The sequence below is a fragment of the Mycobacterium sp. NGS29 genome (assembly GCF_059812965.1).
Window position 1 is genome coordinate 1 of sequence record NZ_JCALDR010000026.1, and the last position, 44,985, is coordinate 44,985.

Consider the following 44,985-nt stretch of genomic DNA (forward strand, 5'->3'; position numbering starts at 1 on the left):
CACTGGTCCTGGACGACGGCGCGGTGCGCGCCGTTGTGACGCAACGGCGTTCGTTGCTGCCTGCCGGCATCACCGGGGTTTCGGGCAAGTTCTTCGGCGGCGACGTCGTCGAATTGTGCGGATCGGAAGGGGTGGTGGTGGCCCGGGGTGTGGTCGCGTACGACGCGGGTGAACTGGCCGGCATGATCGGCCGTTCCACCTCGGACCTACCCGGTGATTTACGCCGTCCGGCGGTACACGCCGACGATCTGGTAGTCGTGCAACAACTTCAGTAGGTCACTGCGCAGGCTGCAGATACAGTGAGCCCCAGACTATTTCAGTCAGGGTCGCGGCCAGCTGGGTGTCGTACTCCGACGGCTGGACCGGCAGGTTCTGGTGGCAGGCCCGCTCGACCATCCAGGTCAATGCGCTGGCGGTGGTCACCGCATGCAGCTGCGGACGGATCGACCCGTCGGCCTGGCCTTCTTCGATGACCCGCGTCAAGCGCCCGCTGACGTTGTTCAGCAGGTCGCGGTAGGCCTGCGCGGTCGTGGGGTCGTAACCGGAGACTTCGTTGAGCGCCACCAGAACTGGTTGGTGACGACGGAAATTGGCGATGATGCTGGCCATCGCCACCCGGGCGTCATCGGGATTATGCCGCCAGGCCACGTCCCACCAGCGCTCTCCACTGGTAGTCAGGTCGTCGAGTACCTGATTGGCGAGGCGGCGCAACAGGTGGCCCTTGTCTTCGAAGTAGATGTAGAAGCTGGCCCGCGAGATGCCGGCCTCGGTGGCCAGGCGATCGACGCTGAGTTCGGTGAAGCTGGTGCCGTCGCGCATCAGCCGTTCGGTGGCCTCCAACAGCCGGCGTTCCATCTGCTCTTGTCGCTGCTCACGCTCCTGCTGGCGATTGCCCTGGGATTTGCGTGTCACGGCCGGCATTCGACGAGCATAACCGACCCATGGACGTCTTGACTAGACGAAGTGTCTAAGCATATCGTCGAATCAACGGAAGGACGCATCCATGAGCACATCTGTGCAGCCCGCCACCCGCCCTTATGATGCGATCGACCTGTCCTCCAAGGCTTTTTGGTCGACGACGGCCGCCGACCGGGAACGATCTTTCGCCACATTGCGAGCCGAGCGGCCGGTCAGCTGGCAGCCGCCGGTAGAAGGCGACCTGATCGACAATCCGGCCGATCCCGGCTACTGGGCGGTGACCCGCCGTGCGGACATCGTCGAGGTCAGTCGCACCAATGAGGTGTTCCTGTCCGGCAAGGGCGTCATGTTCGCCGACATCCCCGAAGAGTTGCTGGAGGCGTCGCAGTCCTTCCTGGCGATGGACCCGCCGCGGCACACCAAACTTCGCAAGCTGGCCAGCGCGGCGTTCACCCCCCGACAGGTCCGGCGTATCGAAGATTCGATCAAACACAACGCCAAGGTCATCGTCGAGGAACTGCGGGCCGCCGGCAGCGGCGCCGACTTCGTCGACATCTGCGCCAAAGAACTGCCAATCCGCACCCTGTCGGACATGATGGGCATCCCGGAATCCGAGCGCCACCAGGTGGCAAGCGCGGCCGACGCCGTGGTCTCCTGGGCTGATCCCGAATTCCTCGACGGTCGCAACCCGCTCGAGTTGCTGTTCCAGAATCAGCTGTACCTGCACCAGGTGGCCGGAGCGCTGGCCGCGCAGCGCCGCGAACAGCCAGGGGACGATCTGTTCAGCAGCCTGGTGACCGCCGAAGTGGATGGTGATTGCCTGACCGACGCGGAGGTGGCCGCCTTCTTCGTCCTGCTCGCCGTGGCCGGCAACGACACCACCCGCCAGACCGCCAGTCACGCATTGAAGGCACTCACCGATTTTCCCGACCAAAAAGATTGGCTTTCCAGTGATTTCGACAACCGCATCGGCACAGCGGTCGAGGAGTTCATCCGGTGGGCCACCCCGGTGATGACCTTTCGCCGTACTGCGGCAAAGGATTACGAACTCGGTGGTCAGACCATCCGGGCCGGGGAGAAGGTCGCCATGTTCTACGCCTCGGGAAACTGGGACCGCGACGCCTTCGACCATCCCGAACGGTTGGACCTGGGCCGCAATCCCAATCCGCATGTGGGCTTCGGCGGTGGTGGCGTGCACTTCTGCCTCGGCGCGCACGTGGCGCGAGCACAGCTGCGTGCCCTGTTCGGCGAACTACTGCGCCAGGTGCCGGAAATTCAGGCCGGCGAACCGTCTTACGTCGTCGGCAATTTCATTCACGCCATCCGGCGCATGCCCTGCACTTTCTGACAGCTCGGCGCAACAGGAGTACAGTCGCGCACGCTTGTAGGGCTGTGCTCCTGACCCGTCCGACCACGGCGCTGTCGCCGGTCTGGTCGTCGCCAAGAATCTGTTGAGAATCCGCACAGTCGCTTCCGAGAAGCTCGTCACATCAGCGAGTTGGTCACCCTGACCGGTCGCACATGCCAGAGATTCGGAGAAGACCATGTGGGCATTGACAACATCGAACGGACTGCGCGTCGACAACATCCGGTACGAGCACGACGCCCGGATGGCCGTTCACAACCTGGGTTATCCGCGAGTCATCGGTCCCTACTCCTGGCAGGTGATCGACAATCAGGGCCGCCAGTTCGTCGCCGAGGTCAGAAGGGCGCGTTGACGCTCAGTTCGGTGACTAACAAGCTCAACATCTCCGAACAGCCCCCGTCGACCTTGACGTCAGCCAGGTCGTCACCCCGGGTGCGACCCCGATTGACGATCGCCACCGGCGTGCCGGTGGCGGCGGCGTGGCGCACGAATCGGTACCCGGAGAACACCGTCAGCGACGAACCTGCTACCAACAGGGCATCAGCCTGATCGACAAGTGAATAGGATTGAGCGACACGGTCTTTCGGTACGCTCTCACCGAAATACACGATGTCGGGTTTGAGCATGCCGCCGCACCGCGGACAGTTCAGGTAGCGGAACGAGTCGGTCTCTTCGACGACGGCGTCGGCGTCCGGAGCCACCGCCAACCCACCGACGGCTTCGGCACGTTCGGTGAAGCCCGGGTTGAGCGCTTCGAGTTCGTCCGCCAGCGCCTCGCGGCTCATGGTGAAGCTGCAGTCCAGACAGGCCACCTGCGCATAGGTGCCGTGCAGATTGATGACGTGCCGGCTGCCGGCCTTGGTGTGCAGCAGGTCGACGTTCTGGGTGATCAGCCCGGTCACCGCGCCCGCCTGCTCCAACGCGGCCAGCGCCCGATGCCCGGCATTGGGCCGGGTGTCGTCCATGTGTCGCCAGCCGACGTGGTTGCGCGCCCAGTACCGCTGCCGGAACGCGGGGTCGGAGGTGAACTGGCGGATCGTCATGGGATTGCTGGGCGGCGACTCCGGACCCCGATAGTCGGGGATGCCGGAATCGGTGGACAGCCCTGCGCCGGTGAGTACCGCCACGCGCCGACCGCTCAGCAGCGCGACCAGTTCGGGGGATTCCACCCCTTCGAGGATAGAACGCTGCGGGGGCCCGCCGAGCCGGCGACCACGGCTCGAGCAGCCCTTCGCGGTTCGGATGTTTGCCCGAACTCTGCGGGGGCAACATCGGGCGTAGTAGTGGGCCACGTGACAATGAGGGGCGATGAGCTTCTATTCCGCATATCAGCACGGGTTCGTGCGCGTCGCCGCATGCACGCACCAGACCACAATTGCCGACCCGGCAGCTAACGCCAAGTCAGTACTGGAGTTGGCGCGCGCCAGTCATGAGGAGGGTGTCGGGCTGGCGATCTTTCCGGAGCTGACGCTGACGGGATATTCGATCGAGGACATCCTGCTGCAAGATGCCTTGCTGAACGCAGTCGAGGAAGCGTTGCTCGACATCATTGCGGCGTCCGCGGACCTACTGCCCGTGCTGGTCGTCGGCGCGCCGCTGCGGCGACTGCACCGCATCTACAACACCGCTGTCGTCATTCACCGTGGCGCGGTGCTCGGGGTGGTGCCCAAGTCCTATCTGCCGACCTATCGGGAGTTCTACGAGCATCGGCAGATCGCGCCCGGGGACAGTGAGCGGGGCACGATCCGATTCAGGGACGTCGAAGCCCCGTTCGGTGCCGATCTGCTGTTCGCCGCCTCCGATGTGCCAGGCCTCGTGCTGCACGTCGAAGTCTGTGAGGACATGTTCGTTCCGGTCCCCCCCAGCGCTGAGGCGGCGCTGGCGGGCGCGACGGTGCTGGCCAATCTTTCCGGCAGTCCGATCACCATCGGGCGTGCTGAGGACCGTTGCCTGTTGGCGCGGTCCGCATCGGCGCGGTGCCTGGCCGCGTACCTCTATGCCGCGGCGGGGGAGGGCGAGTCGACAACGGACCTGGCTTGGGACGGTCAGACGATGATCTGGGAGAACGGCACCGAGCTTGCGTGTTCGGAGCGCTTTCCCAAGGGGCCGCGCCGGTCGGTCGCCGACGTCGACCTGGAGCTGCTGCGCTCCGAGCGGCTACGGATGGGCACCTTCGACGACAACCGTCGCCACCACCGGGCGACCGCCGACTCGTTCCGTCGCATCGACTTCCGGCTCGACCCACCCGACGGCGACATCGGCTTGCTGCGCAACATCGAGCGGTTTCCCTTCGTCCCGGCCAATCGTGAACGGCTGGAACAGGATTGCTATGAGGCCTACAACATCCAGGTGTCTGGCCTCGAGCAGCGGCTACGCGCACTGGATTATCCGAAGCTCGTCATCGGTGTGTCCGGAGGTTTGGATTCCACCCACGCCCTGATCGTCGCGGCCAAGGCGATGGATCGGGAGGAGCGTCCCCGCAGCGACATCCTGGGATTCACCTTGCCCGGCTTCGCCACCGGCGATCACACCAAGAACAACGCGATCAAACTCGGTGAAGCGTTGGGAATCACCTTCGAGGAGATCGACATCCGCGAAACCGCCAACCGCATGTTCGAGGAGATCGGCCACCCGTTCGCCCGCGGCGAGAAGGTCTACGACGTCACCTTCGAGAACGTGCAAGCGGGACTGCGCACCGATTATCTGTTCCGCTTGGCCAACCAGCGCGGCGGCATAGTCCTTGGCACCGGCGACCTTTCGGAGCTGGCACTGGGGTGGTCGACGTATGGCGTCGGCGATCAGATGTCGCACTACAACGTCAACGGCGGTGTACCCAAGACGCTCATTCAGCACCTGATCCGGTGGGTCATCTCGTCCGAGCAGTTCGAGCAGGAGGTGTCCGATGTGCTGCAGTCGGTCGTCGACACCAAGATCACCCCGGAACTGGTGCCTGCCGGCGAGGAGGAAGACCTGCAGAGCAGCGAGGAGAAGGTCGGACCGTATGCACTGCAGGATTTTTCGCTCTTCCAAGTACTGCGGTACGGATTCCGGCCTTCCAAGATCGCCTTCCTGGCCTGGCATGCCTGGCACGATCCCGACCAAGGCGAATGGCCGCCCGGATTTCCCGAGCAGAATCGCCCCTCCTATTCGTTGAGCGAAATCAGGCACTGGCTTGAGGTTTTCGCGAAGCGGTTCTACTCGTTCAGCCAATTCAAGCGCTCTGCATTGCCCAATGGCCCCAAGGTGTCTCACGGCGGGTCACTCTCGCCGCGCGGGGATTGGCGTGCGCCGTCGGACATGTCGGCACGGATCTGGCTCGACGAGATCGAGCGAGAGATCCCCGAAGACTGAGCTTCCCGCACTCCTGACGTCACCACCACACGAGCACCGCGGGTAAATCACAGGCCGACTCCGCATCACCTTTCGGTGAAGGCGCGGACACAGCAAGGCCTCACTTCTGCGCGGAGTCCCGCTAGCGGCAGCCCGCGAACTAGTGTGCACCAAGATCGGAGACCCGTAACGAACCGGCGGCAGAAGGGAAGCCGATTGACGTCGGCTGAGCCAACAGAGGCAGCACCGGAGATTGAGAGTGCTCCGGGTAAGAAGCGCGCCACCGGGTTCCTGTCTCGCATCCGCTCCCGGGTAAGTATCCAGTCTAAAATACTTGTCGCCCTACTACTCTCGAGCATCCTGTCGGTGGCGGTGATCGGCCTCATCGGTGCTCTCTCCGGCCGCAGTGCGTTGCGGGAAGTCGAGTCCGAGCGGCTCATCGAGTTGCGCGAATCCCAGAAGCGCCAGATCGACGCGCTGTTCTCGGAAGTGGCCAACTCTCTGGACGTCTACAGCGGCGGATTCAGCGTCAACCAGGCTGTGCTGGCGCTCACCGCGGGGTTCAGTCAACTGGCTACCGCGACGATCAACCCCGCCCAGCAGCAGGCGATCACGAGCTATTACGACAACCAGATGATCAAGCCCGTCAAGCAGGTGACCGGGGAGGAGATCGATCTCAACGCAGTCCTGCCGAATACCAACTCCCAGAAGTACCTGCAGGCCAACTACACCGCCGCGGTGCGCCCCAACTCGGAGCCGGTGCTGGATGCCGGCGACGGCAGCGCCTGGTCGGCGGCCAACGCGCGCTACGACTTTTACATGCGTGACATCGTCAACCGGTTCGACTACCGGGATGCGCTGTTGTTCGACCTGGACGGCAATGTCGTGTACTCGGTCCGCAAGGGGCCGGACCTCGGCACCAATATCCTGACCGGGCCCTATCGGGAATCCAATCTGCGTGATGCGTACCGGAAAGCGTTGCGGTCCAACGATGTCGAGTACGTCTGGATCACCGACTTCCAGCCCTACCAGCCCGCGCTGGGCGCTCCGACCGCGTGGGCGGTCTCACCCATCGGCATCGACGGCAAGATCGACGGCGTGATGGCGTTGCCGTTGCCGATCGCCAAGATCAACAAGATCATGACCGCCGACAAGCATTGGCAAGCCGCCGGGATGGGTGCGGCGACCGAGACGTACCTGACCGGTCCCGATGGCCTGATGCGTTCGGATTCGCGGCTTTTCCTGGAAGATCCCAAAGAGTACCGGCATCAGGTGATCGCCACCGGCACGTCGTCCGAAATTCCGGACCGGGCGATGAAACTGGGCGCACCACGCTGGTGCAGCCGGTCAAGAGTGCCGGCGTGCAGGCCGCGCTGCGCGGCGAGACCGGCGTCATGCGCGGCACCGACTACACCGGCAACCAAGAGCTGGAAGCCTATGCGCCGTTGGACATTCCGAACTCCGACCTGCACTGGGCGATCCTGGCAACCCGGGATGATTCGGACGCCTTCGCGCGGTTGGGACGGTTCAGCAAGACGCTGGCGGTCGCGGTCACGGCGATGATCTTTGTGATCAGTGTGGCTTCGATGCTCATTGCGCAGGCCGCTGTTCGCCCGTTGCGGCGGTTGGAGCTGGGCACCCAGAAAATCAGTTCCGGTGACTACGAGGTCACGATCCCGATCACGTCGCGTGACGAAATCGGAGATCTCACCAATGCTTTCAACGAAATGAGTCGCAATCTTGCGATCAAGGAAGAGCTTCTCAACGAGCAACGCCGAGAAAACGACCGGCTACTGCTGGCATTGATGCCGGAGTCCGTCGTCCAGCGCTATCGCGAGGGGGAGGCCACCGTCGCGCAAATGCATCAGGACGTTGCCATCATCTTCGCCGACATCGTCGGGGTCGACGAGATCTCCAACGACCTGACCGGACAGGAACTGGTCGAAGTCGTCGACGATCTGTTCCGTCAGTTCGATGCGGCGGCCGAAGCCCGCGGCGTCGAACGGATTCGAACCTTTCACAACGGCTATCTCGCCAGCTGCGGCGTCATCACACCGCGGCTCGACAGCATCCACCGCAGCATCGAATTCGCGCTCGAAATGCGGCGGGTCATCGAGCGTTTCAACAGCAAGAGTCGGCACGTGCTGGGCCTGCGCGTCGGCATCAACACGGGAAACGTCGTCAGCGGACTGGTTGGCCAGTCCGGACTCGTCTACGACATGTGGGGCGCGGCGGTGAGCCTCGCATACCAGATGCACAGCGGCGCACCGCAACCCGGCATCTATGTGGCGGCACAGGTGTACGAGGCGATGCGTGACACCCGTAAGTTCACACCGGCCGGCACCATTCTGGTTGGCGGTACCGAACAGACGATCTACCGGCTGATCGAGCGACAATGACGAATCCGCTGCATTCTTCGTGGTTCTATTGGGCACTTGCGGTGGCGATCGGCTTTCCGCTCGGGTTGATCCTGCTCACCGAACTGCAACACTCGCTCGTTCGCCGACGGAGTCGGCTCACCCGGCAGGTCAGCATGGTGCGCAACTGGCTGCTGCCGCTCGGTGCGCTGTTGCTGCTGCTGGTCAAGACTTCCCAGATTCCGGCCGGCGACGCCCCGGTTCGCTTACTCACCACGCTGTTCGGGTTCCTGGTCCTGGTGCTGTTGCTATCCGGGCTCAATGCAACCGTGTTCGAAGGTGCGCCCGAAGAGAGTTGGCGCAAGCGGGTTCCGGCGATCTTCCTCGACGTCGCCCGCTTCGCGCTGATCGGGCTCGGCCTGGCCGTGATCCTGTCCTACATCTGGGGCGTCCGCGTCGGCGGCGTCTTCACCGCCCTGGGCATCACGTCGGTGGTCATCGGGTTGATGCTGCAGAACTCCGTCGGCCAGATCGTGTCGGGTTTGTTCATGCTGTTCGAACAGCCGTTCCGGATCAACGACTGGTTGGACACCCAGACGGCGCGGGGACGCGTCATCGAAGTGAACTGGCGGGCCGTACACATTCAGACCGGCAGCGGACTGCGGATCATGCCGAACTCGATGCTGGCCAGCACGGCGTTCACCAACCTCAGCCGCCCGGCGGGCCCGCACAAGTGCTCGATCACCACCACCTTCGCCACCACGGACCCGCCGGACCAGGTGTGCGCCATGCTGTCGACGGTCGCCAGCGGGCTGCCGCTCATCCAGGCCGGTACCGTTCCGGCCTCGATCGCCCTGGGCGGCGGCGAATACCGCACTACGCTCATGGTCACCTCACCGGCCGACGAAGGAGCCACGCAGTCGACCTTCCTGCGCTGGATCTGGTACACCGCGCGGCGGCAGCAACTGCACCTCGACGGCGCCGAGGATGATTTCTCGACGCCCGCCCGGGTCATGGAAGCCCTGCGCACGGTGGTGGCGAGCGAGCTGCGGCTCACCCTGACCGACCAGCAGTTCCTCGCCCCGTACGCCAGAATCGTGCGGTACGGCGCGGACGAGGTCGTGCAGTACCCGGGAGCGGTGCCCACTGCGATGACCTTCCTCATCGCCGGCAGAGTGCGACTGACCGTGACCGACGAGGACGGCGTGATGGTGCCGGTCTCGACTCTGGATGAAGGTTCTTTCATCGGTGTCACCGCGCTGACTCGGCAACCCAACGTGGCGGGTGCGTATGCGCTCGACGAAGTGACCGCGCTGGAGATCGACCGCGAATACCTGGAAAAGATCGTGATGAACAAGCCGATGCTGCTCCAGGACCTGGGCCGAATCATCGAGGAACGGCAAAGTACCGCGCGGCGCATCTCCCGGCGGGAGAGGGTCAGCTGACCCTCCAGGGGCCCGACCTCAGCACCCTGTAACGGTGGTCGAAGCAGAAGTCCGGCTGACCCAGCCCGACTGAGTGGCATTAAGCCCGATACCCTGGGCTAATGAGTGTGCAAGCCCACGCCCGCAGCGTGCCGGCACCCGATCTGCGCCTGGAGGTGCACGATGCCGCCCGACGCGCCCGGGTGGCTGCCCGCGTTCTGGCCGCAACGCCCACGGTGGTCAAAGACCGCGCGTTGCACGCTGCGGCGGACGAGATCCTGGCCGACGTCGAGGCGATCCTCGCCGCCAATGCCGAGGACCTGGACGTCGCCGGGCGAGCCGGCACTCCGGCCGCGATGCTCGACCGGCTGGCATTGAGTCCGCAGCGGATCGACGGCATTGCCGCCGGTCTGCGTCAGGTCGCGGGACTGCCCGACCCGGTCGGCGAGGTGCTGCGCGGGTCCACCCTGCCCAATGGTCTGCAGCTGCGCCAGCAGCGGGTTCCGCTCGGCGTGGTCGGGATGATCTACGAGGGCCGCCCCAACGTCACGGTCGACGCGTTCGGTCTCACCCTGAAGTCCGGCAACGCGGCCCTGCTGCGCGGCAGCTCCTCAGCCGCGCGATCCAACGAGGCCCTGGTCACCGTGCTGCGTCGCGCGTTGGTCGGCCACTGCCTGCCGGCCGACGCTGTCCAGCTGCTGTCCTCGGCCGACCGGGCCACCGTCACGCACCTCATCCAGGCGCGCGGCCTGGTGGACGTGGCCATCCCGCGCGGCGGCGCCGGACTCATCGAAGCGGTGGTGCGGGACGCGCAGGTTCCCACCATCGAGACCGGCGTCGGCAACTGTCACGTCTACGTCCACCACGCCGCCGACCTCGACGTCGCCGAGCGAATCCTGCTGAACTCCAAGACGCGCCGGCCCAATGTCTGCAACGCCGCGGAGACCTTACTGGTCGACGCCGCGATCGCCGGGCAGGCGATGCCGCGGCTGCTCAGTGTCCTGCAGGACGCCGGCGTCACCGTGCATCTCGACGCCGGCGAGGAGGACCTGCGTCGGGAATATCTCGCGATGGACATCGCGGTGGCCGTGGTCGACGGTGTCGAGGGCGCCATCGCGCATATCAACGAGTTCGGCACCGGGCACACCGAAGCCATCGTGACTACCGATCTTGCTGCCGCGCAACGTTTTACCGAGCAGGTGGACGCCGCGGCGGTGATGGTGAACGCGTCGACCGCGTTCACCGACGGTGAGCAGTTCGGGTTCGGCGCCGAGATCGGCATCTCCACCCAGAAGCTGCACGCCCGCGGCCCGATGGGGTTGCCGGAGCTGACCTCGACCAAGTGGATTGTGTGGGGTGACGGCCACACCCGTCCGGCCTGAACCCTAGGAGTCATAGATGAGCGTGCCCGCGCGGCCCGTGCCGCTGTTCGCCGACATCGCCGACGTCTCGCGCCGGCTGGCCGAGACCGGTTACCTGCCCGACACCGCTACTGCCACTGCGGTTTTCCTGGCCGACCGGCTCGGCAAGCCGTTGTTGGTGGAGGGCCCGGCCGGGGTCGGCAAGACCGAACTGGCGCGGGCGATTGCGCAGGCGACCGACTCCGGTCTGGTCCGTCTGCAGTGCTACGAGGGCGTCGACGAGGCCCGCGCGCTGTACGAGTGGAACCACGCCAAGCAGATCCTGCGAATCCAGGCCGGCTCGGGTGACTGGCAGGCCACCAAGGACGACGTGTTCAGCGAGGAGTTCCTGCTGCAACGGCCATTGCTGACGGCGATCCGCCGCACCGAACCCACGGTGTTGCTGATCGACGAAACCGACAAGGCGGACATCGAGATCGAAGGTCTGCTGCTGGAGGTGCTTTCAGACTTCGCGGTGACCGTCCCCGAACTCGGCACCATCACCGCGACGCGAACACCGTTGGTGGTGCTGACCTCCAACGCCACCCGCGAACTGTCCGAGGCCCTCAAACGTCGTTGTCTGTTCCTGCACATCGACTTTCCGACCCCGGAGCTGGAACGTCGGATCCTGCTGTCCCGGGTGCCCGAACTGCCGCAACACCTCGCCGAGGAACTGGTGCGCATCATCGGGGTGATGCGCGGGATGCAGCTCAAGAAGGTGCCGTCGATAGCCGAGACCATCGACTGGGGCCGCACGCTGCTGGCGCTGGGGATGGACACCATCGACGACGCGGTCGTCGCCGCCACCCTCGGGGTGGTACTCAAACACCAGTCCGACCAGCAGCGCGCGGCCGGAGAACTAAGGCTCAACTGATGGCTACCCGACGCATCCGGCCCAGCCGGCCACTCGCCCCACACGGGTTGCCCGGACACTTGGTCGGGTTCGTGGAAGCGCTTCGCGGCAGCGGGATTTCGGTGGGCCCGTCGGAGACGGTGGACGCCGGACGGGTGATGGCCACGCTGGGGTTGGGTGACCGTGAGGTGCTGCGCGAAGGGTTGGCGTGTGCGGTGTTGCGCCGACCGGAGCATCGGGAGACCTACGACGCCATGTTCGATCTGTGGTTTCCCGCTGCGCTGGGCGCCCGCGCCGTGGTCACTGAAGGTGACGGGTCCGAAGACCCGGACGCGCTGCCGCCCGACGATGTCGAGGCAATGCGCCAGTTGCTGCTGGACCTGCTCACCGAGCACCCTGAACTCGCCGACATGGACCAGCGGCTGGTGCAGATGATCGCCCGCATCGTGGAGGCCTACGGCAAATACAATTCCAGCCGCGGCCCGTCGTTTTCCTCCTACCAGGCGCTCAAGGCGATGGCGCTGGACGAGTTGGAGGGCAAGCTGCTGGCCGGGTTGCTCGCCCCCTACGGCGACGAGCCCACCCCGAGTCAGGAACAGATCGCCAAAGCGCTTGCTGCGCAGCGTATCACGCAGTTGCGCAAGATGGTCGACGCGGAGACCAAGCGTCGGACCGCCGAGCAACTGGGCCGGGAGCATGTGCAGATGTACGGCATTCCGCAGCTTTCCGAGAACGTCGAGTTCCTGCGCGCGTCGGGTGACCAGCTGCGCCAGATGCGCCGCGTGGTCGCGCCGCTCGCGCGCACCCTGGCGACCCGGCTGGCTGTGCGGCGGCGTCGCTCCCGCGCGGGATCGATCGACCTGCGCAAGACGCTGCGCAAGTCGATGTCCACCGGCGGCGTGCCGATCGACGTGGTGCTCAAGAAGCCCCGTCCAGCGCGCCCGGAACTGGTGGTGTTGTGCGACGTGTCCGGGTCGGTCGCCGGGTTCAGTCATTTCACGTTGTTGTTGGTTCATGCGCTGCGACAGCAGTTTTCCCGCGTCCGGGTGTTCGCCTTCATCGACACCACCGACGAGGTGACGCACATGTTCGGTCCGGAGGCCGATCTGGCGGTGGCTATTCAGCGGATCACCCGCGAGGCGGGTGTGTATGCCCGCGACGGGCACTCCGACTACGGCAATGCATTCGTCACATTCATGCAGGGCAACCCGAATGTGCTGTCGCCGCGCAGTTCGTTGTTGATCCTCGGCGACGGCCGCACCAACTACCGCAACCCGGCGGTGGACGTGCTCGACGACATGGTCACCGCCGCCCGGCATGCGCACTGGCTCAACCCGGAGCCCAAACACCTCTGGGGCAGCGGTGATTCGGCCGTACCGCGCTACCAGGACGTGATCACCATGCACGAATGCCGGTCGGCCAAGCAGCTGGCAGCCGTGATCGATCAGTTGCTGCCCGTCTGAGTTCAGCTGGTTTTGCGGAACACCAACCAGCGCATCTCGATCGGGCTGTTCTCGCGCTCGACGGGAAACACGTCCAATCCGCTGACCCACGCCGCATACCAACTGGTTTGCGGCCACCCACCGGGCGGCAGATGGGCCTGCTCGTAGTCGTACACCGACTCGTCGGAGATCAGTTCGAGAGGCAGACCGGCCACTGCGTCGTCGAGTTCCTGGCGGGTGAAAATGCTGGTGTACGCCTGTTGCCCGAATTCACGTGTGGCACTGTCGAGTTCGAAACCGTTGCGGGTCAGGAATGCGTTGAACACCAACTGCGCGCCGGGAGCCAGGCATTCGGCGGCGAGCTCGAGCAGGCCGCGTAACTGCTGCGTGGTCCGGAAATCGGACACCACCTCGGACAGCGTGATCAGTTGATAGTCGCGCCGCAGGTCATCGGTGGTCTCGAAAACATTGCGCACGATGATGCGTACGTCGAGCTGTTCCTGACGCGCCTGCGTGCGGATGATTTCGGCGAACTTGGGCGTCAGCTCCACCACATCGACCGGATGCCCGCGCCGGGCCAGTGGCAGCGCGTTTCGTCCGGTGCCCGCACCGATTTCGAGTATCCGATGTGTGGTGGGATCGGTGGCTTCGCCGGCCAACGCCCAGACACGGGCGTCGGGCTGGGTGCCGAACAACGGTGGCTCGCGAGTGGCGATCCAGTTCTCGTAAGCCTCGGCCACGGTGAACCATCGAGCGTTGACCTGATAGTGCAGCGTCGGGCCGACGGGGGCGTTGTAGGAGATGACGATGTTCGAACGATGCGAGATGGAATAGGCCTCCGCCAGTTGGCCTTCCAGCACCTTGCGCAGATGGGCCAGCTCGTCTTCGTTGAATTCCCGTCCGACCCCGCTGAAGATCCGGCTGCACATCTGCACGTATTCCTCGAGCATGCTCGGAATAGCCGGCAGCGATATCTCACCGGTGACCACCGATCGGGTGTAGACCCGCTTGGTCATGGCGTCTCGCCACTGCTGCGCCTGATCTGTTGTTGGCAGCGAATTTTCCACAGACTCCTTGTACACGATCGAAGCTCCCGATGGGGCGCCATCGCACCAAAAGGACGTCTCGGTTCAGCTGAGCAACTCGATCTGCACATTCAATGCGCGGTAAACCTCCAGTGCCCGCCGGTCGCGGGTGGCGAGTGGTAGGCGGTGCTCATTGGCCGAGGCGCCGACCAGGGCGTCATACACGGTGCCGCCGGCGATGCCGATCGTTCCCAGATCGTCAAGCAGTGCGGTGGCCGCGCGCGCACCGAGATATCTGGTTTCCGGGAATGTCTGGGCGAGCAATCGTGCGACGGTCGCCGCGGTCCGGCGGGCCGGCGGCGGCAACCTGGTGAGCACCGAGAACGTTTCGAAAGCGGCGTGTCCCGCCAACCCCAGGTCGCACCCGCGCAGCGCGCGGAAGGTCTGCTCGTGCTGGGCATGGTCGGCGACGACGAGCGCAACCGCGACGCTGGTGTCGACCAGCAGCGTGCCGGATCTAGCGCTGGCCGGCATCGCGCAGCGTCCGCACCACGGCGTCGTCGATGTCGGCCCCACCCGCCGGAATCACCAGACGGCCGTCCCGCTCCCCGAGTGACTCCCCGGCGATGGGTTCGACTCGCAGGGCCGCACCGTCGGCCGTCACCTCCACCTCGCCCGGTCGCAGGCCCAGCTGATCCCGCAATGGCTTAGGAATAACCAATCGACCTGCCTTGTCAATGGTTGCACGCATGCCTAGAGAATACCGTGACCGCTGCTCCAGTAAGCTGGCACACCATGCAAACGCGGCTGCGCAGGCTGGGAGTGATGGGTGGGACGTTCGATCCCATTCATTACGGCCACCTGGTCGCTGCCAGCGAGGTGGCCCATGCGTTCGCGCTCGACGAAGTGGTGTTCGTGCCCAGCGGCCAGCCGTGGCAGAAATCCCGCAATGTGTCCGCCGCTGAGGACCGGTATCTGATGACGGTGATCGCCACCGCATCCAACCCCCGCTTCTCGGTGAGCCGCGTCGACATCGACCGCGGCGGTCCCACCTACACCAAGGACACGCTGCGGGAACTGCGCACCCTGAACCCCGATGCCGAGCTGTACTTCATCACCGGAGCCGACGCGCTGGCCTCGATCCTGTCCTGGCAACGCTGGGAGGAACTGTTCGAGCTGGCGCGGTTCATCGGGGTCAGCCGGCCGGGCTACGAGCTGAGCCAGGACCACATCACCGGCGTGCTGAGCGATCTGCCGGAGGATGCGCTGACGCTGATCACCGTTCCTGCGCTGGCCATCTCGTCGACCGACTGCCGGGAGCGCGCCGCGCAGCGCCGGCCGCTGTGGTACCTGATGCCCGACGGCGTCGTGCAGTACGTCTCCAAGCGGCATCTCTACCGGGCACCCGAGGAAAGCGAGGACCCGGCCGCCCGCAGCCTGGCCGCCGGTAAAAGCACATGAGCGCAAATCAGGAAGCGATCGACATGGCCACGGTGGCCGCCCACGCTGCGGCCGCCAAGCTCGCCGACGACGTGCTGGTCATCGATGTCTCCGGCCAGCTGGTCATCACCGACTGCTTCGTGATCGCTTCGGCGTCCAACGAGCGCCAGGTCAATGCAATCGTCGACGAAGTGGAAGAGAAGATGCGCCAGGCCGGTCACAAACCGGCCCGCCGCGAGGGGGCGCGGGAAGGCCGCTGGACCCTGCTGGACTACCGCGACATCGTCGTGCACATCCAGCACCAGGACGACCGCAACTTCTATGCGCTGGACCGGCTATGGGCAGACTGCCCCGTGGTTCCGGTGGACCTGTCCGACCCGGAGGTGGACGCGCCATGACCGCGCGCCGGTTGGTGATGCTCCGACACGGGCAGACCGACTACAACCTGGGCAGCCGCATGCAGGGTCAGCTCGACACGGACCTGAGTGAGCTGGGCCGCGCTCAGGCGGTTGCGGCGGCAGAGGTGCTGGGCAAATTGCAGCCGCTGCTGATCGTGTCGTCGGACTTGCGCCGCGCCTATGACACCGCGACCAGCCTGGGGGAGCAGACCGGACTGCCGGTGCGGGTGGACGCGCGACTGCGTGAGACCCACCTCGGCGAGTGGCAGGGTATGACGCACAGCCAGATTGACGCCGACGTTCCGGGGGCCCGGCTGGCGTGGCGCGAAGACGCCCGCTGGGCACCGCACGGCGGGGAGAGCAGAGTCGACGTCGCCGCCCGCAGTGTGCCGCTGGTCGCGGAGTTGGTCGCCGGCGCGCCCGAGTGGGGGGATGCGGGCGCCCCGGAGCGCCCCGTGGTCCTGGTCGCGCACGGCGGCCTGATCGCCGCGCTGTCGGCGGCGCTGTTGAAGTTGCCGGTCGCCAACTGGCCGATCCTGGGTGGCATGGGCAACTGCAGTTGGGTGCAACTGTCCGGGCATTCCGAGGGTGGCGCCGGCTTCGACGAGATCGGGTGGCGGTTGGACGTGTGGAACGCCTCGGCGCAGGTGTCCAACGATGTCCTCTGAATACCGACCGGTCGGTAAACCGACCCTGTTGATCTTCGCCGACTCGCTGTCCTACTACGGGCCCACCGGTGGCCTGCCAGCAGACGATCCGCGCATCTGGCCCAATATCGTTGCCGCTGAACTGGGTTGGGATGTCGACTTGATCGGGCGCATCGGGTGGACCTGTCGTGACGTGTGGTGGGCAGCGACTCAGGACCCCCGCTCCTGGGCTGCGCTGCCCCGGGCCGGCGCGGTGATCTTCGCTACCAGTGGGATGGACTCACTGCCGTCGGTGTGGCCGACCGCGTTGCGTGAGTTGATCCGGTACGTGCGCCCGCCCCGGTTGCGGCGCTGGGTCCGCGACGGATACGGCTGGCTCCAGCCACGGTTTTCGCCGGTGGCCAGGCCCGCCCTTCCTCCCCGGTTGACCGCCTATTACCTGGAAAAAACCCGCGGTGCAATCGATTTCAACCGGCCTGGCATTCCGATTGTGGCGTCGCTGCCGTCGGTGCACATGGCCGAGACATACGGCAAGGCGCACCACGGGCGCGCGGGAACCGTCGCAGCGATCACCGAATGGGCCCAACAGCATGATGTTCCGTTGGTGGACCTCAAAGCCGCTGTCGCGGATGAGATCATGAGCGGGCGAGGAAATCCCGACGGCATTCACTGGAACTTCGAAGCGCATCAGGCGGTCGCCGAACTGATGCTCAAGGCGCTGGCCGAAGCCGTGCAGAAGACTGGCGCACCGAGCGAGAAATCCCACCGACCGTGAGCCGCGCCGGTGACGATGCAGAGCGTAGCGATGGGAAGGAGCGGCGCCGGTGACCGTCGTCGTGGTCACTGACAGCTCGTCGCGGATTCCGGTCGATCTGCGCGACACGTGGGGTATCCGGGAGGTCCCGCTGCACATCCTGCTCGATGACGCGGACCTGCGTGACGGCGTGGACGACATCCCCGCCGACATCCACAAGCGCAACGCCACCACCGCGGCAGCGACTCCTGCCGAGCTCGGGGGCGCCTACGAACAGGCGCTGGCCGACAGCGGCGGTGACGGCGTTGTGGCAGTGCATATTTCGTCGGGACTGTCCGGAACCTACCGGGCCGCCGAACTCGTCGCCACCGACCTCGGACCGGCGGTACGGGTGATCGATTCCAAATCGACGGCAATGGGCACCGGATTCCTGGCGCTGGCCGCCGCGCGCGCCGCTGCGGCGGGCGAGGATCTGGCTGCCGTCGCCGCTGCCGCAGCGTCCGGGGTGTCGCGGACGCACGCCTATATGGTGGTGCACCGGCTGGACAATCTGCGCCGCAGCGGCCGGATCGGCGGTGCCAAGGCGTGGTTGGGCACCGCCCTGTCGCTCAAGCCACTGTTGCACATCGACGATGGAAATCTGGTTCTGGCACAACGGATCCGGACTACCCGGGGCGCTCTCACGGCGCTGGTCGATCAGGTGTGTGAATTGGTGGGGGAGCACCCGGCTGCGCTCGCGGTGCACCATGTCGCCAACCCGGCGGGCGCGCAGGACCTGGCGGCGGCGCTGGCCGAACGGCTACCGAAGTGTGAACCGGCGATCGTCACGCCGTTGGGTCCGGTGCTTGCGCTGCACGTCGGCGACGGAGCGATTGCGGTGTGTCTCCAACTGGCCGAATAGTTTTCGGCGCATCAGATTCGCCGGTCGAAGACCGTGGTACCCGTCGCGTCGTTGTTCCAGAAGCCGATGGGTGGATTGGCGGTGATCACCGTCCGGGTGTAGCGGGGTCGGGGGCGCGGTGGCCGTGTCACCATAGCTGGGTGAGTGACGACCGGGTCCACTATGCGCGCAACGGCGACGTACACCTCGCGTACCGGGTCTTCGGCGACTCCGGACCGACGGTCGTCTGGGTACCGGGGTGGGTGGTCAGCAATGTCGACGTGATCGACGAACCGGGCAGTCCGTACGCGCGCAGCATCGAACGCTTCGCCGAACGGGTCCGGTGCGTCGTGTGGGACCGGCGTGGCACCGGTCTCTCCGATCCTGCGACGCACCTGCTGTCCCTGGACGAACGCGTCGAAGATCTGCTGGCGATCCTCGACGCGGTCGGACTCGATCGGGCCGCACTCATGGGTACCAGTGAAGGTGGATCGGTAAGCGTCCTGTTTGCCGCGTCCCATCCCGATCGCGTCAGCTTGCTGGGCCTGTACGGCACTGCCGCACGTTTCTTGCAGGATCTGCCTGATTTCCCGTGGGGTTTCACCCCCGCCGAGATGCGGTCACAGCTCACCGTGATCGAACACGACTGGGGCCGAGGAGCATTGGTGGAGCTCTTTTACGGTGAAGCGGCCGAGGTCCCCGGCGTGCGTGAGCTGTTCGGCAAGCTGCAGCGATCGATTTCGAGTCCCTCGATGGCGAAGCTGTGGTGGCAGGCGTTCATGGAGTCAGATGTTCGTTCCGTACTGCCTGCAGTCCGCGTTCCCACCCTGGTTCTCGCACGTCCGGGTGATCAACTGGTGCCGGTCGAATCCGCGGCGGCGTTGGCGGCCGCCATTCCGAACGCTCAGTTTCATCGCTTGCCGCCCGGCCCCCACACCCCGTTCGACATCATCGACGTCTACTGCCAGCGGGTGCTTGACTTCTTCACCGGGGAGTCCGGTGCCCCGGTCGACGAACGCGTGCTCAAGACCGTGCTGTTCACCGACATCGTGAGTTCGACCGAAAAGCTCAGTGCCATGGGAGATTCCAGGTGGCGCCAGCGGCTCGACAGCCACGACAGCGTGGTCGACAGTTCGCTGGCCCGCTTTGGCGGTACTCGCGCCAAGCACACCGGCGACGGCGTATTCGCTCTGTTCGATGGGCCGACGAAAGCGGCTCGTTGCGCGTTGCAGCTGGTGCCGGCCCTTGCCGCCCAAGGCATCCCGATCCGTGCCGGCCTGCACACCGGCGAATGTGAGCGCCGAGGCGAGGAGTGGAGCGGTTTGGCAGTCCACATCGGCGCACGCGTCGGCGCGCTGGCCGGCGCCGGCGACGTGCTCGCGAGTCGCACGGTGCGCGACCTGTCCGCCGGCTCCGGTCTACGCTTCAAAAGCCTTGGGCCGCAACAACTCAAGGGCGTTCCGGAACAGATCGAGGTCTACCGGGTCAGCACAACCTGACCGGCTGCGAGGTCACGTCCGGGCGAAGGTGCGTCGGGCGTTGTCGCCGCGCGGATGCACCACTTGCGGCCACCAGAACCAGCGCCCGAGCAGCGTGGCGATCGACGGCATCAGCAAGGTGCGCACGATCAGAGTGTCCAGCAGCAGACCGATACAGACGGTGGACCCGAACTGGCCGAGCACTCGCAGGTCACTGCCCAGCATGGAAGCCATGGTGAACGCGAACACCAGTCCGGCCGCCGTCACCACTCCGCCGGTGCCGGCCATCGACCGGATGATCCCGGTTTTCAGCCCGGCGTGGATCTCCTCTTTGAACCGGGAGACCAGCAACAGGTTGTAGTCCGACCCGACGGCCAACAGGATGATCACCGACAACGCCATTACGATCCAGTGGATCCGGATGCCGAACAGGTCCTGCCAGATCAGCACCGACAACCCGAAGGACGCCGCGATGGAACTGGCCGCGGTTCCGACGATGACCATCGACGCAACCACACTGCGGGTGAGCAGCAGCATGATCATGAAGATCAGCGTCAGGGCCGACACCACGGCGATCATCAGGTCGTACTTGGCGCCGTCATGCATGTCCTTGAAGGTGGCGGCGGTACCACCGAGATATACCAGCGCATTCGACAGCGAGGACTGTTTGAGGCCTTCCTGCGCGGCCGTGCGCTCCGCATCCACCCGGGCAATGCCTTCGGGCGACATCGGATCACCCTGGTGGGTGATGAAGAAGCGTGCCGACTTTCCGTCCGGCGACAGGAACATCCGGAGGCCGGTCTGGAAGTCCGGGTTGTCGAACGCTTCCGGCGGCAGGTAGAACATGTCGTCGTTTTTGGCAGTGTCGAAACTCTGCCCCATCACAATCGCGGTGTCGCTCAGCGACTTCATCTGATCGAGCATGGCCTTGAACGTGGCCTGCATTGTCAGTGTCAACGCTTTCGTCGTCTTCATGGTGGTGATCATCGGCGGGATCAACACCAGCATCTGGTGGGTGGCCGCGGCGGTCCGCTGAATGTCCTTGGTCAGTTCGTCGAATTGTCCTGCGAGCTGGTCGAATCCGTCCAGCGACTCGAACAGTGACCGCAACGACCAACAGATCGGGATGTCGAAGCAGTGCTTCTCCCAGTAGAAGTAACTGCGGATCGGACGCCAGAAGTCGTCGAAGTCGGCGATGTGGTCGCGCAGTCGGTTGGTGATCTCGGCGGTTTCGGCCGTGGTCTTGGCGCTGTCGTCGGCGGCACTGGAGAGATCCTGCGTCACCTTGTACATGCGCTGCATCGTTTCGATCATGAACTGCATCTGGTCGGCCATCTTGGTGATGTCAGCCATTCGGTCCTGCAGGAAGGCCATGTTCTGCATCGTGGTCTGGCTCTGCATGCTGTTCTGAAAAGGTATGGAGCTGTGCTGGATTGGGATGCCCAGCGGTCTGGTGATGTCCTGCACCATCGCGATGCCCACGGTGCGCATCACGTTCTTGGCGACTCGGTCCAGCACCAGCATGTCGGCCGGGTTGCGCATGTCGTGGTCGGCCTCGACCATCAACATGTCCGGGTTCATCCGCGCCTCGGAGAAGTGCCGGTTCGCGGCCTCCTGGCCTTGGTTGGACGGGGCGGCGGTCGGCAGATAGAAACGGTCGTTGTAACTGGTCTTGAAGCTCGGCAACGCAACCATGCCGATCAGGACGACCGCGGTGCTGACCGCGAGAACCGGTGCGGGCCAACGCACCACCGCGGTGCCGACCCGTCGCCACATGCGTCCCTGCTTAGCTGCCCGCTTGGACTCGAACAGGTGCAGCTTGCTGCCCACGAAGACCACCGCGGGACCCAATGTGACGCCGGCCAGCACCACCACCAGCATCCCGATCGCCACCGGTGCACCCATGGTGTTGAACCAGGGGAGCCGCGCGAAACTCAGGCAGTAGGTGGCGCCCGCGATCGTCAAACCCGAGCCCAGCACCACGGGGGCCACGCCGCGAAATGTCGTGTAGTAGGCGGTTTCCCGGTCCTCACCGGCGCGCAGCGCTTCCTGATATCGCCCGACCAGGAAGATTCCGTAGTCGGTACCGGCGGCGATCGCGAGCATGGTGAGGATGTTCGCAGCGAACGTGGTGAGCCCGAATGCGTTGTGGTAGGCCAATACCGCGACGACGCCGCGCGCAGAAGCCAGTGCGACGAACGTCATGAACAACTGGATCAGCGTGGTGACGATGGATCGGTAGACCAGTAGCAGCATGATGGCGATCGCGCCCAGCGTGAACAGGGTGATCTTGGCCAGACTGGCGTTGCCTATCACATGCATGTCGTCGCTGAGCGCAGCCGGGCCGGTGACGTAGACCTTCAGCCCGGCCGGCACCGCGTTTTTGTCGATGACCTTGCGTACCGCTTCCACCGATTCGTTGGCTTCGGTGGTGCCTTGATTGCCACCCAGATTCAACATCACGTAGGCGCCCTTGGCGTCGGCGCTCTGGGCGCCGGCCGCGGTCAGCCGGTCGCCCCAGAAGTCCTGGATGTGCTGAACGTGTTTGGGCTGCTCGCGAAGCTGACGAATCAGGTTGTCGTAGTAGCGGTGCGCCTCGTCGCCCAGCGGTCCCTGGCTCTCCAGCACGATCATCACGGTGCTGTTGGAGTCGAACTCCTTGAAGTTGTGGCCCAGGCGCATCATCGCTTTCATCGACGGCGCGTCCAGCGGGGTCATCGGGGCGGAATGCTGCTCGCCGACGACTTCCAGTGACGGGACGACGACGTTCACCAGCACCGTGACGAACACCCAGGCCAGGATGATCGGGATCGCGAAGAGGCGGATGGCGTGCGGGATGGCGGGGCGGTGCGGGCGGGCAGCGGGCGCGGTGGTGTCGGCGCGGTCCTGCACGTTGATCGGGCCGGTCGCCGCACCCCGGGTGTCTTCGAGGTTGCTCATGCGGACTTCACCAGGCAGAAGGTCTGCGGGTTGACGCCGTCGGAGTTCTTCTGCTCCTTGACGATTCCGTCCACGGTGATACGGCAGCCGATCTGGCTGCCGTCGGACTGGGCCATGATGTTGGCACTCACCGAGGGCAGCGTCGTCGAGATGGTGAACGACCACGGCAACGTCGCGGCATTGACCTGGTGGGTGTTGGCGTCGGCGTCCCAATAGTTGATGTTGGCGGTAGCGCCGGGCGAGCCATAGATGTCGTACGTGACGACCTTGGGGTTGAACTGCACGATCTCGATCCCGGCGCCGGCGTTGGCATTGAGATCCTGGGAGCCGAATATCTTGTGAAGCCGCGACACGGCCAGGCTCGCGACGGCGAGCACCACCACCAGGACCAACGGGATCCACGCTCGTTTGAGCAGGCGGGCAGCGGTACCTCCGAGCGAACCAGTCTTCAACGCCACCGCCCAGCCACCGCCTTCCGCACGCCGATCGCACGATGCAACATCTGATCGAAGAGCTTGCTTCCCACCCGCCGGACATTGCCGAGGAGAATCTTTGCTCGGCTAAGTATGCTAACCCTTAGTGCACGCGAGCGTTCCTCGGGGTGGCCGCGACGTGTTTAACGGCACAGCCGGGGCGCGACGGCGACAACCAACCCGGCAGTGACCCTAGCGTGCGAACCGGCCGGTGATGGGTGGCAGATCGGCGAGTGTGACGATGCCCGGTCTGGCGGCCACCACCGCCGGTACCGCATTGGTGACCGGCAGCGCGGTGTAGATCATGCCCAGGCCCATGAACCCGGGTTCTTTCCAGTCCCGTGGCGGCAGACAGTGCAGCACCGTACGCATGTTGGGCAACCCGAACACCTGAATGACGTGCCCGTGCTCCAGAGGCTTGGGCGGAACCACGTGGTCGCCCATGGTCCAGTTGAACCCGACGCTGACCACGTTGCGCTCGCCCTCCCAGCCCCGGTGGTAGCCGTGTACGCCGGCGACGGTCCCGGCGGGGATGGTCATGAAACCCAGATCGCTGTCGCCGGTCGCGGCGGTGAACGTGACGTCGAAGGTCATCCGGTCCAGCCGCGCGCCGATCGCGTCGGCCATCATCGCGGCGGATTCGGCGAACACTTCGCTTTCCCGCCGCACGCTCTCGGCCAATCCCGGCGTGTCGGGGAGTTGCGAGAAGCCCATCGCGGTCTGGGTTCCGGCCGACTCGTAGGTCGAACAGTCCACCGACTCGGTGATGCGAATCTCGTCCACGCGCTCGCAGGACCCGCTGAGCACCATCGCGACCATGTTCGTCATGCCCGGGTGCGCGCCGCTACCGAAGATCGTCGAGTTGCCGCGCTGGCAGGCCTGCAGAATGCGCTCGCGGTCCTGCGGTGTCTGTTTGCCACCGGTGATCCACGCCGCGCTGGAGCACACGTTCACCCCCGACTCCAGTAGCCGCTCCAACTCATCGATGTTGGGCCACAACGGGTTATAGCAACAGGCGTCGGCACCCAGCGCGAGCAGCGCGTCGATGTCGTTGGTGGCCTGGATGCCGGTGGGTTTCGGCCAGCCCGACAGATCGGCGGCATCGACACCGACTTTGTCGGCGCCGTGCGCGTAGACCCCGACCAGTTCCAGGTCGGGCCTGCCGATGATGGCGTGCAACGAACGCCGCCCGATGTTGCCGGTCGTCCACTGGATCACGCGCAGGGGACGGTCAGTCATCGGGTTCTCCTTTGCACGCGCCTGCTCAGTGGTGGCCCTGACCCAACACGGCCAGCGCCCCGGAGAGTATCTGCGACATCGGATCCGCGCCGCCACCGAAGGTGGCCTGGGTGGCCGGGGCGGTGACGGCCGCGGGGTCGAACCCACGCACCGGGTCCACCTGGATCGGAGCGGTCAGCGGATCGTCGTTGCGCGAATACGCGGCGTTGACCATCGGGGTCAGTTCGGCGTCCATCTGGCTGAGCAGTTCGTCCGGCACCCCGAGGTAGCCCAGTGGCAGGATCAGCGGCAGATGCCGCTCGGGGATCAGGTATGTCGTTGTCTTGGCGCCCCGGGAGTTGACCGTGGTGCGGATGTTCTGCGGCGGCACCATGCTGGGGTTGGTGAAGGCGACCGCGGTGTGCCCGGTGGCCAGGCCCACCAGCGTGTTGGCCAGGGCCAGCAAGTTGTCCGGCCGGTCCGGGAAGTCGGCGATCGAGTCGTAGGCGGAGACGAAAACGCTTGTGTCGTATTGGCTTTCCACCGGCGGCGGGATGGTGTAGTCCAACGCGGGTACCACCGACCCGACCGGGAACATCGCGGTCAGGAAACTCTGCCCGAAGGCGTGCCGCGCGACCGGGTCGCCGAAAGTGGCAAACGTCAACTGGTCCGGCGGGGGAGCAGTCGGATCGTTGGCGAGCCGGGCCTGCACGGCGTTGAGGACAAGTGAACCCTCGGACAGTCCGATCGCGGTGCCCGGGCCGCCGGCGCGGATCGCCGAGTAGAGATTGTCCTCACCGACCACCACCGACTCGCCGACACTCGGACCGTCCGCACCAAGGCCGGGAAAGGACTCGTCCAATTGGCCGATGCCCGGGAAGATCCGGCCCAGTACGTGGCCCTGTACCTGACCGGCAGGGTAATTGACGATCTGGCGTCGCAGACCCGGGAACCATTCGTCGCCTTCGCGACGGATGTACTCGTCGTACGGGATGCCCAGCACGTGGGCGCCACCCAGTGCGTAGGCGTTACCACCGGGGGTCGGCGGGTCGGCCGGTGGTTCGTCGGCATTTGCCAGGCCGACGCCGAAATATCCTGTGGCGCAGACGGTTACCAGCGCGGTGACCCCTGCGAGCAGTTTCTTCATCGGCATACCCCGCCCGTCCGGCTCAGTCCCGTAGTTGTGCATACACCCGCTCCTAGTCGACCCGCTCGCCCGGTGACTCCCGCGACCTGAGCCGGGACGGCCACCAACTCGCCGCTCCGACCAGGGTAGCGATGGCGGGCACCGTCACGGTGCGCACCAGGAAGGTGTCCAGCAGGATCCCGACACCGATCACGAATCCGGCCTGGATCACCGTGCCGATGCTGGAGAACAGCAGACCGAACATCGACGCGGCGAAGATGAGACCGGCCGCGGTGATCACGCCGCCGGTCGAGGTCAAGGTGCGGATCACGCCGTAGCGCATGCCGTGCGGCGACTCGTCGCGCATCCGGGAGACGAACAGCATGTTGTAGTCGGCCCCCACCGCGACCAGCACCACGAATGCCAACGGCGGAACGCTCCAGTGCAAGTGCTGACCGAGCAGAAATTGGAACACCACAACGCCGATGCCCACCGCCGACAGGTAGGAGATGATCACCGAACCGACCAGATACAGCGGCGCGACCACCGCGCGCAGCAACGCCATCAGGGTCAGCAGCACGACGAGGATGGTGACCACGATGATGTAGCGGATGTCGCGCTCGTAGTAGTTGCGGGTGTCGCGCAAGGTGACGGGATATCCGGCCATCGATATCGAAGCGTCCGCCAGGGCGGTGTTCGGCTGGGCGCTTCGCGCTGCGTCGGTGATCGCGTTGACCTGGTCCATCGCCTCGGCGCCGAACGGATTGAGTTTGGTCTGCACCAGGTAGCGCACCGAGCGACCGTCGGGCGAGATGAACATCTTGGCGGCCTTCTTGAACTCCTCCAGATGCAGCAGCTGGGCCGGAATGTTGAATCCCGCCATCGACGGATCGGCTGCTTCGTTCTTCATCGCCAACAGGAACGCCGACGCCTCCCCGAGCCCGTCACCCAGCTGTCGGACCTGGTCGACCAGTTGTTCCACGCCGTCGGCCAGCTGGCGGCTACCCCCGGCGAACCGGTCGGCGCCCTGTTGCAGATTGGTCAGGCCCGACTGCAGGCCGCCGGGCTGGTCCAGTCCCAATGAGTGCATCGCTCGGGTGAAGCCGGTGAGGACGGCGCGCAGCCGGTCCACCGAAGCGTTCAGGGTCTGCCGGTCCTGGAACGTCTGCAGCTGTCCGGCCAGCTCGTTGATCTGGTCGAGGCTGCCGTCCCCACGTGCCCCGACCAGTCGTTGGAACTGGACGCGGGTGTCACTACAGGAGAGGTCGGCGTCGCAGACCGGGTTGTTCTGCAATGCCGCCAATACCGGCCCGATCCAGGCGAACATGTCCCGGACGGCGCTGAAGTTCACTCCCATCGAGTTGCCCAGGGCGTTGATGCTGTTGACCAGCTTGGCCGCGGTCACTACCTCCCGCACCAGCTTCTCGCCGCCGTACTGCGTTTTCATGGAGGCGAACGCATCTGTCAGACCCTGCATGCTGGCCACCATCTGGCTGACCTGGCCGCGCACGTCGCCGAGGTTGGCGGCCAGCGTATTGGCGCCGCTGACCAACTTGCTCAGGTCGTCGTTGTGGTCGTTGATCACGTCGGACGCGCCGCCGAGTCGGGCACCGACGGCACCCGCCTGGTAGGTGGCGCGGAACTCCTGCGGCACCACGCCGGTGGGCCGGGTGATGCCGCTGACCCTGGCGATGTCGGGCAACTGACTGACCCGGTCCGCCATCTGTTCCAAGTCGGCGAGCGCCTTCGGGGTGCGCAAGTCGTGCGGCGACTGGATCAGGATGTATTCGGGGACGGACTGGTTCACCGGGAAGTGGCGTTCCAGCGCGGCGTACCCGATCGAACTCGGGGCCGACGCCGGCACCACCTTGCGGTCGTCGTAGTTGTAGCGCACCAGGGCTGCGCAGCTCGCCAGCGCGATCAGCACCAGGACGCTGCCCACCAGATGGGCGGTCGGACGGCGCACGATGCGGATTCCCGACCGCCGCCAGAACCGGGCGGTGAGATCGCGCCGGGGCCGGACCCAGCCACGTGGTCCGGCGATCACCAGAATGGCCGGCAATAAGGTCACCGCGGCCAGAAACGCCACGCCGATCCCGATCGCTGAGGACGCACCGACCGTCGAGAACACCCCCATCCGGGCGAAACTGATGCCGAGGAAGGTGACGCCCACCGTGGCGGCGGACGCGGCGATCACTTTCCCGATGGAGATCAAGGCCCGGCGCACCGCGTCGTCGAAATCGGCGCCGTCCCTTAGATAGTCGTGATATCGGCTGATCAGGAAGACGGCGTAGTCCGTGCCGGCGCCGGCGATCATCGCGCTCAGAAACACGATGGACTGGTTCGACACGCCGAACCCGGTCAGCTGGGAGAACCCGGCCACCAGGCATTGCGCGACGAGCAGCGACATCCCGATCGCCGTCAACGGCAGCAACATGGTGACCGGGTTGCGGTAGACGAGTAGCAGGACGGCGAGCACCAGGACCCCGATGGCGATCTCGATCGGCAGTCTGTCGTGGTCGCCGGCGGCGGTGAGATCGGCGACGGTGGCTGCCGGCCCGGTCAGGTTGGCGGTCAGCGGCGTTCCGGCGACGTTGTGTTTGACGACGTTGGAGACGCGTCCGAACGCGGCGTAGGACCGGGGTGTGCCCAGCTCGCCGGCCAGTCCGACCGGCAGCACCCACGACTTGTTGTCTTTGCTGGTCAAGACCGGCCGCAGCGGCGGGGTGCCGATGAAGTCCTGCACCATCACGACATCTCTGGCGTCGCCGCGCAAATCCGCCACCAGCTTGCGGTAGACGGCTTCGTCGGCCGGTCCCAGCCCGCGGTCGTTGGTCAGGACCACCAGCAGTAAATTCTCCGAGCTGGACTCGTGAAACGCTTCGGTCATCTTGCGGGCGGTGACGGCCGACGGCGCGTCGCTGGGCAGGATGGACAGCGGATGTTTCTGGGACATCTCGTTGAGCGACGGCATCGTCAGCGGCAGGGCGACGGCGATCGCAACCCACAGCCCGATCACCAGCCAGGGCCAGCGCACCACTACATCGGCTAGCCGTCGCACTGCGTCCCCACCTCCGGTCCCAGCGTGCGCCCCCCAGCGACACTCGTTGTCCCACTTGCCATTCCGCGCGAAACGTCGCACCGCGCCGGATCGGAGACCGGGCATTTCGGGACAGCGCTATCCATCGAACTACCCCACACTACGCAACGCGGCCCCAATCACCGCTCTCAGCAACTCGGGTGCACACCGACTTCATCGCCTGCAGGTAGCGGGCGACGGACTTCTGCGCGACCGGGTTGTCGGGGAACATCACCGCCATCGAAGTGCCCTGCCCGTACCGGAATATGTAGATGGTCAGTTGATAGGAATACCGGCCGTCGGAGTAGATCCCGATGTTGTCGGCATAACCCATGTCGGCGGCGGCCAACACGGCGTTGAGCGGAGCCGCGTCGCCGTGCAGAAAATTCGAGACCGGGAAATTCGGCCGGGGCCAGTTGAGCCAAGGGGCCAACTCCAGCACCCGGTAGAACGGGACCTTCGCCATGTCCAGGCCCGAGTCGAAGGAATTCTGCGCGGCCCACGCCGCGTCCCCGAACGATGCCGCGGCGATCGGAATGGTGATCGGGACCAAGCCGGTGAACCAGCCCTGGGTCATGAAATTCTCCGACGTGCGGCGGGTATCGCGCGGGGTCAGGCCGTAGTAGGTCAGGGCACCGGTGAACTCATGTTCGACCAGGGCCATGCAGGCGAACAGGCCGCCGATGAACCGGGCGCCGGCACCGTCGCACGCGGATTCGAATTGGGCCGTCTGCTCCGGGTCCATCAGTTGGAGGGTGACCATGTCGCTGTCGGACGGCTTGAGCGGATTGCCCAGCGGAAGCGGGAATTCGGGAAAGCCGCCGCCGTTGTTTTCGGCGAAGTCGATCCAGGCGCGCACCTGTGGCGAATCCTCGGTCAACTGCGCGGTGAAGTCACGCTGCTGGACGCAGAAGTCGTCGTAGCTGCCGGTCTCGGGCAAGGCGAGCGGTCCGTTGCCGGCGGTCAGCGACTGATACATCGCGTGAGATTCCAGCATGGTGATGCCGATCAGCGTCGCGTCCCCGTGGACGTGGTCGATGCTGGCATAGAAGGTGAACTGGTCGTCACTCTGCACGATGCCGAAGCTGAAGCAACCCCATTCCAGGGGATTCGGTGTGGAGATCACATGCCGCCGAATCTCGTCGGCATCCATTTGACCGTGATTGACCGGAGCGAATTCGATGTCCGTCGGATCGGCGAGGGTGTGGCGGACCAGATCACCGGTGTCGGTGCATTCGAACCAGCTGCGGTAGGTGTCGTGGCGGCGCAGGTAGGCGTTGAGTGCACGATCCATGATGTCGATATCGCAGTGACCGGGAACCTCGCAGCCGGCGAGGATGAGCCGGGAAAAGTCGAGTCCCGCGGAGGTGCGCTCGTGATAATTGCGCAGATGCTGGGCCTGCATGTAGCTGACCGGAACCGAACTGACCGGAGCCTGCCGTGCCTTTTCCCGCGCTGCATCGGTCGGGTGCCAGGAGATAACCGTCCCGGGCCGAAAGCTCCATTGATTGATGGTGCCGATCGTGATTTTCCCGATGCGCAATATTTCCTCCCGGGTCTGCGCTACCCCGGTGCGGCCGCGCTGTTACCCAGATCAACATAACCGTTCCCCGATGGCACCGGTGAGCACGGCCGGAACGGGGTCGCAACCTGTGACCTTGCTTAGTCGCGGCGTGGCGGATCCGCTCGCTTGCCATACTGGGCGCGGGAAGGGTGCGGCTGCAGCGCAACCGGGCCGGCCGACCAGAGAGGGCAATGCATGGCAATCGTGGCGGAACCGACGGGGCCGACATCAGGGTTTGCAATCGTCGGTTATGCGGCGCGGTTCCCCGGTGCTGCCGATGCAGACGAGTTCTGGGACGTGCTGCGGCAGGGCCGCGATGCGGTCTCCGACGTGCCCCGGGACCGGTGGGACGTCGATGAGTTCTTCGACCCCGATCCGGACGCGCCGGGAAAAATGGTTGCGCGCCGCGCAGGATTCATCGAGGACGTGACGGGGTTCGACGCGCCGTTCTTCGGGGTGTCGACCCGCGAGGTGCGGTTGATGGACCCGCAGCATCGGCTGCTGCTGGAGACGGCATGGCAGGCGGTGGAGCATTCCGGTACCGCCCCGATGGCGCTGGCCAATTCCAACACCGGGGTGTTCATGGGTCTGTCCACCCATGACTACCTGGGCATGGCGTCCGACGAACTCGACTACGCCGAGATCGAGGCCTACATGGCGATCGGCACGGCGGCTGCTGCGGCAGCCGGCCGGATCAGTTATCGCCTGGGACTGCAGGGCCCGGCGGTGACGGTCGACACCGCGTGCAGCTCGTCGCTGGTGGCGATCCATCAGGCGTGCCAGGCGCTGCGGTTGGGCGAGTGTGACCTGGCGCTGGCCGGCGGGGCCAACGTGCTGCTCAGCCCCGCGACCATGATCACGTTCTCGCATGCGCACATGCTTGCGCCGGACGGACGCTGCAAGACGTTCGACGCGGCCGCAGACGGCTACGTGCGGGGCGAGGGTTGCGGCGTCATCGTCATCAAACGGCTCGACGACGCGATCCGCGATGGCGACCGTATCCGGGCCGTGATTCGCGGCAGCGCGATCAATCAGGACGGCGCTTCGGGTGGTCTGACGGTTCCCAACGGGGTCGCCCAGCAGCGGGTGATCACCGAGGCCCTGCACCGCGCCGGCGTCGCAGCCAGTGACGTCGGATACCTGGAGGCGCACGGGACCGGGACCTCGCTGGGTGATCCGATCGAGGTGCAGGCCGCCGGTGCGGCGCTCGGCAAGGGTCGCGACCCGGGCCGCCCGCTGCTGATCGGGTCGGTGAAGACCAACATCGGGCACCTGGAAGCGGCCGCCGGAATCGCAGGTGTGATCAAGGTCATCCTGGCGCTGGAGCACGAGGCGCTGCCCAAGCACCTGAATTTCCGCAAACCGTCGCCGCACATCCCGTGGGACCGGCTCGCGGTGCGCGTCGTGCAGGAGGCCACCGCCTGGGAACGCAACGGCGCGCCGCGCATCGCCGGGGTCAGTTCGTTCGGGTTCTCCGGGACCAACGCGCACGTCATCCTCGAAGAAGCGCCCGCTCGGGTGCCCGCACCCGCCGTGATCGACGACAGTGAGGACCGCCGGTTCAGCCTGCTGCCGCTGTCGGCCCGCAGCCCGGCCGCCCTGGTGCAGCTCGCGCAGCGGTATCGCGAGTGGATGACCGCGCATCCCGAGGCCGCTCTGACCGATCTGTGCTTCACCGCCGGTGTGGGTCGTTCCCACTTCGAGCACCGCGCCGCGCTGGTGGTGAATTCGGTGGAGTCCGCGAGTGAGCTGTTGGGCGCGCTGGCCGACGACCGACCGGCCCCCGGCCTGGTGCGCGGTGAGTCCGCTGCCGACGTCCCGAAGACGGCCTGGCTGTTCCCCGGCCAGGGCAGCCAGTTCGCCGGCATGGCCCGGGAGTTGTTCGAGACCGAACCGGTGTTTGCCGAGACGATGACCCGGTGCGCGGCAGTGGTCGACGCCGTGCTGGACCAGCCGCTGCTGGACGTCATCTTCGCGCCCGACGGATCAGACACCTTGCGCCAGACCAGCTATGCCCAGCCCGCCCTGTTCGCGGTGGAGATGGGTCTGGCCCGGCTCTGGCAGTCGTGGGGACTTCAGCCCGACGTCGTGCTCGGGCACAGCGTCGGCCAGTACTCGGCGGCCTGCGTCGCCGGTGTCTTCAGCCTCGAAGACGGCGCGTTGCTGCTCGCCGAACGCGGCCGTCTGTTCGGGAACCTGCCCGCGGGTGGCCGGATGGTTGCGGTGTTCGCCGCCGCCGAGCGGGTGGAGAGCTTCACCGACGAATTCCCCCGACTCTCGGTGGCCGCCTACAACGGCGCCAACACCGTGCTGTCGGGACCTGCCGAGGATCTGGACCGGGCGGTGGCCGCACTGACCGCCGACGGAGTGCGGTGCGACTGGCTGGACACCAGCCACGCGTTCCACTCGGCGCTGTTGGATCCGGCCCTCGACGAATTCGAGTCGTACGCAAGCCGTTTCGAATACCGCTCGCCGCAGCGTCTGCTGGTGTGCAACCGCACCGGTGCCGCGCTGGGCAGGACGGTGAAACTGGACGCGCGCTACTGGCGTCGTCATGCGCGCCAGCCGATCGAATTCGCCAAGAGCGTGGCCACTTTGGCCGACCTCGGCTGCGCGGCACTGCTGGAGGTCGGGCCGCAGCCGGTGCTCACCGCCGCGGCACTGCGGGTCTGGCCCGACCCGGCCACCGCGCCGCGCGCGATCGCGTCGCTGCGCCGCAACGGTGCCGACCACCGCCAGATCACCGAAGCCCTGGCCAGCGCCTACACCACGGGGCACCTGCCTGATTTCGGCGCGCTGCAGCATGGGGCCACCCACAAGCTCGACCTGCCCACTTACCCGTTCCAGCGCCGCCCGTACTGGTACCGAGACAGCCGCGCCCCGGTCGCCGAGACCGCCGCCCCCGCTGCGCGGACCGAGGCGGTGCGCCTGCTCGAGGACGGCCGGATCGACGAACTCGCCGCGCTGCTCGACGGTGACAGCGGCAACCAACAGACTGCGGAAATTTTGAAAAAGTTTGCCGCGCAGCATAATCGCCAGCGGGCGGTGCAGTCGATCGTCGACGCGCGCTACGAGATGCGCTGGCAGAAGTCTGCGGTGGCCAAGGTGGGCGCCGGTGAGGGCTCGGCCTGGCTGCTCATCGGTGACGACGCCGAACTCGCCGCGTCGTTGACCGAGGCGCTGACCGCGCGGGGTCACCGGTACCGGATCCTCGGGTTGCCGGCCTCCGACGCGGACCGCGACCGACTCGAAGCCGCATTGCGCGCCGCGGTGGCCGAGGAACCCTCGCTGCGCATCCTGTGCCTGGCTGCCCTGGAACGCGGCGGTGTCTCCACTGCGCCGTCGATGCGTTCGCTGCTGCGGATGCAGCACCGGGTGCTCGGCGGAGCCAAACACCTGTTCCGCGCCGCCGTTGCCGCCGAACTGCGTACCCCTATCTGGCTGGTCACCCGCGGTGCGCAGCGGGTCGTCGACGCCGACGTCGTGTCGCCGGTGCAGAGCTGCCTCTGGGGATTCGGTCGCGCGGCCGCGCTGGAGCATCCGCAGGTGTGGGGCGGGCTGGCAGACCTGCCCGACGGCAGCACCGACGAGTGGTCCCGACTGATCGACCAGCTGGCCGTGACCTCACCCAACTCGGCGGTCCGAGAAGACCAGATCGCGTTGCGCGACCAGGCTGTCTACGTTCCCCGGCTGCACCGTCGGCCCGGCCTGCCGGTCGCCGCGCCGCTGCAACTCCGTTCTGACGCAACGTATCTGGTGACCGGTGGGCTGGGTGTCGTCGGTCTGGAGATTGCCGGATACCTGGCGTCGCGCGGTGCCCGGCAGCTGGTGTTGACCGGTCGGCGGGCGCCCGGTGACGGTGCCCGGCAGCGCATCGAGGCCATCAGCGGCGAGCATGACTGCCAGATCAGGGTGGTCGCGGCCGACGTCGCCGACCCGCACGACGTGGCCCGCCTGATGGCCACCGTGCAGTCCGAGCTGCCCGCGCTGGCAGGCATCGTGCACGCCGCCGGCGAGATCGGCAACACACCCCTGCAGACTCTCGAGGACACCGAAGTCGACCGTGTCTTTGCTGGAAAAGTCTGGGGCGCTTGGCATTTGAGTGAGGCTGTGGCGGATTTGCCCGGGGACCAGAAACTGGACTTCTTCCTGTGCACCTCCTCGATCGCCGCGGTCTGGGGCAGCTTCGGCCAGACCGCCTACAGTGCCGCCAACGCCTTCCTCGACGGGTTGGTGTGGCGGTTGCGCGAACAGGGCGTGCCCGCCATGAGCGTGAACTTCGGTCCCTGGATGTCCGGGCTGTCCGGAGCGTCCGGCATGGCCGACGAGGACGCCCGCGCCCGTCTCGAGCAGCGCGGCGTCAAAGCTCTGTCGTCCGCTGACGCGCTGGCCGGGATGGCCGAGGTCATGGCGGCGGCATCGGAGACCCCGAACGGCGCTGTGGCACGGGTTGATTGGGCCCGCTTCCTGCCGCTGTACCAGCTGGGTGGCCGGCGGTCCTTCCTCGCGGAGCTCGAGCGCGAGGTGCCCGAGTCCGGAACGGCGGCAGCGGCATCGGGGGCATCCGGTCCCACTCGATTGGTCGAGCAGCTGACCGCGGCTCCGGTGCAGCAGCGCAAGAAGATTCTGGTCGAGTTCCTGCGCGACGTGGTGGCGGACGTGACCCGGACCGACGGGTCCGAAATCCGCGAGGAGGCCGGCTTCTTCGACCTCGGTATGGACTCGTTGATGGCCGTTGAACTGCGGCGGCGGGTCGAGCAGGCCGTCGGCAGGGATCTGCCGGCGACGCTGGCGATGGATCATCCGCGCCTGGTCGACGTGGCGGACTACCTGCTCGGCGACGTACTGCGACTGGGTGCCCAGCCCTCGGCGGCCGCGGCGCCGACCCAGCCGACGTCGTTGACGTCCGGAGCCGCCGACGAGCCGATCGCGATCGTCGCGGTGGCGTGCCGCTTTCCGGGTTCGCCCAATCCCGAAGCGTACTGGGACCTGTTGTCCGGCGGTGTCGACGCGATCCGTGAGATCCCCGAGGACCGGTTCGACATCGACGAGTTCTACGACCCGGATCCCGAGACGCCGGGCAAGATCTACAGCCGCAACGGGGGGTACCTGGAAGGCATCGCGGAATTCGATCCGGAGTTCTTCGGCATCTCCCCGCGCGAGGCCGTGTGGATCGATCCTCAGCAGCGGTTGATGCTGGAGATCGTCTGGGAGGGTTTGGAGCGCGCCGGATATTCGCCGACGGCGTTGCGCGGCAGCCGCAGCGGCATCTTCGTCGGGGTGGCCGCCAACGAGTATTCGCATCTGCTGTCGCGGGACTCGGTGGACAGCATCGAAGCCCACTTCATCACCGGCAATGCGCTCAACGCCATCGCGGGCCGGGTGGCGTTCGCGCTCGGGCTGGAGGGCCCTGCGGTGGCGGTGGACACTGCCTGCAGTTCGTCGCTGGTGGCTGTCCACCAGGCCTGCCAGGCACTGCACTCCGGTGACTGCGATCTGGCGCTGGCCGGCGGGGTCAACGTGTTGCTGAGCCCCGCGTCCATCGTCGCCGCCTCCCGAGCCCGGATGCTCTCGCCCGACGGTCGTTGCAAGACCTTCGACGCCGCGGCCGACGGGTACGTGCGCAGCGAAGGCTGCGGAATTCTGGTGCTCAAGAGACTCAGCGACGCTGAGCGTGCCGGGGACCGGATCTGCGCGGTGATCCGCGGCAGCGCGGTCAACCAGGACGGCGCTTCCAGTGGTCTCACAGTGCCCAACGGCGGTGCGCAGCAACGCCTTATCGCCTCGGCCCTGGCGCGCGCCGGTTTAAGCGGCGGCGACGTCGACTATCTCGAGGCGCACGGGACGGGCACCGCGCTCGGTGACCCGATCGAGGTGCAGGCCGCCGCGGCCGCCTACGGTACCGGCCGCACCCCCGACCGGCCCCTGCTGCTCGGATCGGTCAAGACCAACATCGGCCACCTCGAGTCCGCTGCGGGCGTCGCCGGACTGATCAAAGTCGTGTTGTCGATGCAGCACGAAATGCTGCCGCACCTACTGCATTTCGGGAACCCGTCGCCGCATATCCCGTGGAGTTCGCTACCGGTGCGGGTGGTGGACGAGCCGATGCCGTGGCAGACCAACGGCAGGCCGCGGCGGGCCGGGGTGAGCTCGTTCGGCTTCACCGGCACCAACGCGCACGTACTGATCGAGGAGGCGCCGCCGGTTGTCGACGACCTGGCCGCCACCGATGACGACGGGGTGGTGGCGCCGGCGGCGGACACCGCTGACGAGCAGGTCAAGGTGTTGCCGCTGTCGGCGCGCTCCCCGCAGGCGCTGACGGCGTTGGCGCAGCGGTACTGCGAATGGCTCGACGCGCATCCTGAGGTCGACATCGCCGACGTCTGCTTCACCGCCGGAGTGGGCCGCTCACAGTTCGAACACCGGGCCGCGCTGGTTCTGGACCCGGGCGGGGACCCGGTGCGCAACGCCCGCGACCAGCTGGTCGAGTTGACCGAGAATCGGCTGCGACCGGGGGTGCTGCGCGGCGAATGCGCCGACCCGCCGACCACGGCGTGGTTGTTCACCGGGCAGGGCAGTCAGTACCCGGGCATGGCACGCGAGTTGTTCGCTGCCGAGCCGGTATTCGCCGACGTCCTGCAGCGGTGCGCCGCCGCGGTCGATGACCTGCTGCCGCGCCCACTGTTGGAGGTGATGTTCGCCACCGACCGGGACAGTTCGGAAACGTTGCGGCACACGTCTTTCGCGCAGCCGGCGTTGTTTGCCGTCGAGATGGGTCTGGCCCGGCTGTGGCAGTCGTGGGGCATCGAGCCCGACGTGGTTCTCGGGCACAGCGTGGGCCAGTACGCGGCCGCCTGCGTGGCCGAGGTGTTCAGCCTCGAGGACGGGGCCCGGCTGATCGCCGAACGCGGTCGGTTGTTCGGCAATCTGCCGGCCGGCGGCAGAATGGTCGCAGTCTTCGCCGATGCCGGACACGTCGAGGCCGTCGCCGACAAGTCGCCGCGGGTTTCGGTCGCCGCCTACAACGGCCCTAACACGGTGCTGTCGGGCCCGGGCGAGGACTTGGAGCAGGTCGTCGAAGCCCTCAGCGAGGACGGGATCCGCTGCAACTGGCTGGACACCAGCCACGCCTTCCATTCGGAGCTGCTGGAACCCGCGCTGGACGAGTTCGAGTCGTATGCGGCGGGTTTCCAGTTCGCGGTTCCGACTCGACCGCTGGTCTGCAACCGCACCGGCGCGGTACTCAGCGCCGAAACCCCGCTCAACGCGCAGTACTGGCGGCGGCACTCCCGTCAGCCGGTGCAGTTTGCCGAAAGCGTGCGCACGGTGGCGCAGCTGGGATGCACGGTGTTGATGGAATTGGGTCCGCAGCCGATCCTGACCGCGGCCGCGGTGCAGGTGTGGCCCGAGCACGCGACCGCGCCCCGCGCGATCGTCTCGCTGCGCAAGGGCACCGACGCGCGGCGCCAGATCGCCGAAGCGGTTGCCACAGCCTATGTTTCGGGGCATCGTCCGGATTTCGCCAAGCTGTATCACTCGCCGCGCCGCCGGCTCGAACTGCCGACCTATCCGTTTCAGCGCCGGCACTTCTGGCCCAAGACCTCCGGCATCATCGGCGGCGGCGAAGGTGTCGCGGCGTCCGGGATCCTGGGCAGCGCAAAAGACCTTGCCTCCGGTGACGCCGTCTACACCAGCCGGTTGTCGGTCAAATCGCAGCCGTGGCTGGCTCATCACGTCATCTACGGCACGGTCGTCGTCCCGGGCGCGACGTACGCGGCGATGGCCCTTGCCGCCGTCGGCCCGCCGGCGCGGGTGCAGGATGTCTTCTTCTACGAGCCGATCATCCTGCCGGAGAAGAGTTCTCGTGAGGTGCAGCTGACGCTGACCCCGACCGAGGATGGCAGCGGCTTCACCTTCAAGGTGCACAGCCGCCCCTACGGGGTGCGCGATGTCGACTGGTCGCTGAACGCCGACGGGACCGTCGTGACCGGTGTGGACGACGAGTCGGCGCTGGATACCGAGGATTCCGTCGAAGCGGCGACCGAGCAGCTGAGCCGCACCCGGCCGCAACAGCTGTTCGAAACCTTCGCCGACATGGAATTGGCCTGGGGGCCAACCTGGTCGACGTCCCTGAAGTCATTGTGGGTGGGTGAAGGCGAGGCGATCGGCGATGTCGTCGTCGGCGACGAACTCAGCGAGCACCTCGGCGGGGAACCGATCCATCCGGTGCTGCTGGACCTGTGCACCGGTGTCGCCTTCCCGGCGTTCCCCGCGCTGCTGGCAGCCGAGCACGGCGTGGCCGACCTGTTTCTGCCGCTGCGGTACGGCCGAGTGATGCTGCGCGAACGGATGCCACGCCGGTTCTTCTGCCGGGCGAAGTGGCACGGCAATGCACTGGACAACGAAACACAGGTCTTCGACCTCGATTTCGTGGACCGGGACGGGCGCCTGTTGGGCGGAATCCGCGAGTTCACCGTGAAGCGCGCGCCCCGCGAGGCGTTGTTGCGTGGGCTCGGAGGTGACGCCACCAGACTGCTGTACACCCTGGGCTGGCACGAGGTGCCGCCGCCGCCCTCCGATGGTGATGAGAGCATCTCCGGCACGTGGCTTGTCGCCGGATTCGACGAGCTGGCCACCGAGTTGCCCGGCTGCCTGCGCGTGGATCGCAACGCCGACGCCGAACAGTGGCGGCAGCTTATCGCGCAGGCCCAGGACCGCGGAATGCCGATTTCCGGGATCGTGCTGCGCGGCAGCTCCGGACCGGCCGGCGAGGAGTCCAGCGCCGAGTTCGCGCAGCGCCTGCAGACCGAGATCGGCGAAGTGATCGACGTGGTGCAACCGCTGCTGGCTGACGAAACGGTGAAACTCACCGGCGGACTGTGGATCGTCACCGAACGAGCCGTCGCCGCAGAACCGGGTGAGCCCGTCGACCCGGTGCAATCCGCGCTGTGGGGGCTGGGACGGACCATCGTCGCCGAACAACCGATCCTGCGCTGCCGCCTGGTCGACCACGACGGGTCCGAGGAAGCGGTGTCCGCGCTGGCCAGACTGCTCGGCGCCCCCGGCGAGGAACCCGAATTCGCGCTGCGGCAAGGAAAGTACCTGGTTTCGCGGCTGATGCCGTGGGCCCGCAGCGGACATCTCGCGGTACCCCGCGCCGGCGACTACGTGCTGGCGCCGACCGAGCGCGGTGCGATCGACAACCTGCGTCTGACCGAGTCAGAGGTCACCTCGCCCAGCGAGGGTCAGGTGCAGATCCAGGTGGAGGCCGCCGGCCTCAACTTCCGGGACGTGCTCAACGTGCTCGGCCTGTATCCCGGCGACCCGGGGCTGATCGGTGGCGACTTCTCCGGCATCGTCACCGAATTAGGCAGCGGCGTAACCGGACTCGCGGTCGGCCAACGCGTGATGGGCTTCATGCAGGGCGCGTTCGCCAGCCGGGTCAACGTGCCGGCGCAGTTGCTGGCGCCCGTTCCGAAGGGACTGAGCGCGGTCGACGCGGCCAGCATTCCCGCCGCCGCACTCACCGCGCGACTCGCGTTCGACTGGGCCAAGCTGCGGCCGGGCGACCGGGTCTTGGTGCATGCAGCCAGCGGTGGGGTCGGGCTGGCCGCGGTCCAGTTGGCCCAACAGCACGGTGCCACGGTCTTCGCCACCGCCAGCACCTATAAGCGGGCCATGCTGCGCAAACTGGGCGTGCAGTACGTCTATGACTCGCGCAGTACGGATTTCGCCGACCAGATCCTCGCCGACACCGGGGGAGCCGGTGTCGACGTGGTGCTCAACAGCCTGACCAATGACGGGTTCGTCGCTGCCACCGTGCGGGCCACCGCGCGCAACGGACGATTCGCCGAAATCGCCAAGCGCGACATCTGGTCGCCGGAACAGATGGCGGCTGAACGGCCGGACATCGCCTACGAGATCGTCGCGCTGGACGGCACCATCGTGTCCGACCCCGCGCACATCCAGCGTCTGCTGGTCGAGGTGTCGGAGGGACTGGGCAACGGCGAGTGGTCGCCGCTACCGGTGGAGATCTATCCGCTGACCGAAGCCAAGACCGCCTTCCGCCGCATGCAGCAGGCACGTCACATCGGCAAGATCGTGCTACAGATGCCCAAACCGCTTCAGCTGCACGGTGATCGGAGTTACCTGATCACCGGTGGTCTGGGAGCGCTCGGGCTGCACACAGCCGCCCACCTGGCGCAGCTCGGCGCCGGCGACATCGTATTGACCAGCCGGCGAGAGCCCGATGCCGAGGCGCAGCGGACCATCGCCGACATCACCGAGCGGTACCGGTGCCGGATCCACACCTTCGCCGCCGACGTCGGTGAGGAGTCTGCGGCCGCCGAGTTGCTGGGGCGGATCCGGTCGGAGCTGCCGCCGCTGGCCGGGGTGGCCCATCTGGCCGGTGTGCTTGACGACGCGCTGCTGACCCAGCAGGACGCGGCGCACTTCCAGACAACCCTGCAACCGAAAGCGTTGGCGGCGTGGCATTTGCATCGGTTGACGGCAGACGACGACCTCGATTTCTTCTTGCTGTATTCGTCGGCCTCCAGCGTGCTGGGCTCGCCCGGACAGGCAAACTATGCAGCGGCCAATGCACTGCTGGACGGCCTCGCCGCCTACCGCAAGGCCCAAGGTTTGCCCGCAGCCAGCATCAACTGGGGTCCGTGGGGCAAGGGCGGCATGGCCACGTCACATGCGGCGCGCGCCAATCTCGGTGCACAGGGCCTGCTTCCGCTGGAGCCCAGCGCGGCCCTGAGTGCGCTGGGCGAGATCCTCGCCCACGGCACCGGGCAGGTCACCGTGATCAAGGCCAACTGGCAACGGCTTGCCAAGATGCTCGGTGGTGCCCGGCCACCGATCCTCGACCACCTGCTGCCCAGTGATGCCACAGCGACACCCGGCGACAGCGAATTGTTGCGTCAGCTCTACGAAGTGCCGGAAGCGCAACGCGCCGACTTCATCAGCGAATACCTGCAGCACGAGGTGCAACAGTTCCTGCGGCTTGCGCAGCCGCCCGCGGCCAGCAGCCGGTTCCTGGACCTGGGTACCGACTCGCTGATGGCGGTGGAACTGCGCAACCGGTTGCACGCGCAGTTCGGCGGGGCGTTCACCATCAGCGCCACGGCGGTCTTCGACTACCCGACAATCCGGTCGCTGGCCGAGTATCTGGCCGAGCAGCTGCCGGAGACGGACGGGGAAGTCCCGCAGGCCGAGGACGCGGACGGCGAGCCCGAATCAGCACCGGGGCCGGCTGGCTGACGCGTCAGTCGCTGACGTCGAACCCGGCGATCACCTTGGTGGGCCGCAGCCGCACCACCAGCTCGCCGGGCACGGCGTTGCGCCGGCCGAACTCAGCAGCCCGATCGGCGCCCATGTACCGGGCGCCGGTTCGGGTCGCAATGTCCAGCAGCTGCTGCGGATCGTCGCTCACCGAAGCCTGGCCCTGAACCTGCACGAACGAGTAGGGCGGGTGCGGGTCGTCGACGCAGATCGTGGCCCGTGGATCACGCTGCAGCGCACGCCCTTTCGCGGTCCTGCTGTCGGTGGTGAACACCAGTGCGCCGTCGTCGACGACGAACCAGACCGGCGCCACCAGCGGGCGGCCGTCGCTGGCGGTGAAGGCCAGCATGCCCGTCCGAGTGCCTTCGGACAGGAAGGCGATGACGCGGTCGGACAGTTCGGCCATGCGATTTACAACTTTGCCAGGTCGTATTCGCCGACGTTGTCGATGAGCACCCGCAGCTGATCTCCGGTGGAGCCCAGCGTGTTGTCGATCGCGGTGAGCCGCGCCGTGTAGTGGCCCACCGGGTATTCCGCGGTCATGCCGATGCCGCCGTGCAGTTGGATCGCCTCCTGCCCGATGTGCCGGCCGGAGCGCCCGATCTGCAGCTTGGCGCGCGCGGCGATCACCGGGTTGTAGTTGCCGTCGGCGATGGACATCGCCGCGTACAGATTCATGCTGCGCGCCAACTCCAGCGAGACATACATGTCGGCGGCGCGCTGCGTCAGCGCCTGGAATTTGTTCAAGGTGACCCCGAATTGTTTGCGGGTTTTCAGGTATTCAGTGGTCAGCCGCAGCGCTTCCTCCATCGCCCCCAGCGCTTCGGCACACAGCGAAGACTGAATCCGGATGACGGCGTTGCGGATCGCCACCGAGGCGTCGGCGGCATCGCCCAGCGGTTCGGCGGCGGCGTCGTCCAGGTCGATCTGGGCGCCGCGCTGGCCGTCGAAGGTGGCGTAGGACCGTCGGGTGGCATTGTCGGCGTCGACCAGGAACAGGCCGGTGCCGCCGTCCGGCAACGTCGCGCTGACCACCAGCGTCTCGGCGCAGTGCCCGGCCAGCACCGGGTTCTTGCGTCCGCTCACAGTCCACGAATCACCTTGCTGCACAGCGCGAGTGGCGATCTCCGCCGACGCACCCCGCTGTCCGGGCTCCAGGTGGGCGAACGCCAGCAGCCGTTGACCCGCGGCGACCTCGTCGAGCAGTTCCTTCTGCGCAGCACTGCCGAGTTCGGCGATCAGCGCACCCGGGGCCAGGGCAGCGTGCACGATCGGCTCCGGCGCCAGGCGGCGCCCCACTTCGGTGAGGACCACGGCGATCTCCAGTTGGCCGGCTTCTTCCGGATCGAAACCGAGACCCAGAATCCCGGTCTCGGCCAACTGACTCCACACCTCACGACTCCAGCCGAGCTCGGTGTCGACCACCTTGTTGCGGCTTTCCGTGTCGTAGCTGCGCGACAACAGCTCCCGGGCGGTGTCGCGCAACAGCACCTGCTCTTCGCTCAACTGAAAGTCCATGACTGCCTCACAATCCCAGAATGGTGGACGCGATGATGTTGCGTTGAACTTCGTTGCTACCGCCGTAGATCGAGGTCTTGCGGTAGTTCAGGTAGTGCGGCGCACTGGTTTGCGCCCAAGCCGGCGAAGCGATTTCGTCACCGTCGATCGGTAGCGCGTCGGCACCGGCCGCCTCGAGCATCAACTCGGTGGACAGCTGCTGCAACTGGCTGCCGCGCAATTTGAGCACCGACGAAGCTGGGTTCGGTTTACCGCCCGACGAACCGGAGACGACCCGGGCCTGGGTGAGTTCCAGTGCCAGCACCTCGTTTTCGGCTTCGGCCAGCCGCGCGGCGAACAGCGGGTCGTCGAGCAGCCCGCTCTCCGCGGCGTGCCGCTTCACCTCGGCCAACCGCACCTTGGTGCGACCCACCTGCGCGATGCCGGTGCGTTCGTTGCCCAACAGGAACTTCGCGTACGTCCAGCCCTGATTCTCTTCGCCGACAAGCTGATTGGCGGGAACCCGGACATCGGAGAAGAACACCTCGTTGACTTCGACGCCCCCGTCGATCAATTTGATCGGGCGCCACGTGATACCCGGGGTGTCCATCTCCATGAGCAGGAACGAGATGCCCGCCTGCCGTTTGGGTGCCTGCGGATCGGTGCGCACCAGGCAGAAGATCCAGTCCGCGTACTGACCCAGTGTCGTCCACGTCTTCTGCCCGTTGACCACGTAGGTGTCGCCATCGCGGACCGCGGTGGTGCGCAGCGAGGCGAGGTCTGAGCCGGCTTCGGGCTCGGAGAAGCCCTGGCACCACCAGATGTCCAGCGCCGCCGTGGGCGGCAGGAACCGTTCCTTGATCTCCTGGGACCCGAATTCGGCGATCACCGGTCCGACCATCTTGGTGTTGAAGTTCAGCGGCTCGGGCACACTGGCCAGCTGCATCTCGTCGTTGTAGATCTGCGACTGGGTGGGTGTCCAATCCTTGCCGCCCCACTCGACCGGCCAGCCGGGCACGGCGAGCCCGTTCTCGTGCAGCAGCTTGTGGTTGGTCACGATCTGCTCGCGGGTCAGCGATCCGCCCTGGCGAACCCGGTCCCGGATCTCGGCGGGGATTTCGGTGGTGAAGAAGGTACGAAGTTCGTCGCGGAACGCGGCTTCCTCGGATGTGAGCGCCAGCTTCATTGCAGCCTCCTGTGTCGGTGAACGTGAGCTCGTCGAGAGACGGTGGACGTCCGGCCCGGATCGTTCGCGCCGGTTCCATCTTGACCCATCCGTTCCGGCGCCCGTGCACAGCCTCGGGTTAGTCCACAACCGGGTGTTGAGGTGCCGATTTTCGGGCTGGTGTGGCGGTGGGCGCGCCTACGGTCGGCGCATGCGAACAGAACCTCCCGCGGAGCGACTGCACCGGCGGTTCGGGTCCGGCCCGGGTACCGACTCCGACGCAGCCGAATCCGAGGCTGAAGACAGCGAAGCAGGTACCGAAGACGACCCGAACTCGTTGTTGCCGCGCTGGCTTCCTGAGCCCTCTGGTGGACGCGGCTGGATGGAACGGGTGCGCGCCGATCCGGGTCGTGCCGGTGCCGTCGGGTTGGCGGTGATCGCCGCGCTGGCGGTGCTGATCACCGTCTTCACGTTGGTGCGTGACCGGCCGGCGCCGGTCACTTCGGCCAAACTGCCGCCGGTGGAACGGGTTTCGTCGACCGGGCCGAGGTCCTCGGGCAGCCCCGGCCCACCGGTGGGTCCAGTCGTAGTCAGCGTCGTTGGCCTGGTGCGCAAGCCCGGCTTGGTGACCTTGGCGCCAGGTGCGCGTATCGCCGACGCACTGCAGGCCGCCGGCGGGCCGGTCGACGGCGCAGACACCATCGGGCTCAACATGGCCCGCCCGCTCGGTGACGGCGAACAGATCGTCGTCGGCCTGGCGCCACCGTCGGGCAAACCGTCGGTGCTCGGCAGCTCCGTCGGCACGGGCAGCCCAGCCGGACCGGTGCCATCGCAAGTCGCGACCACCTCAGGCAAACCCGGTACCGCAAAGCAGGCGCTCGACCTGAACACGGCGACCGTGGAACAGCTGGACGCCCTGCCCGGG

At 66.4% G+C, this 44,985-nt stretch carries 31 protein-coding genes and 1 pseudogene; 17 read left to right on the top strand and 15 right to left on the bottom strand.

The genetic code is table 11. From position 1 onward, the window contains the following. A partial coding sequence (locus tag AC5Y5Z_RS23780; protein WP_499927889.1) for a PUA domain-containing protein occupies nucleotides 1-275 on the top strand: 275 nt, incomplete at its 5' end. 1 nt (nucleotide 276) lies between these two features. On the opposite strand, the gene AC5Y5Z_RS23785 is transcribed toward AC5Y5Z_RS23780, so the two are convergent. Beyond that, complete coding sequence (locus tag AC5Y5Z_RS23785; RefSeq protein ID WP_463824848.1) at nucleotides 277-921, bottom strand: TetR/AcrR family transcriptional regulator; 645 nt, start codon at nucleotides 919-921, stop codon at nucleotides 277-279. 82 nt (nucleotides 922-1,003) lie between these two features. On the opposite strand from AC5Y5Z_RS23785, the gene AC5Y5Z_RS23790 reads away from it, so the two are divergent. Both AC5Y5Z_RS23790 and AC5Y5Z_RS23795 read left to right on the top strand, forming a co-directional pair. Next, on the top strand, nucleotides 1,004-2,266 hold the full coding sequence (locus AC5Y5Z_RS23790) for a cytochrome P450 (RefSeq protein ID WP_499927891.1): 1,263 nt from the start codon (nucleotides 1,004-1,006) through the stop codon (nucleotides 2,264-2,266). Nucleotides 2,267-2,471: 205 nt separating this feature from the next. After that, a complete protein-coding gene (locus AC5Y5Z_RS23795) occupies nucleotides 2,472-2,636 on the top strand; it encodes a hypothetical protein (protein WP_463824846.1) in 165 nt (54 codons plus the stop codon). Here the strand turns inward: AC5Y5Z_RS23795 and AC5Y5Z_RS23800 are convergent. Continuing rightward, nucleotides 2,620-3,453, bottom strand: a complete 834-nt coding sequence (locus tag AC5Y5Z_RS23800; protein ID WP_499927893.1) for an NAD-dependent protein deacetylase — start codon at nucleotides 3,451-3,453, stop codon at nucleotides 2,620-2,622. The two genes, AC5Y5Z_RS23795 and AC5Y5Z_RS23800, sit on opposite strands and share 17 nt — an antisense overlap. A 139-nt stretch (nucleotides 3,454-3,592) precedes the next feature. On the opposite strand from AC5Y5Z_RS23800, the gene AC5Y5Z_RS23805 reads away from it, so the two are divergent. From AC5Y5Z_RS23805 to AC5Y5Z_RS23830, 6 genes and pseudogenes are all read left to right on the top strand, one after another. Beyond that, on the top strand, nucleotides 3,593-5,635 hold the full coding sequence (locus AC5Y5Z_RS23805; protein WP_463824844.1) for an NAD(+) synthase: 2,043 nt from the start codon (nucleotides 3,593-3,595) through the stop codon (nucleotides 5,633-5,635). A gap of 195 nt (nucleotides 5,636-5,830) precedes the next feature. Continuing rightward, nucleotides 5,831-8,013 (top strand): annotated as a pseudogene (locus AC5Y5Z_RS23810) (adenylate/guanylate cyclase domain-containing protein). Beyond that, the gene (locus AC5Y5Z_RS23815) at nucleotides 8,010-9,416 is read left to right on the top strand and encodes a mechanosensitive ion channel domain-containing protein (RefSeq protein WP_499927895.1); all 1,407 of its coding nucleotides are present in this window, start codon (nucleotides 8,010-8,012) and stop codon (nucleotides 9,414-9,416) included. Before AC5Y5Z_RS23810 ends, AC5Y5Z_RS23815 begins: the two are co-directional and overlap by 4 nt. 101 nt (nucleotides 9,417-9,517) lie before the next feature. Next, nucleotides 9,518-10,777, top strand: a complete 1,260-nt coding sequence (locus tag AC5Y5Z_RS23820; protein ID WP_499927897.1) for a glutamate-5-semialdehyde dehydrogenase — start codon at nucleotides 9,518-9,520, stop codon at nucleotides 10,775-10,777. Between the two features lie 16 nt (nucleotides 10,778-10,793). Next, a complete protein-coding gene (locus AC5Y5Z_RS23825; protein WP_463824840.1) occupies nucleotides 10,794-11,669 on the top strand; it encodes an AAA family ATPase in 876 nt (291 codons plus the stop codon). Continuing rightward, a complete protein-coding gene (locus AC5Y5Z_RS23830) occupies nucleotides 11,669-13,111 on the top strand; it encodes a vWA domain-containing protein (RefSeq protein ID WP_499927899.1) in 1,443 nt (480 codons plus the stop codon). The genes AC5Y5Z_RS23825 and AC5Y5Z_RS23830 overlap by 1 nt, the downstream gene beginning before the upstream one ends. Before the next feature lie 2 nt (nucleotides 13,112-13,113). Here AC5Y5Z_RS23830 and AC5Y5Z_RS23835 read toward each other — a convergent pair whose 3' ends face one another. The 3 genes from AC5Y5Z_RS23835 to AC5Y5Z_RS23845 form a co-directional block, all read right to left on the bottom strand. After that, on the bottom strand, nucleotides 13,114-14,106 hold the full coding sequence (locus AC5Y5Z_RS23835; protein ID WP_463824945.1) for a class I SAM-dependent methyltransferase: 993 nt from the start codon (nucleotides 14,104-14,106) through the stop codon (nucleotides 13,114-13,116). A gap of 114 nt (nucleotides 14,107-14,220) precedes the next feature. Continuing rightward, complete coding sequence (locus AC5Y5Z_RS23840; RefSeq protein ID WP_463824838.1) at nucleotides 14,221-14,649, bottom strand: type II toxin-antitoxin system VapC family toxin; 429 nt, start codon at nucleotides 14,647-14,649, stop codon at nucleotides 14,221-14,223. Next, complete coding sequence (locus AC5Y5Z_RS23845; RefSeq protein WP_499927901.1) at nucleotides 14,633-14,866, bottom strand: AbrB/MazE/SpoVT family DNA-binding domain-containing protein; 234 nt, start codon at nucleotides 14,864-14,866, stop codon at nucleotides 14,633-14,635. The genes AC5Y5Z_RS23840 and AC5Y5Z_RS23845 overlap by 17 nt, the downstream gene beginning before the upstream one ends. 44 nt (nucleotides 14,867-14,910) lie before the next feature. On the opposite strand from AC5Y5Z_RS23845, the gene nadD reads away from it, so the two are divergent. From nadD to AC5Y5Z_RS23870, 5 genes are read left to right on the top strand one after another with little or no spacing between them, the layout of a single operon-like run. Next, the gene (nadD, locus tag AC5Y5Z_RS23850; protein WP_463824836.1) at nucleotides 14,911-15,576 is read left to right on the top strand and encodes a nicotinate-nucleotide adenylyltransferase; all 666 of its coding nucleotides are present in this window, start codon (nucleotides 14,911-14,913) and stop codon (nucleotides 15,574-15,576) included. After that, complete coding sequence (gene rsfS / locus AC5Y5Z_RS23855) at nucleotides 15,573-15,953, top strand: ribosome silencing factor (RefSeq protein ID WP_463824835.1); 381 nt, start codon at nucleotides 15,573-15,575, stop codon at nucleotides 15,951-15,953. The genes nadD and rsfS overlap by 4 nt, the downstream gene beginning before the upstream one ends. Then, entirely contained in the window at nucleotides 15,950-16,621 is a 672-nt protein-coding gene (gene gpgP, locus AC5Y5Z_RS23860; RefSeq protein ID WP_463824834.1) for a glucosyl-3-phosphoglycerate phosphatase, read from the top strand. The genes rsfS and gpgP overlap by 4 nt, the downstream gene beginning before the upstream one ends. Next, on the top strand, nucleotides 16,611-17,375 hold the full coding sequence (gene octT / locus AC5Y5Z_RS23865) for a diglucosylglycerate octanoyltransferase (protein WP_499927904.1): 765 nt from the start codon (nucleotides 16,611-16,613) through the stop codon (nucleotides 17,373-17,375). The genes gpgP and octT overlap by 11 nt, the downstream gene beginning before the upstream one ends. 49 nt (nucleotides 17,376-17,424) lie before the next feature. Next, nucleotides 17,425-18,255 carry a DegV family protein gene (locus AC5Y5Z_RS23870; RefSeq protein WP_499927906.1) on the top strand — a complete coding sequence of 277 codons (831 nt, stop codon included), beginning with the start codon at nucleotides 17,425-17,427 and terminating at the stop codon, nucleotides 18,253-18,255. Between the two features lie 11 nt (nucleotides 18,256-18,266). Here AC5Y5Z_RS23870 and AC5Y5Z_RS23875 read toward each other — a convergent pair whose 3' ends face one another. Continuing rightward, nucleotides 18,267-18,389: a hypothetical protein gene (locus tag AC5Y5Z_RS23875; RefSeq protein ID WP_499927908.1), complete on the bottom strand. Its 123-nt coding sequence runs from the start codon at nucleotides 18,387-18,389 to the stop codon at nucleotides 18,267-18,269. 6 nt (nucleotides 18,390-18,395) lie between these two features. Here AC5Y5Z_RS23875 and AC5Y5Z_RS23880 point away from each other — a divergent pair, with 6 nt between their 5' ends. After that, nucleotides 18,396-19,733, top strand: a complete 1,338-nt coding sequence (locus tag AC5Y5Z_RS23880) for an adenylate/guanylate cyclase domain-containing protein (protein WP_499927910.1) — start codon at nucleotides 18,396-18,398, stop codon at nucleotides 19,731-19,733. Between the two features lie 12 nt (nucleotides 19,734-19,745). Here the strand turns inward: AC5Y5Z_RS23880 and AC5Y5Z_RS23885 are convergent, their stop codons facing one another. The 6 genes from AC5Y5Z_RS23885 to AC5Y5Z_RS23910 all read right to left on the bottom strand — a co-directional run bounded on the left by AC5Y5Z_RS23885 (nucleotide 19,746) and on the right by AC5Y5Z_RS23910 (nucleotide 30,091). Then, nucleotides 19,746-22,652: an MMPL/RND family transporter gene (locus AC5Y5Z_RS23885; RefSeq protein ID WP_499927912.1), complete on the bottom strand. Its 2,907-nt coding sequence runs from the start codon at nucleotides 22,650-22,652 to the stop codon at nucleotides 19,746-19,748. Beyond that, nucleotides 22,649-23,068, bottom strand: coding sequence for an MmpS family transport accessory protein (locus AC5Y5Z_RS23890; RefSeq protein WP_499927928.1), 420 nt, complete (start codon nucleotides 23,066-23,068; stop codon nucleotides 22,649-22,651). Before AC5Y5Z_RS23890 ends, AC5Y5Z_RS23885 begins: the two co-directional genes overlap by 4 nt. Before the next feature lie 249 nt (nucleotides 23,069-23,317). After that, nucleotides 23,318-24,364, bottom strand: a complete 1,047-nt coding sequence (locus AC5Y5Z_RS23895; RefSeq protein ID WP_463824830.1) for an NAD(P)H-dependent amine dehydrogenase family protein — start codon at nucleotides 24,362-24,364, stop codon at nucleotides 23,318-23,320. Nucleotides 24,365-24,389: 25 nt separating this feature from the next. After that, nucleotides 24,390-25,490 carry an acyltransferase PE gene (gene pe, locus AC5Y5Z_RS23900; RefSeq protein WP_463824943.1) on the bottom strand — a complete coding sequence of 367 codons (1,101 nt, stop codon included), beginning with the start codon at nucleotides 25,488-25,490 and terminating at the stop codon, nucleotides 24,390-24,392. Between the two features lie 52 nt (nucleotides 25,491-25,542). Then, a complete protein-coding gene (locus AC5Y5Z_RS23905; protein WP_499927915.1) occupies nucleotides 25,543-28,530 on the bottom strand; it encodes an MMPL/RND family transporter in 2,988 nt (995 codons plus the stop codon). A 139-nt stretch (nucleotides 28,531-28,669) separates the two neighbouring features. Then, nucleotides 28,670-30,091 carry a condensation domain-containing protein gene (locus AC5Y5Z_RS23910; protein WP_499927917.1) on the bottom strand — a complete coding sequence of 474 codons (1,422 nt, stop codon included), beginning with the start codon at nucleotides 30,089-30,091 and terminating at the stop codon, nucleotides 28,670-28,672. A gap of 216 nt (nucleotides 30,092-30,307) precedes the next feature. On the opposite strand from AC5Y5Z_RS23910, the gene AC5Y5Z_RS23915 reads away from it, so the two are divergent. Then, entirely contained in the window at nucleotides 30,308-41,377 is an 11,070-nt protein-coding gene (locus AC5Y5Z_RS23915) for an SDR family NAD(P)-dependent oxidoreductase (protein WP_499927919.1), read from the top strand. A gap of 4 nt (nucleotides 41,378-41,381) precedes the next feature. Here the strand turns inward: AC5Y5Z_RS23915 and AC5Y5Z_RS23920 are convergent, their stop codons facing one another. From AC5Y5Z_RS23920 to AC5Y5Z_RS23930, 3 genes are read right to left on the bottom strand one after another with little or no spacing between them, the layout of a single operon-like run. Beyond that, nucleotides 41,382-41,804: a PPOX class F420-dependent oxidoreductase gene (locus tag AC5Y5Z_RS23920; protein WP_463824826.1), complete on the bottom strand. Its 423-nt coding sequence runs from the start codon at nucleotides 41,802-41,804 to the stop codon at nucleotides 41,382-41,384. Nucleotides 41,805-41,809: 5 nt separating this feature from the next. Then, entirely contained in the window at nucleotides 41,810-42,916 is a 1,107-nt protein-coding gene (locus AC5Y5Z_RS23925) for an acyl-CoA dehydrogenase family protein (protein ID WP_499927922.1), read from the bottom strand. A 7-nt stretch (nucleotides 42,917-42,923) separates the two neighbouring features. After that, the gene (locus AC5Y5Z_RS23930; protein ID WP_499927924.1) at nucleotides 42,924-44,081 is read right to left on the bottom strand and encodes an acyl-CoA dehydrogenase family protein; all 1,158 of its coding nucleotides are present in this window, start codon (nucleotides 44,079-44,081) and stop codon (nucleotides 42,924-42,926) included. A 190-nt stretch (nucleotides 44,082-44,271) separates the two neighbouring features. On the opposite strand from AC5Y5Z_RS23930, the gene AC5Y5Z_RS23935 reads away from it, so the two are divergent. After that, nucleotides 44,272-44,985: SLBB domain-containing protein (locus tag AC5Y5Z_RS23935; protein ID WP_499927926.1), on the top strand; the 714-nt coding region annotated here is incomplete at its 3' end.

Bases quoted from the DNA above. Each gene is read 5' to 3' on its own strand.
- AC5Y5Z_RS23785 (WP_463824848.1), bottom strand. From the start codon at position 921: ATGCCGGCCGTGACACGCAAATCCCAGGGCAATCGCCAGCAGGAGCGT.
- AC5Y5Z_RS23790 (WP_499927891.1), top strand. From the start codon at position 1,004: ATGAGCACATCTGTGCAGCCCGCCACCCGCCCTTATGATGCGATCGAC.
- AC5Y5Z_RS23805 (WP_463824844.1), top strand. From the start codon at position 3,593: ATGAGCTTCTATTCCGCATATCAGCACGGGTTCGTGCGCGTCGCCGCA.
- AC5Y5Z_RS23815 (WP_499927895.1), top strand. From the start codon at position 8,010: ATGACGAATCCGCTGCATTCTTCGTGGTTCTATTGGGCACTTGCGGTG.
- AC5Y5Z_RS23820 (WP_499927897.1), top strand. From the start codon at position 9,518: ATGAGTGTGCAAGCCCACGCCCGCAGCGTGCCGGCACCCGATCTGCGC.
- AC5Y5Z_RS23825 (WP_463824840.1), top strand. From the start codon at position 10,794: ATGAGCGTGCCCGCGCGGCCCGTGCCGCTGTTCGCCGACATCGCCGAC.
- AC5Y5Z_RS23830 (WP_499927899.1), top strand. From the start codon at position 11,669: ATGGCTACCCGACGCATCCGGCCCAGCCGGCCACTCGCCCCACACGGG.
- AC5Y5Z_RS23835 (WP_463824945.1), bottom strand. From the start codon at position 14,106: ATGACCAAGCGGGTCTACACCCGATCGGTGGTCACCGGTGAGATATCG.
- AC5Y5Z_RS23840 (WP_463824838.1), bottom strand. From the start codon at position 14,649: ATGCCGGCCAGCGCTAGATCCGGCACGCTGCTGGTCGACACCAGCGTC.
- AC5Y5Z_RS23845 (WP_499927901.1), bottom strand. From the start codon at position 14,866: ATGCGTGCAACCATTGACAAGGCAGGTCGATTGGTTATTCCTAAGCCA.
- nadD (WP_463824836.1), top strand. From the start codon at position 14,911: ATGCAAACGCGGCTGCGCAGGCTGGGAGTGATGGGTGGGACGTTCGAT.
- rsfS (WP_463824835.1), top strand. From the start codon at position 15,573: ATGAGCGCAAATCAGGAAGCGATCGACATGGCCACGGTGGCCGCCCAC.
- gpgP (WP_463824834.1), top strand. From the start codon at position 15,950: ATGACCGCGCGCCGGTTGGTGATGCTCCGACACGGGCAGACCGACTAC.
- octT (WP_499927904.1), top strand. From the start codon at position 16,611: ATGTCCTCTGAATACCGACCGGTCGGTAAACCGACCCTGTTGATCTTC.
- AC5Y5Z_RS23875 (WP_499927908.1), bottom strand. From the start codon at position 18,389: ATGGTGACACGGCCACCGCGCCCCCGACCCCGCTACACCCGGACGGTG.
- AC5Y5Z_RS23885 (WP_499927912.1), bottom strand. From the start codon at position 22,652: ATGAGCAACCTCGAAGACACCCGGGGTGCGGCGACCGGCCCGATCAAC.
- AC5Y5Z_RS23895 (WP_463824830.1), bottom strand. From the start codon at position 24,364: ATGACTGACCGTCCCCTGCGCGTGATCCAGTGGACGACCGGCAACATC.
- pe (WP_463824943.1), bottom strand. From the start codon at position 25,490: ATGAAGAAACTGCTCGCAGGGGTCACCGCGCTGGTAACCGTCTGCGCC.
- AC5Y5Z_RS23915 (WP_499927919.1), top strand. From the start codon at position 30,308: ATGGCAATCGTGGCGGAACCGACGGGGCCGACATCAGGGTTTGCAATC.
- AC5Y5Z_RS23920 (WP_463824826.1), bottom strand. From the start codon at position 41,804: ATGGCCGAACTGTCCGACCGCGTCATCGCCTTCCTGTCCGAAGGCACT.
- AC5Y5Z_RS23925 (WP_499927922.1), bottom strand. From the start codon at position 42,916: ATGGACTTTCAGTTGAGCGAAGAGCAGGTGCTGTTGCGCGACACCGCC.
- AC5Y5Z_RS23930 (WP_499927924.1), bottom strand. From the start codon at position 44,081: ATGAAGCTGGCGCTCACATCCGAGGAAGCCGCGTTCCGCGACGAACTT.